The sequence below is a fragment of the Streptomyces sp. NPDC101194 genome, from assembly GCF_044767885.1.
GTDB lineage: Bacteria > Actinomycetota > Actinomycetes > Streptomycetales > Streptomycetaceae > Streptomyces.
In genome coordinates this window covers 312,411-367,887 of the sequence record NZ_JBIWOS010000007.1, presented here as the reverse complement: position 1 = coordinate 367,887, position 55,477 = coordinate 312,411, and the positions used below count along the sequence as shown (strand labels likewise).

The following is a 55,477-nucleotide window of genomic DNA, read 5'->3' as shown; positions in this document are numbered from 1 at the left end:
ATCAGGATCGAGACGCCGTACCAGATCTTGCGCTTGCCGATGAAGTCGTATCCGACTTCGCCGCGGTAGAGACGGGCGCCGAGAGTGCCGAGTCGCGACATCTCACGCCTCCTTCGGGTGGTCGGTGGGGGCGTTGACACGGCGCGAGCGGCGCAGTGGTGGCTTGGCGCCGAGCCGCTTCGGGTCCAGACCGGACCACGGGTGACCGCCGGCGAAGAACTTCGTGCGGGCCATCATCGTCATGACCGGCTTGGTGAAGAGGAACACCACGACCACGTCGAGCACGGTGGTGAGCCCCAGCGTGAAGGCGAAGCCCTGGACCTTGCCGACGGTGACGACGAAGAGGACCGCCGCGGCGAGGAACGACACGAAGTCGGAGACCAGGATGGTACGCCGGGCGCGCGGCCACGCCCGCTCGACGGCGGGACGCAGGGTGCGGCCCTCGCGGATCTCGTCGCGGATCCTCTCGAAGTACACGATGAAGGAGTCCGCGGTGATACCGATGGCCACGATGGCACCGCAGACCGCCGGGAGGTTCAGCGCGAAGCCGATGGCCGGGCCGAGCAGCGCCATGAGGGTGTAGCTCAGGATGCCCGAGGCCAGGAGGCTCAGAAGGGCGATGAACGCCAGGCCGCGGTAGTAGCTCACCAGGTAGATGACGACCAGGGCCAGTCCGATGGCACCGGCGATCAGACCCGCGCGCAGCTGCTCACCGCCGAGGGCGGCCGTGACGGTGGTGACCGTCTGCTCCTTGAAGCTGAGCGGCAGAGCACCGTAGGAGAGCACGTTGGCAAGGTCCTCGGCGGACTGCTGGTCGAAGCTGCCGGAGATCTCGGCGTTCGCGCTCAGGGCCGTGCGCACGTAGGGAGCCGAGACGACCTCGCCGTCGAGCACGATGGCGAACTGGTTCTGCGGCGACTGCTGCTGCGCGAGCCGGCCCGTGATCTTCTGGAACTTCTTGGCGCCGCCCTTGGTGAACTCCATCTGAACGATCCACTGACCGTTCTGCTGGTTGATGGCGCCCTTGGCGCTGTCCACGTCCGTGCCGGAGACCTCGGCCGGGCCGAGGATGTACTTGGCGTCACCCTCCGAGCTGCACGCGACGGTGGGCTCGGTGGGCTTCACATTCGCGCCTGCCGAGGCCCGACCGGCCCTCGTGGAGCAGTCCAGAGCGCTGAACTTCTTCTCCAGCGCCGCGGTGGCCGGGTCGGGGGCCGGGGGCGTCGTGGTCGCCTTCGGCGTGCCGGACGCGTTGGGGCTGGGCGTCGTGTCCTTCATCAGGCCGCCGGTGACCGCGCGGCCCTGGGTGGTGGCAGTGGCCGAGGGTGTGGCCGTGGAGCCGGACGTCTTCCCGCCGGCGCCGGCGGACTCGCCCGGCTTCGGCGAACCGGAGGGCGAGGGGCTGGCGGAGCTCTCGGACGTCGGCGTCCCCGCGGCGACGGTCAGCACCGGCCGGAAGTAGAGCTGGGCGGTCGTACCGACCTGATCCCGGGCCTGCTGCGAGTTCGTCCCCTTGGGGATGTTGACGACGATGTTGTCCCGGCCCTGGGTCTGGACCTCGGCCTCGGAGACACCCAGACCATTGACACGGCGTTCGATGATGCCGACCGCGGTGTCCATGTTGGTCTGGTTGATCGCGTTCGGCTTACCGGGCTGGCTCTGCGCCTTGAGCGTGATGGATGTGCCGCCCGCCAAGTCGATACCAAGCCGGGGCGTGGTGTGACCGGACAAGAACATCCCGCCGGTGAGCGCGACCATGGCGATCAGGATCAGAGCCAGGGAACGCCCCGGCCTGCCCTGACCGCCGGCCGGCCCTCGGCTCTTCTTCGGTGCTGCCACCTTCTCGTTTCTCCCTGTCCAACCGCCCCGCGCCGGGTACGCGCCCAAGCGGCCACGAAGTGTAGTGGGGACCCGCCCCCGCAGAAGATCGCACGATCCGGGGAGTGCCGCGCGCCGATGGGCTCACGACACTCCCCGGGTCGTGAATTACTTCGCGTCGGCCTCGCCGTCGGTCTTGCCCTCGGACTTCTTGTCGGACTTGTCGGACCCGGCGTCCGTCGGCTCGGCGTCGTCGGCCTCGGCCTTCTTGCCCAGGTCGATCTTGGCGTCGTCCGAGGTGTCCTCGTCGTCGCCCGCCTCGGTCAGCGACGAGGCGTCGTCCGGCACGACGGTGCCATCGAGGTCGAGGTCGTCCTCGCCGTCGCCGTGGACGATGCGGTTGTACTCGGCATCGTCGAGGACGGCACCGATCGCGTTCTTGGCGTAAATGGCGTGGACGCCGGGCGCGATCTCAAGGAGGACCGTGTCGTCGTGAAGCTCCTTGACGGTGGCGTACATGCCCCCGATCGTCCGGACGCCGGTGCCGGGCTGCATCTCATTGCGCATCTGGGCAGCGGCCGCCTGCTTCTTCTTGGCGGACCGCGTCATCAGGAACATGGCCCCGATGAGCACGATGAAGGGGAGGAGAGTCACGGGATTCACGGGACGAGTTTCCTTCGCACGACCGCGCTGGAAGGCGGCCTGATCTACGGGGGTGGGTACACCGACCTGTAAGGGCGGCATCGGCGGAGTCTAAGCGAGTCCGCATCGATGGAACAACGCCCGACGGCGCCCGGTGGTTCCTGTCCGGGTGAACCTGTGACGCATCACGCCCCGAACAGGCCCTGTTGTCCCTTTCCGCCGTGCTGCGGAGGCACGAGACCGAGGTGGGCCCAGGCCGCGGGTGTCGCGACACGCCCGCGCGGCGTCCTGGCCAGCAGTCCTTCGCGTACCAGGAACGGCTCCGCGACCTCCTCGACGGTCTCGCGCTCCTCGCCCACGGCGACCGCGAGGGTGGACAACCCTACGGGACCACCGCCGAAGAGCTTGAGCAGGGCGCCGAGCACCGCGCGGTCCAGCCGGTCGAGGCCGCGGGCGTCCACCTCGTACACCCCGAGCGCCGCGGCGGCGACGGCGCGGTCGATCCGTCCGTCGGCCTTGACCTGGGCGTAGTCGCGGACGCGGCGCAGCAGCCGGTTGGCGATACGGGGCGTGCCGCGGGACCGCCCGGCGATCTCGGCTGCTCCGTCCGTGTCTATCGCCACGTCGAGCAGGCGCGCGGAGCGGTGGATGACGCGTTCCAGTTCGGCGGGTGCGTAGAACTCCATGTGCCCGGTGAAGCCGAACCGGTCGCGCAGCGGGGGCGGCAGCAGTCCGGCCCTGGTGGTGGCGCCGACCAGGGTGAAGGGGGGCAGTTCCAGCGGAATGGCGGTGGCTCCGGGGCCCTTGCCCACGATGACGTCGACCCTGAAGTCCTCCATCGCCATGTAGAGCATCTCCTCGGCCGGCCGCGACATGCGGTGGATCTCGTCGAGGAAGAGGACTTCACCCTCCTGGAGCGAGGAGAGAATCGCGGCGAGATCACCCGCGTGCTGGATCGCGGGGCCCGAGGTGATCCGGATCGGCGCACCCATCTCGGCCGCGATGATCATGGACAGGGTGGTCTTGCCGAGGCCGGGCGCGCCGGAGAGCAGGACGTGGTCGGCGGTGGCGCCGCGGGCCCTGGCCGCCTTGAGGACCAGGTCGAGCTGTTCGCGCACCTTCTCCTGGCCGACGAATTCGTCGAGGTCCTTCGGCCGAAGTGCCGCTTCGACCGCGGTGTCCTCGCCGTCCGCGCCGGCGGCGACGAGGCGCTCGTCGAATCGCTCGTCGGTGTCGGGTCCGGTCTCGTCCCAGTTCATTCAGTCTGTCCCGCCTCGGGTGTTTCGGTGCCGCGCGGTGCCCGGCCCGGCGTCGGGGTGTACCCCGGATCTGGCGCGCTCGGGTCAGCGCGCGCGGTTGAGGGTCTGCAGCGCGGCGCGCAGCAGTTGCGGCACGGGCGCCTGCCCGCTCTCGGCCAGCGCCGCCTCGGCCTGCGGAGCGACGGCGGCGACCGCTTCGTCGGCCTCACGGGTGGCGTAGCCGAGGCCGATCAGGGCGGCCTGCAACTGATCGCGCCAGGAGGCGGTGACCGGGGTGCCGATCCCCTGCTGGCCGATGTGGGCGCCGACGGGCTCGCCGAGTCTGTCCTTCAGTTCGAGGAGGAGCTTCTGCGCCCCCTTCTTGCCGATGCCGGAAACGGCGGTCAACGCCTTCTCGTCGCCGGTGGCGACCGCGATCCGCAGGGCGTCCGGGCTGTGGGTGGCGAGCATGGCCTGGGCGAGCCGGGGGCCGACCCCGCTGGCGGTCTGGAGCAGTTCGAAGACCTGCCGCTCGTCGTCGTCGGCGAAGCCGTACAGCGTCAGCGAGTCCTCCCGCACGACGAGGGAGGTGGCCAGCCTGGCCTCCTTACCGATCCTGAGGCCGGCGAGGGTGTCCGGCGTGCACTGGACGGCCATGCCGATGCCGCCGACCTCGATCACGGCCGTGGTCGGGGCGAGTGCGGCGACTGGGCCGCTGACGAAGGCGATCATCGGGGGACCTTCCGGACGGGAACTGCGGGTGTACGGGGAACGCGCGGGGTGCGGGCCGTGGCGGCCGCTGCCGCGTGCGCCTGCTGGAGGCGGTTGACGGCGGGGGCTCGCCAGATGTGGCAGATGGCGAGCGCGAGGGCGTCGGCCGCGTCGGCGGGTTTCGGCGGGGCGTCGAGCCTCAGCAACCGGGTGACCATCGCGCCGACCTGCGCCTTGTCCGCACGACCGCTGCCGGTGACGGCCGCCTTGACCTCGCTGGGGGTGTGCAGGGCGACCGGTATGCCTCGACGGGACGCGCAGAGCATGGCGACCGCGCTGGCCTGGGCGGTGCCCATCACCGTACGGACGTTGTGCTGGCTGAACACCCGCTCCACGGCGACGAACTCGGGCCGGTGCTCGTCGAGCCACTCCTCGATGCCGCGTTCGATGGCGACCAGTCGGTGGCCGAGTTCCGCGTCGGCCGGGGTACGGACGACACCTACGCCGAGCATCGTCAGGGGCCGGCCGGCCACGCCCTCGACGACACCGACACCGCACCGGGTCAGCCCCGGGTCGACACCGAGTACCCGCATGGACGCCCCCCCTCCGTACCGATCGGTCAACTGTTCCCGCAGGCTATCGGCTCGCACTGACAATGCGACGGGCCGACGGGGTGTGTCCCCGTCGGCCCGTCGGTGAAGGCTGTGCCGAGCGTGGCTCAGGCCTCGACCTTCTCCATGACCTCGTCCGAGACGTCGAAGTTGGCGAAGACGTTCTGGACGTCGTCGCTGTCCTCCAGCGCGTCGATCAGCTTGAAGATCTTGCGCGCACCTTCCTCGTCCAGCTCGACCTGCATGGTGGGCAGGAAGTTGGCCTCGGCGGAGTCGTAGTCGATGCCGGCCTGCTGGAGCGCGGTGCGGACCGCGACCATGTCGGTGGCCTCGCTGACGACCTCGTAGCTCTCACCGAGGTCGTTGACCTCCTCGGCGCCCGCGTCGAGCACGGCGCCCAGGACGTCGTCCTCGGTCAGCTCGCCCTTGGGGACGATCACGACGCCCTTGCGGTTGAAGAGGTACGAGACCGAACCCGGGTCGGCCATCGAACCGCCGTTGCGGGTCATGGCGACACGCACGTCGGACGCGGCACGGTTGCGGTTGTCGGTGAGGCACTCGATGAGCACCGCGACACCGTTCGGGCCGTAACCCTCGTACATGATCGTCTGGTAGTCGACGCCGCCCGCTTCGAGACCACCGCCGCGCTTGACCGCGGAGTCGATGTTCTTGTTCGGAACGGAGCTCTTCTTGGCCTTCTGGATCGCGTCCACAAGGGTCGGATTTCCATCGGGGTCCACACCGCCGGTGCGCGCCGCGACCTCGATGTTCTTGATCAGCTTCGCGAAGAGTTTGCCGCGCTTGGCATCGATCACGGCCTTCTTGTGCTTCGTCGTAGCCCATTTAGAGTGGCCGGACATCTGCCTTCTCCTTCGCGTCACCAAAATCGATTCGAACCCGAGAGATCCTACCGGGATCGAGTCAGCCGACTGCGCGCACCATGTCCACGAACAAGGCGTGAACCCGGTGGTCCCCCGTCAGTTCGGGATGGAAGGATGTCGCCAGGGCGTTCCCCTGACGTACGGCGACGATGTGACCGCCGTGCTCCGCGACGACCTCGGCCCGCGCGCCGACCGATTCCACCCAGGGGGCGCGGATGAACACGCCCTCGACCGCGCCGCCCTCGATGCCGACGACCTCCACGGCCGCCTCGAAGGATTCGTTCTGCCGTCCGAAGGCGTTTCGGCGCACGATCATGTCGATCCCGCCGACCGTCTCCTGGCCGGAGCGCGGGTCGAGGATCTTGTCGGCGAGCAGAATCATTCCGGCACAGGTGCCGTAGACCGGCATTCCGTTCCGTACCCGCTCGCGCAGCGGTTCCAGCATGCCGAACAGGGACGCCAGTTTGGACATCGTGGTGGACTCGCCACCGGGAATGACCAGGCCGTCGACCTCGGCGAGCTCCTCGGGACGCCGGATCGGCCTGGCCAGGGCATCCGCCGAGGCCAGGGCGATCAGGTGTTCCCGTACGTCGCCCTGGAGTGCCAGGACTCCGATCACAGGGGTGTCGCTCATCAGTGCTTACCAGCCACGGTTGGCGTAGCGCTCGGCCTCGGGCAGCGTGTCGCAGTTGATGCCGACCATGGCCTCGCCCAGGTTCCGGGAGGCGTCCGCGATGATCTTCGGGTCGTCGTAGAAGGTGGTGGCCTTGACGATGGCGGCGGCGCGCTTGGCCGGGTCGCCGGACTTGAAGATGCCGGATCCGACGAAGACGCCCTCGGCGCCGAGCTGGCGCATCAGCGCAGCGTCGGCGGGAGTGGCGACGCCGCCCGCGGAGAACAGCACGACCGGCAGCTTGCCGAGCTCGGCGACCTCCTTGACCAGCTCGTACGGGGCGCGGAGCTCCTTGGCGGCGGCGTACAGCTCGTTGTTGTCGTAGCCGCGCAGCCGGGCGATCTCGTTCTTGATCTGGCGCAGGTGACGGACGGCCTCGACGACGTTCCCGGTGCCGGCCTCACCCTTCGAGCGGATCATGGCCGCGCCCTCGGCGATACGGCGCAGGGCCTCGCCGAGGTTGGTGGCGCCGCAGACGAACGGGGTGGTGAACGCGAACTTGTCGCTGTGGTTGACCTCGTCGGCCGGGGTGAGCACCTCGGACTCGTCGATGTAGTCGACGCCGAGGGACTGCAGGACCTGGGCCTCGACGAAGTGTCCGATGCGGGACTTGGCCATCACGGGGATGGAGACGGCCTCGATGATCTCCTCGATCATGTTCGGGTCGGACATCCGGGCCACGCCGCCGTCCTTGCGGATGTCGGCCGGCACCCGCTCCAGGGCCATGACGGCCACTGCGCCCGCGTCCTCGGCGATCTTCGCCTGCTCGGCATTGACGACGTCCATGATCACGCCGCCCTTGAGCTGCTCGGCCATGCCGCGCTTGACGCGGGCGGTGCCGGTGGCCGGGGAGTCGGCGGACTGCGGGGTGGTGGGAAGCGTGGACACGGATCGACCTCACTCGGAGAAAAAGTCGCTGAAAGCGCTGATTGGTGCAGTGCTGAGCAAACTCTCCGCAACCAGTCCACAGCAAGGGCCAATGGAAGGCCGGTGGATCGTTTTGAACGTGTACGGGAGGGCTTGTGAGCCCGGTCACGTACGAGGGGGGCGGGCCGTCGGGTCAGCTGACGGGACGGTCCGCCAGGGCGACCGGCGGTTCGTCGTCCATCTCGAAGGCGAGCGGGAAGGGCGCGTGCCCGGCGAGCCGGAACCACCGCACCGTGCGGTGCCGCCGCAGCGCGCGTGCCGCCCGCACCGCGTCGTTGTGGAACCGCCGGGCCATCGGGACCCGGCGCACGGCGGCGGCGAGTTCAAAGGCCGCCTCCTCACCACCGGGGATCTCCTTCACGGTCTCCACCTGGGCCGGCTCGCCGAAGACTGCCCGCAGCGCGGCGCTCAACTCGCTCTCCGCGACCTCGCGGTGCTCCTCCTCCGCCTGCCGGGCGGCGTGCGCCGCCTCGTAGAGCACGATCGACGCGGCCGGGTCGAGGACACCCGAGGTGGCCAGTTCCTGGGTGACCGAGGCGCGGCGCAGGAGTTGGGCGTCGAGTGCGGCACGGGCGGCGTCGATGCGGGTGTGCAGCCGGTCCAGCCGTCCGGCGGTCCAGCTGAGGTACATACCGATCGCGACCACCGCGACGACGATCCAGATGAGGGTTTCGATCACGGGCGGCAAGGCTACCGTCGGCCCGGGGGGTCGCGTGACCGTCCCGCCGACGGCGGCGGATGCGGCACGGACGGGCGTCGCCGTCGGACACCCCGGCCCCGCGGCTCCGGTCCACGCCGGTCCGGCGTGATCCGGACGAGAGCCCTCGGGTGTTTCGTCCGGATCGGGCCGGATCGGCCCCGCGAGCCGGGCGTGAACCGGACGCGAGAGTCCTCAGTCGCGCGCCAGTCCGAAGCGTGCCCGCAGACCCGTGCGCTCGTCGGCCGCCACCGATGCCGCTCCGTCCGTCACCGTCTCGTACACGGCGAGGATGTCCGCGCCGACCGTCGACCAGTCGAAGCGGCGCACGTGCGCCGCGCCCCGCTCACGCAGTTCGGCACGACGCTCCGGATCGCCGAGCAGCCGGATCGCCGCCGCCGCCAGCGCGTCGGCATCCTCGTTGGCGAAGAGTTCGCCCGCCGAGCCCAGGTCCAGGACCTGCGCGAACGCGTCCAGATCGCTCGCGAGGACCGGCGCGCCGGCCGACATCGCCTCGACCAGGATGATGCCGAAGCTCTCGCCGCCCGTGTTGGGCGCGACGTACACATCGACGCTGCGCAGCAGCCGCGCCTTGTCCTCGTCACTCACCATGCCGAGGAATTCGACGCGTCCCCGCATCTCCTCGGGCAGCGAGGCGACGGCCTCCTCCTCGTCGCCGCGGCCCGCCACCAGCAGCCGGGTGTCCGGGCGTGCGGTGAGGATCGCGGGCAGCGCCCTCATCAGGACGGGCAGACCCTTGCGGGGCTCGTCGATGCGCCCGATGAAGCCGATCGTGCCGCCCTCCCGGCTCCCACCACCACCCTCGACCGGGCCTCGCGCCCCCTCCGACTGCCACTCGGCCTTGGGTTCGGCCGTGGCGAAGAAGTCGACGTCGACCCCGTTCGGGATGACGACCGCGTCGCCGCCCAGGTGCTCGACCAGGGTCCGGCGCGCGTACTCGCTCACCGCGATCCGCGCACTGATCTTCTCCAGCGCGGGCTGCAGGATCGGGTACGCGGCGATCATCGCCCGGGAGCGCGGGTTGGACGTGTGGAAGGTGGCGACGATCGGCCCCTGCGCGGCCCAGCAGGCGAGCAGGCCCAGCGACGGAGAGGTCGGTTCGTGGATGTGGATCACGTCGAAGGTGCCGTCGTGCAGCCAGCGACGCACCCGGGCGGCCGAGAGGAAGCCGAAGTTCAGCCGGGCCACGGAGCCGTTGTACGGGACGGGCACGGCCCGGCCGGCCGAGACCACATAGGGCGGCAGCGGCGTCTCGTCGTCGGCGGGTGCCAGCACCGACACCTGATGTCCCAGCCGGATCAGGTGTTCGGCCAGGTCCCGGATGTGGAACTGCACGCCGCCCGGGACGTCCCAGGAGTACGGGCACACGATGCCGATCTTCAAGGCCGGTCCTCCCGGTTCTCCAGGTCGGCCGACCAGAGCCGCTGCAGCATGTGCCAGTCCTCCGGATGCTCGGCGATCCCGACGGCGAAGGCATCGGCCAGCGCCTGTGTCATCAAGGACGTCATCTCCGTACGACTGCCTGACTCCGGCACCTCGACCGGCGGATGGATGCGCGCCTTCATCACAGGAGTGTCGTCATAACCCAGTGTGACCGGCAGGAGCAGGGCCCCGGTCTGCTGGGCCAGCAGCGCCGGTCCCGCGGGCATCCGCGCGGCGTCGCCGAAGAACGTCACCTCGACGCCGGACGCCGACAGATCGCGGTCGGCGACCAGACAGACCAGGCCGCCGGCACGCAGCCGCCGCGCCAGGGTGCCGAAGGCCGAGCCGCCGCTGTGCGGCAGGACCTCCATGCCGAGGCCCTCGCGGTAGGCCACGAACCGGTCGTACAGCGTCTCGGGCTTGAGCCGCTCCGCGACCGTGGTGAAGGGCACCTTGAGATCGGTGGTGACCCACGCTCCCGCGAGGTCCCAGTTCCCCAGGTGCGGAAGGGCGAGGATGACGCCGCGGCCCGCGTCCAGCCCGTCGGTCAGCCGGTACGCGTCCGTCACGTGTATCGACGCCTTGATCCGTTCCGGACTCCAGGTGGGCAGCCGGAACGACTCCATCCAGTAGCGCATGTACGAGCGCATCCCGGCCTTGGAGAGCGCGGCGAGCCGGGCCGGGGACGCCCCGGGCACGACCCGCGCCAGATTCGACTCCAGCCGCAGCACGCCCTTCCCCCTGCGCTTCCACGCCTGGTCGGCGATGGTGCGGAAGAGTGCGCGGGCGGCCGGTTCGGGGAGCTTCTTCACGGCGGCCCAGCCGAGCCCGTACAGCCCGTCGGTCAGCCGGTCCCGCAGGCCGGTCCGCGCCTCGCCCGGTGCGCTGCTCACTGCGCGGCCCCGCTCCCCCGGTCCGCGGCTGCGGCCTTGGCCGCATCGGCCGCATCCGCCTCCGCGGACTCGCGGCGTACGGTCACGACCCGCTGCACCAGCGTCACCAGACTGCCCGCGGCGACGATCCACAGCGCGATCGGCAGCAGGATCTGGATCCCCGGGACGCCGAACTTGTGCAGACCGGCGAATCCGGCGGCGACCAGCGAGATCACCAGCCGCTCGGCGCGCTCCACGAGCCCGTTGACCGCGACCGGCAGCCCGATCGACTCGCCGCGCGCCTTCGTGTACGAGACCACCTGGCCGCTCGCCAGGCAGAAGATCGCGACCGCGCACAGCACGTTGTCGTCGCCCTTGCCCGCGTACCAGAGCGCGAACCCGCCGAAGATCGCGCCGTCGGCGACCCGGTCCAGGGTCGAGTCCAGGAACGCGCCCCAGCGGCTGGAGATGCCGGCCTGCCGGGCCATGTTGCCGTCGACGAGGTCGGAGAACACGAAGATCGTGATGACGATCGTGCCCCAGAAGAACTCCCCCATCGGGAAGAAGACCAGCGCACCTGCCATCACCCCGGCCGTACCGATCAGAGTGACCGCGTCGGGGCTCACGCCGAGACGGAGCAACAGTGCGGCGAACGGTGTGAGGACACGCGTGAAAAATGCACGCGCGTACTTGTTCAGCATGGCCTTCCCGAGGTTCGGTGGGCCGAGCGGCCCCTTCGGCCACCGGCTGGCCCATCGTAGTCACGCGCGCCGGACTCCACCGTCCGGGCACCCGGCCTCGCGCGGCGGGGCGCGACGTATGGACGCAATCCGGCCTGAGTGGAAAGCTCGAATTACCGCGGGCGTCGCCGCAGCCGCCGCGGCGGCTCGACGTGCCCGAGCTCCTTCTCCCCCACCGCGCCGGTTCTTCTTCCCGCTCCGCGCCACTCACTGGGAGGCACGCATCATGGGCGACAGGACACACGCACACACCGGGGCCGCCGGCAGGGCAGCGACGGCCGACCGGCCCTCATCCGTACGGAATGTGGTGCTGGTCGGCCACAGCGGCTCCGGAAAGACCACCCTCGTCGAGGCCCTCGCGCTGACCGCGGGGGCGGTCAACCGGGCCGGCCGCGTCGAGGACGGCGCCACGGTCTCCGACTACGACGAGATCGAGCATCGCCAGCAGCGTTCCGTACAGCTCTCCGTGGTGCCCGTCGAATGGGGCGGGTACAAGATCAATCTGCTGGACACTCCTGGATACGCCGATTTCGTCGGGGAACTCAGGGCCGGTCTGCGGGCGGCGGACGCGGCCCTGTTCGTCGTGTCCGCCGCGCAGGAGGCCGACGCCGTGGCGGGCACCACCCGCGCCGTGTGGGAGGAGTGCGCCGCCGTGGGCATGCCCCGGGCGATCGTCGTCACCCACCTCGACACGGCCCGCACCTCGTTCGACGAGATGACCCGGGTCTGCGGGGAGATCTTCGGCGGCGACGACCCCGACGCCGTGCTCCCGCTCCATCTGCCCGTCCTCGGCCCCGAGGGCCCCGACGGGCACGCGCCGCTCACCGGGCTCACCGGACTGCTCACCCAGCGGATCTTCGACTACTCCTCGGGCGGGCGACGGGAGGATCCGCCCGCCGACGCCCAGCAGCCCCGGCTCCAGGAGGCCCGCAACCGGCTCATCGAGGGAATCATCGCGGAGAGCGAGGACGAGACCCTGATGGACCGCTACCTCGACGGGGAGCAGATCGACATCGCGACACTCCTCGACGATCTGGAACGCGCCGTCGCCCGCGGCGCCTTCCACCCCGTGCTCACCGCGGCCCCCGCCGCCGAGGGCGCCCGCCAGGGCATCGGCACGGTCGAACTGCTGGACCTGATCACCGGCGGCTTCCCCACCCCGCTGGAGCGCCCACTGCCCGAGGTCACCCCCCTGCACGGGGCCCCTCGGCCCGTCCTGACCTGCGACCCGCACGGGCCGCTGGTCGCCGAGGTCGTCAAGACCGCCTCCGACCCGTACGTCGGCCGGGTCTCCCTCGTCCGTGTCTTCTCCGGCACCCTGCGTCCCGACGAAACCGTCCACGTCTTCGGGCACGGCCTCACCGCTCCCGGCCACGAGCCCCGGCCCTTCCACGAGGCGGAGGTCCGCGTCGGCGCGCTCTCCTCGCCCTTCGGCAAACAGCAGCGCCCCCTCACGGCATGCATCGCCGGAGATCTGGCCTGCGTCGCCAAACTGGGCGACGCCGAGACCGGGGACACCCTCTCCGCCAAGGACGGGCCGCTGCTGATGGACCCCTGGACGACGCCCGACCCGCTGTTGCCGCTCGCCATCGAGGCACACAGCAAGGCCGACGAGGACAAGCTCTCCCAGGGACTCTCGCGGCTCGTCACCGAGGACCCGACCATGCGCCTCGAACAGAACCAGGACACCCACCAGGTGGTTCTGTGGTGTCTCGGCGAGGCCCATCAGGACGTGGCCCTGGACCGGCTGCGCAGCCACTACGGCGTCCAGGTCGACGCCGTACCCCACAAGGTGTCGCTCCGCGAAACCTTCGCGGCCCCGTCGACCGGGCGCGGTCGGCATGTGAAACAGTCCGGCGGCCACGGTCAGTACGCCATCTGCGAGATCGACGTGGAACCGCTGCCACCGGGCTCGGGCATCGAATTCGTCGACAAGGTGGTCGGCGGAGCGGTGCCGCGCCAGTTCATCCCCTCCGTCGAGAAGGGCGTGCGCGCCCAGGCCGCCCGCGGAGTGGCGGCGGGACACCCGCTCGTCGACGTACGCGTCACCCTGCGGGACGGAAAGTCCCACTCGGTGGATTCCTCCGACGCCGCGTTCCAGACGGCGGGCGCGCTGGCCCTGCGCGAAGCGGCCGCGGACACCCGCATCCAGCTCCTCGAACCCGTCGCCGAGGTCCAGGTCCTGGTCCCCGACGACTACGTGGGGCCGGTGATGAGCGATCTGTCGGGGAGGCGCGGCAGGGTGATCGGGACCGAGCAGTCCGGTGCCGGACGCACCCTCGTGCGGGCCGAGGTACCCGAACTGGAGATCGGCCGCTACGCGATCGACCTGCGCTCCCTGTCCCATGGCGCCGGCCGGTTCGACCGGACGTACGCCCGGCATGAAGCCATGCCTCCACAGCTCGCGGAGCGCATCCGCGAACAGCAGCAGAACAACCCGAACGACGCATAATCGACTGTGCCGCCCGCCCTTGTCCACAAGGGCGGGCGGCGCATTGATCCGGACGATACGCTGTGGTCCCAGCTCAGAAGGTGTGCCGGGCACGGCAGTTGGGAAACAGCCGCAGGAGCAGATGCTCGGCGGCGAGTGGGGGCGACAGTGGCCAACGACGGATTCGATTTCTCTCCGGGAGCGCAGATCCCGATCCAGGGCTCGGGCGGACAGGCGGTGGCGACGAACGCGCTCGCCTCGGCCGCGTACCGCGACAGCCCGGTGGAGCAGATCCTTGACGCCAACAGCGAGTGGCACAAGTCCGAAGTGAAAGCGGGCCGTTCCACATTCCTGAAGTCCGACTACTTCAAGCCCAATCTCGGTGAGGCGTTCTCCCGTGCCGTCCAGGAGCGGATGCTGGGAGGCGCCCGGAAGGCTCTCGTCCAGTCCTTCGGGACCGACCCGCAGTCGGTGGTCGAGCACTGTCTGTCCGCGACCCGTCTCCGCAGGGCACGCGATACCAAACTGACGGCCGTCACCGCCCTGTTCGGCTTTCTCTTCCTGCCCGGAATGCTCCTGTGGGTCATCACCTTCCGGCTGCGCGACGGGCTCAGCGGCACCAAGGACAAGGCCCTCGCCGCCCTGGGCAACGCCCTGCTCCCGGTCGTCGGCATCGTTGCCCTGGTCTTCCTGATCAAGCTGCCGCTCACCGGGTTCCTGGCGATCTACGCACGGGCGATGATCGTCGCCCCCGTCGTCGGCTGGCTCCTCGCCAAGCGGATCGCCGAGTCCTCTGCCAAGGACATGCGTGCCCGCTGGGAAGGGCTGCTCTCCGGCGGCGGCGTCATCGCCAAGATCCCCGAGGCCGTCCCCAAGAACCCGAACGAGACCGCCCGCGAGGCACTGCGCCAGGGCCTGGAGAAGCTCTCCGCCGAGCAGCAGTCCAACTCGGTCTTCTACGCGGGGCCCAAGGGAATCCTCGGCATGGGCACCCGCTGGGGCAGCTGGCAGCTCGCCGAGGAGCTCGTCTCCAAGGAGCCCGGCAAGGAGTTCCACCAGTTCCGCAGCTGGGACCTGATACGGGCCATCCACGACCAGCTCAAGGTGCTGGAGCGGGGGCCTCTGAACACCGGAGGATTCCCCACTCCGTCGGTCACCCACTGGATCGTGTCACCCGTCGGGGAGAACGCCGACTCGATCTCCCGCCCCGACGGCGAGGACGTCGCCACCTTCCAGGTCAAGCCGCACGAGATACAGCGGATCTGCAACCACCAGCAGTTCGGCGGTGGTGACCGGCACTACCTGGGCGTTCAGTTCACCCTCTGGGACGGTCAGTTGGTCATCACCATGATGATCACGGTCACCGTGCTCTACGAAACCCTGCGCATCGAGGTCACCGGGCACGCGCTCGGACCGGTGCACTCGCTCTTCACCAGCAAGCCCTCGGCGAAGACGAAGACGGTCAACAAGACCGTCCGGTTCTGGGAGACCCGCGACATCACCCTCGCACTGGTCGAACCCCGCGAGGTCGTCCGCCTGGCCCTGCGCGCCCCGTTCACCTGGTACCCGCCGCTCCTCGACTACCTGGGCGGCAAGATCGCCCTGCCCGAGCCGTTCGGTCTGCGCCACGCCTGGGCCGAGAAGCCGTGGCGCCACCGCTTCATGGCCGATGACGCGATGCGCGCCGCCACTCCCGTCCTGCGCGCCGTGCACACCGCGGCCCTGCGCGTCCTGGAGGAGAACGGCGTCGACACCGAACGCTTCGACAACCGCTCGATGATTCTGAGCGGAGCCGTGCAGGACCCGACCCCGCGCAAGGCCGACCTGTACGACGCGTAGACGCACGTGGGCGCCCCGGCACAAGCGGGGCGCCCACGCGGGAACGACAGTCCGGATCAGGCCGTGGGCCAGGCGTCGGCCAGCATCGTGCGCGTATCGGCGAGCAGCTGCGGCAGCACCTTCGTATGCCCGATGACCGGCATGAAGTTGGTGTCGCCGCCCCACCGCGGCACCAGGTGCTGGTGCAGGTGCGCGGCGATACCGGCTCCCGCGGAAGCCCCCTGGTTCAGCCCGATGTTGAACCCGTGCGCGCCCGACGCCGCCCGCAGGGCCACCATCGCCCGCTTGGTGAAATCGGCCAGCTCCATGGTCTCCGGACCGTCCAGCTCGGTGTAGTCGGCGACGTGCCGGTACGGCACCACCATCAGATGCCCGCCGTTGTACGGATACAGGTTGAGCACGGCGTACACCTTCTCGCCGCGCGCGACGACAAGCCCGTCCTCGTCCGATTTCGACGGGATCGCACAGAACGGACAGCCGTCGCCGGCCTCCGGGCCGGTCGGCTTGTTCTCGCCCTGGATGTACGCCATCCGGTGGGGCGTCCACAGGCGCTGGAACGCGTCGGGCGTCCCCACTCCGATCTGCTGCTCCGGCTCACTCGTCATGCCGATCAGCATATTGCTTCAGCCCCCCGCAGCGTGTCGCCGGGGCCGCACCCGTCGGGGCCCGGCAATGCTGAGGCGATGAGCGACCAGCCCGCGGAATCCGCCCCACTTCGTTTCAGGCGCTGGGAGCAGCGCACGGAATTGCCGCTCCTCGGCGCCTCGCTGCTCTTCCTGCTCGGATACGCGGTCCGCGTACTGGCTCCCCACGACGCGCAGCTCTGGCGGGGCCTCGCCCTCGTCCTGGTCTGCGCCACCTGGCTGCTCTTCGCCGCGGACTACGTCGTACGGCTGCGCCTCAGCCGGCTCGGCCACCACTTCCTCCGCGTGCACTGGCTGGACACGCTGGTCCTGCTGCTCCCCCTGCTGCGGCCGCTGCGCCTGATCCGGGTCTACACCGCGGTCCAGCGCCGCAGGGAGCAGCCGAGGCTGAGCCTGTACGCCCGCGTGATCGCATACGCGAGTGCGTCCGCTCTGCTGCTCGGCCTCTCCGCCGCACTCGCCGTGTACCACCAGGAACACCGGGCGGAGGGGGCCTCGATCCGTACCTTCGGTGACGCGGTGTGGTGGGCGTGCGAGACGCTCACGACGGTGGGGTACGGGGACACGGTGCCGGTCACACCGAGCGGCCGCACCGTCGCGGCGGGCCTGATGGCCTGCGGGCTGGGGCTGCTGGGCGCGGTGACCGGTTCGTTCTCGTCGTGGCTGTTGCACGTGTTCAGACGGGAGGACGAGAAGAGGCCCCCGGAGGGCGGGTAGCTCTCCGGGGGCCTCTGAACCCGTTCCCGTCGGGCCCGGGCTCCGCGCCGGTCGGATCCGGGCTCGGCGGCCGTCAGACCTGGACGCGGTCCTCGACGGCCTGCTGGATCTTGGCGAGGGCGTCCTCGACGGGGATGCCGTTCTCCTGCGATCCGTCGCGGTAGCGGAAGGAGACGGCGCCGTTGGCCATGTCCTCGTCGCCCGCGATGATCATGAAGGGCACCTTGGCCTTCTGCTGGTTGCGGATCTTCTTCTGCATCCGGTCGGACGAGGCGTCCACCTCCACCCGGAGCCCCTTCTTCCGAGCCTTGGCCGCGAAGTCCTGGAGGTAGGGGATGTGCGCGTCGCCGATCGGGATGCCGACCGCCTGGACCGGGGCCAGCCAGACCGGGAACGCACCCGCGTAGTGCTCCAGGAGCACCGCGAAGAAGCGCTCGATGGAACCGAACAGGGCACGGTGGATCATGACCGGGCGCTGCTTGGTGCCGTCCGGGCCGGTGTACTCCAGGTCGAAGCGCTCCGGCAGGTTGAAGTCGAGCTGCACGGTCGACATCTGCCAAGTGCGGCCGATGGCGTCCTTGCACTGCACCGAGATCTTCGGGCCGTAGAACGCGGCGCCGCCCGGGTCCGGGACCAGCGGCAGCCCCTGCTTCTCGGCGACCTGGCGCAGTGTCTCGGTCGCCTCCTCCCACACCTCGTCCGAGCCGACGAACTTCTCCGGGTCCTTCGTGGAGAGCTCCAGGTAGAAGTCGGTCAGACCGTAGTCGCGGAGCAGGTTCAGGACGAAGGTGAGCGTCCGGTCGAGCTCCTCCGCCATCTGCTCCCTGGTGCAGTAGATGTGCGCGTCGTCCTGCGTGAAGCCGCGCGAGCGGGTGAGACCGTGCACCACGCCGGACTTCTCGTAGCGGTACACCGTGCCGAACTCGAAGAGGCGCAGCGGAAGTTCACGGTACGAGCGTCCGCGCGCGTCGAAGATCAGGTTGTGCATCGGGCAGTTCATCGGTTTGAGGTAGTAGTCCACCCCGTCGTCGAGCTGCATGGGCGGGTACATGCCGTCGGCGTACCAGTCCAGGTGACCGGACTTCTCGAAGAGCTTGCCCTTGGTGGCGTGCGGGGAGTAGACGAACTCGTAGCCCTCCTCCTCGTGACGCCGACGCGAGTAGTCCTCCATGGCACGGCGGATGATGCCGCCCTTGGGGTGGAAGACCGCGAGACCGGGGCCGATCTCGTCCGGGAAGGAGAAGAGGTCCAGCTCGTTGCCGAGCTTGCGGTGGTCGCGCTTGGCGGCCTCCTCCAGGAACTCCAGGTGCGCCTTGAGCTCGTCCTTGGTGGGCCACGCGGTGCCGTAGATGCGCTGCAGCATGGGGTTCTTCTCGCTGCCCCGCCAGTACGCCGCGGCGTTCCGCATCAGCTTGAACGCCGGGATGTTCCGGGTGGTCGGCAGGTGCGGACCTCGGCAGAGGTCCTTCCAGCACAGCTCGCCGCTCTTCGGGTCGAGGTTGTCGTAGATGGTCAGCTCGCCGCCGCCCACCTCGACGTCCGCGCCGTCGCCGGCGTTCTCGACGGAGTCCGAGCCCTTGATGCCGATGAGTTCCAGCTTGTACGGCTCGTCGGCCAGCTCCTCGCGGGCGGCCTCGTCCGTCACGACCCGGCGGGAGAACCTCTGTCCCCGCTTCTGGATCTCCTGCATCTTCTTCTCGATGGCCTTGAGGTCCTCGGGAGTGAACGGCTTCTCGACGTCGAAGTCGTAGTAGAAGCCGTCCTTGACCGGCGGACCGATGCCGAGCTTGGCCTCGGGGAAGAGCTCCTGCACCGCCTGCGCCATGACGTGCGCGGTGGAGTGCCGGAGGATGTTCAGGCCGTCCTCGGAGGAGATCTCCACAGGCTCGACGACCTCTCCGTCGGCGACGGCGTACGCGAGGTCCTTCAGCTCGCCGGCGACCCGGGCGGCGACGACGGTGCGCTCGCCGGGGAAGAGCTCGGCAGCCGTAGTGCCCGTCGTCACCACGCGCTCTTCCCGCTCGGAATCGCGTTGGATGATCACACGGACGTCTGACACCGGTCTCTCCTGACTCAGGGGGTACGCACGCCATGCGTGGTGCGCGTGCGATACGAATCGTACCGAGCCGCGGGCCCCCTCTGCGAAACGGTCGAGCCGCGCTCCCCCGCGGTACGCCCCCACGTCACTGTTCCCCGGTGCACGCCTCCTCGAAATGGTCGACGTTCTCCTGGAGCGACTTCATCAGCCGGTCCCGTTCCGCCTCGTCCACCTGCACGGGCACCACCTGCGAGGCCCTGGTCAGCCGCCGGAAGCCGCCGCGGCTCTCCAGCCTGCCCTCCACCCGGACCGGCAGCCCGACCAGGTGGGCGTGGCCGGCGATCCGGTACGCCTCCTCGTCCAGCTCCAGCCGTACGTGCGGCACCTCGGCACCGGCCAGCACCCGCAGCCGCACGACTCCGGCGCCGCGCGGTCCCGAGCGGCGCAGCCTGACGACGGCGCCGGTGATCCGTACCGTCACCGCGGGTTCCTCCCTCAGGTAGCGGGCGCCCGCAAGGCGCAGGGCGGGCAGGTCCCCCGGGGTGAATTCCACCGGCTCGGGGCGGACCGGGCAGCCTTCGGGGATTCCGGCGGCGGGTGCCCATTCCAGTGCGACGCCGGCCCCTTCCGAGCCCCGGACGAGTGTGATGAGGGCCTCGGTGAGTTCCCGGCTGACGCCCGCCCCGACGGCGGCGTCGAAGGCTTCGAGCCCCCCGGTGGCCCGCTGGTAGTCCACGGCGTCGCGCGTGGCGTGCAACGCGTGGTGGAGCCGTACGGCGACGGCGCGGCCCGGTTTCACGGGGACGAACGCGGTGAGGCCGCGCCCGTCGGACACGGGTGGGACGAGGATGCCTTCGAGGGCCGCGCGCGCCCGGCGGCGGTGGCGCGCCCCGTGGTAGCCCGTGCGTCCCCGCACGGCCAGGGCTCCGGCGAGCAGGACCTGCCGGGCGGCGGTGCGCAGCTGTTCGGCGCCCGTCCAGCTGGCCGCTCCGGCCACTCCCCCGACCGGTTCGGGGGCCTCGCGCCACCAGCGGATCTCGTCGCTGGGTACGGCGAGGGAGATCAGGACCTCGCGGGCGGAGGGGGCGGCACTGCGGGCGAGCGCGGTCAGCGCCTCGCCGAGAAGGTCCTCGCTGTCGGGAAAGGCGGTGGTGTCGGGGACGAGAAGGCTCGTACCCCCGCCGGGCGGGGCCGGTGGTCCCGGTGGCGTCCAACGGCCGTAACGCCCGGCCGCCCCGCCGCGGCGCTGCCAGCCGTGCCGGTGGAGCAGGGCCCCGAGGACCGCGGGGTCGACGCGGGCGGGGTCGGGGACGTCCCCGAACGGCTGGAAGGCGGTGGGCCGTGGTGCCGCCGATCCGCCGGGGTGCGGGCGGGTGGCCGACGGGATCGCTTCGTCGGCGGATTCGTCCATCGACCGGTGCATCAGGGTCTCCCTCCCGCCCCTACGCGGGTCATGATCTCGCAGAGCGCCCGGTCGTCGAACACGCGCGAGGTCGGGATCCGCACGGTGGTCCGGTGCCGGCCCGTCACCGCATGGCCGGCCAGGTTGGTCCAGTAACAGCAGTGCCGCAGGTCGAGCCGGTCGTGCCCGGCGCGCAGCCAGTCGTCCCGGCTGCGCGGCACGATCATCACGACCAGGATCTTGTGCACCGAGACGGGTGTGCGGGCGAGCTTCACGAGGTGTGCGTTGTCGAGCGTGAAGGCGAACGTCGGTCCCGGCGGCTGCGGCGGGATCTGGTAGGTGCTCTTCAGCTGCACCTTGATGGTCACTTCGTCGTCCACGGCATGACCGGGGGCGCCGTGGCTGACGTGCCAGTCGATGCCGTTGTCGGGGAAGGGCTGCGACAGGGAGCATCCGGCCGCGGCCGCGACCGCGTGCAGGTAGCCCACCTGAAGAGTCTCCATGCAGGCGGTGGTGGCGAGTGTGCCGCGCAGCGGTGCGATCCGCTGGGGCAACAGCCCGCTCGGTTCGGGCTTCGCGAGCGCCATGGCTGCGTGTGCCTTCCGGGCTGCGCCGATCGGTTCCTCGGTGCGGGGACGACGGGCAACTTCCTTGCCCGTCACTTGTGTTGTCACCGCACGGGACGGCCCGCAAACGGCGTATCAGGCAAAGGGGGCGGGTATCACCGGACCGGGCAGGGGAATCACGCCATCTGCCGTTCGGGCACGAGGAGTTCGGGGATGACTCACTGGTACGAAGGACCACTGGCCGCTTTTGACACCGAGACAACGGGAGTGGACGTCGAGGAGGACCGGATCGTTTCGGCCGCCCTGGTCGTGCAGGACACGGCAGGCGGACGGGTGCGCGTGACCCGATGGCTGGTGAATCCGGGGATTCCGGTACCCGCCGGGGCGACCGAGATACACGGCCTGACCGACGATCACCTTCAGCGCAACGGCCGTTGGCCCGCGCCGGTGATGGAGGAGATGGCCCGCGCGCTGACCGAGCAGTGCGCGGCCGGCCGACCGCTCGTCGTGATGAACGCTCCGTTCGATCTGACGCTGCTGGACCGCGAACTGAGGCGCCATCGCGCGTCGTCGCTCTCCGGCTACCTGCAGAACACTCCGTTGTGCGTGCTGGATCCGCGCGTGCTCGACAAGCATCTGGACCGCTACCGCAAGGGACGGCGGACCCTCACCGATCTCTGCGAGCTGTACGGCGTGGTGCTGGACGGCGCACATGACGCGGCAGCCGACGCGACGGCGTCGCTGGAGCTGGTACGGGCGGTGGCCCGGCGCTTCTCGTCCCGTCTGGAGCGGCTCACGCCGCCGGAGCTGCACACCTTGCAGGCCGTCTGGCACGCGGCGCAGGCGCGGGGCCTCCAGGCGTGGTTCGCGAAGAACGGCACGGCGGAGACGGTGGATCCCGCGTGGCCGCTGCGCCCGGAGCTCCCGGCCGCGGCATGACCGGACGGCCGTGCCGGTGGACACCGGTACGGCCTCCGCGTCCGGACACGCAGAAGCCGGCCCGTCGATTCTGCTGACGGACCGGCCTCTCCCGGGTGGGCGATACTGGGTTCGAACCAGTGACCTCTTCGGTGTGAACGAAGCGCTCTCCCACTGAGCTAATCGCCCGGGAACGGGTTGAACCATACAGGGCCCGGAGGGTCCGGTTCAAACCGCTGTCAGCCTGGCCGTGAGACCCCGGCGTCCGGCACGCATCATCAGGGCGTGGTTGGCCCGGAACACGGCGCGTCCGGGCACCGCGAGGAGCCGCATCAGCCGTCTGCGGACCTCGACCTCCTGCTCGTAAGTGGCCCGGCTGCCGCCCTCCCGCGCGGTGACCGTCCATCTGGCCCAGCCGTCGAGGTCCCCGCCGAGGGCCGCTTCGAGCACCCGGGCCGCGGGGTCGCGGCGGCGTTCGCGGACGGTCATGACGAGGTCGTACGGGAGGAAGGAGCGGATGCGGGTGGTACCGGTGGTGTCGTCGACCGACGTGACCTCACGGACCTGCGGCCACCAGCGCGGGTAGTCGTCGGGGCGTCCGAGGATCTCGTACACGGTGTCGGGCGGTCCCGGCAGGTCCCAGACACACACGAATCGGTAGTGACTCCAGTCCATGACCCCAGTCTGCTCGTACTCAGCCGGGGAACTGAGTATCCGAGCGCATGTCCGATCCTGTGGCTCGCGCCACACTCCGGTCCATGGAACATGTGCCGCCGCCCGCCGAGGAATTGGCGTTCCTCGATCGTGAGCTGGCCCGGCTGGACGCCCGCCGGTCCCAGTTGCTGATTCGCCGTGCCTGGCTGCTGAGTGTGCTCGGGAGCCCGGTCGCACCATCCGCCGCGCCGCCGTTCGCGGCTCCGCCCGGACTCCCTGCCGCACCGGCCGGACCGCCGCGCAGCGCGCAGAACGTACTGCTCACCCTGGGCGGTCTGCTGCTGACCGTCGCGGCTGTCGCGTTCACCCTGGTGAGCTGGGGCGACATGGGGATCGCGGGCCGCTCGGCGGTACTCGCGGTGGTGACGGTCGCGGCGCTGGCCGCTCCTGCCGCGCTGCTGCGGCGCGGCCTCTCCTCGACCGCCGAGTCGCTCGCCGCGCTGGCGGCGGTGCTGATGGTGCTGGACGCGTACGCGCTGCACCGGGTGGCCGTGCCCGAGGCCGACGGACGCGGGTTCGCCGCCGTCGCCGCGGCGGTGCTCGCCGCACTGTGGACGGCCTACGGACTGCTGCTCGACCGGCTCCGGCTGCCGCTGCCGCTCGCGGTGGTCACCGCTCAGCTGCCGCTGCTGCTGTGGGCGTGGTCGGCGGGTGCGGGCGCCACGACGTTCGGCTGGGCGCTGCTGCTGACGGCAGCGTCGGACTGTGCGATCGCGCTGTGGGGCAAGGGCGTCGCGGTGCGGGTGACGGCTTGCGTCGGTGGCTGGACGACGGGTCTGGTGGGGCTGCTGGTGGCCCTGGTGCAGTCGGTGTCCGCCGACGGGGTGCTGACCGCCTCGGCGCCGGGCGCGTTGTTGCTCGCGGGTGCGGCGGTCGCGGTGTTCGGGGCGTGGCGTGCGCCGTCGGCGCAGGCGGTGGCCGGTGGTCTGGTGGCCGGGCTGTGCGGGGTCGCGGCGGCGGGTGGTGTGCTGCGTGCCGAGGTGGGCTGGGACTGGTCGGTGCCGCTGTACCTCCTGTGCGGTGTGGTGCCGGCGGCGGCGGTGCGCACTTCGCTGCCGCGCCCGGTCGGGCAGGGCCTGGCCTGGGCTTCGGCCGCGGTGACCGCGGGGGCGGTGCTGGCCTCGCTGCCACCGGTCGGCATGTCGCTGATCGGTACCGTGACGCAACTGTTCCGGGTGTGGTCGGGGGTGCCCGACGGCGGTGTCCGCGGTGCGCTGGGCGCCGAGGGGCCGGCCTGGTCCCATCTGGTCGCCGCGCCCTTGGTGCTGCTGGCGGTGGCCGGTCTGCTGGGGGCGGTGCACCGGTTCTGGGAGCGGGTACTGCGGGCTGCCGGACCGGTCCTGTCGCCGGGGCCCGGGTGGCGGGCCGCCGCGGGGGCCGGTGCGGTGGCGCTCGGCTGGGCGGGGCTCACCGCCCTCCCCGCGGTACTGGGGTTCTCGTACGCCGCCGCTGTGACGGTGCAGTTGGTACTGGCCGCCGGGGTCTTCGTGGTCGCGGTACGCGGCCTGCGCGGCGGCCCGAGCGGCGTGGGGGCGACCGCCCTGGTGTGCGGTCTGCTCGGCGCGGCGGGCGTTGGGATGCTGTCGCTCGCCGCGGAGGCCGCGACGTACGCGGCGTTCACGGTGCTGCTGGTGGTGTTCGGGGCGGCCGCGGTGGTGCTGGGCGGCGCCGCGGCTCCGGCGGCGCGGGCGTCGCAGCCCGTGCAGTCGGTACCCGCGTGCGGCGCGGTGGTGTGCGCCATCGTGCTGGCCCGCGCGGTCGGGGAATCGCTGGGACTCGCCGGGTATCGGGCGGCGCCGGTCATGCTGGTCGTCCCCGCGGTGACGGCGCTGCTCGGGGCACGGCTGCGGGGCCGCCCACCCGCTCTGCCGGTCGAGCTGACCGGCGGCGTCGCGGGGGTGCTGGCGGTGGGCATGGCGGTGCCCGACCTGCCGTTCCTCGCGCTGGTGCTGGCGCTGTGCGGGGTACTGGCGGCGGGCACGGCCGTGCGGCCCGAGCGGCGACCGGTGGCCGGCCCTCTGGCGACGGTGCTGTTCGTCCTGGCTGCCTGGCTGCGACTGTCGGCTTCGGGGGTGTCGGTCCCCGAGGCGTACACCCTCCCGGTGACGGTGCCCGCCCTGGCGGTCGGCGTGCTGCGCCGACGCCGTGATCCGCAGGCGTCGTCATGGACGGCGTACGGGGCGGGGCTCGCCGCGACGCTGGTGCCGAGTCTGTTCACGGCGTGGGTCGATCCGCACTGGCTGCGGCCGCTGCTGCTCGGCGTGGCGGCGCTGGTGATCACCCTGGCAGGCGCGCGGCTGCGGCTGCAGGCGCTGCTGCTGCTCGGTGGTGCGGTGCTGGCCCTTGACGCTCTGCACGAACTCGCGCCCTACGTCGTCCAGGTCGTCGGCGCGCTGCCGCGCTGGCTGCCGCCCGCGCTGGCCGGGGTGCTGCTGCTGGTGGTCGGCGCGACGTACGAGCAGCGGCTGCGCGATGCCCGTCGACTGAAGGAGGTTCTGGGCAGGATGCGTTGACGGTGTGCCGCCCGGCCGGCCCGAGGCCCTGACGGACTCGGGCCGGCGGGTGGCCGTCACGGCCTTCGACGGGGTGCACCGTACACGGCGAAGACACGGCCGAACCGCCTCCGGCATGCGCACAGCAGGTGTTTTCCGCCCTGCCCGAATCCGGGATTTCCGGAAGGCGCCGGGAACCATGGTCCGGGTCCGGAGCCCGAACACCTTCCGGTGATTCCCGCGATCCGGCGAAACGGCCACGAAAGGCCGTCCCGATATCCGGATGTTTCTTCTCGCAGAGTGGATTCCGGCAATGCGCACGGCCACGGCCGTTGAATCGATGAAGAAACGCAAAGGGCCCGTGAGACTCTACGGTCTCACGGGCCCTCCGTTCCGGGTGGGCGATACTGGGTTCGAACCAGTGACCTCTTCGGTGTGAACGAAGCGCTCTCCCACTGAGCTAATCGCCCGGGCGCAGGCCAAACATTACCCCATGTCAGCGGTGCCCCATGACCACGCCCGGGTCACTCGTGGATCTTCCACGGCATGGTGACGCCGAACTTCCAGACGTAGATCCCCACCAGCACCACGATGATCACCAGACCGGTCACCGTGAGGATGATGTTGCGCCGCCGGACCTTGGGATCGAGCGCCCTCTGAGCGGCCTCGGTGACCTTCCTCCGCGTCCAGCGCAGCACCAGCTGCGCCCACACGAACTCGGTCGCCCAGATCGCCATGCCGCCGAAGATCACCAGCCAGCCGGGGCCGGGCAGCGGAAGCATGATGATCCCCGCCACGACCACCGCGAGGCCGACCACGAAGACGCCGACCTGCCAGCTCAGATGCAGTGTCCTGGACGCCTTGATGAAGCCGGGCGCCCGGGAGCCGAGCTCCCGACCCTCCCTGGTCACGCCCTCCGCGACGCCTTCCGCCACGTCTCCCGTGACGGACAACGGTTTCGTCGGCACGACGCCCCCGTCCCGCCCGTCGCTCTCCGCATTCATGGGGGCCAACCTACCGGAACGGCCTTCGTCACCGGAATGGCCGCATAACCCAAAGTTACACACCGCCGTACGAGCTACCTGAAGGGACACAAAAAGGTCAGAGGGGTTTACAACGCCACCGTAGGTGGCATGTCGATTTCGCCGACGTGCGAATCCCCGAGCGCACACTGAGCGAAAGGCCCTGGCGCTTATGAACACCACGGTCAGCTGCGAGCTGCACCTGCGCCTCGTTGTGTCGAGCGAGTCCTCACTGCCTGTACCCGCGGGCCTGCGGTATGACACGGCCGATCCTTATGCCGTGCACGCCACCTTCCACACCGGAGCGGAGGAAACGGTCGAATGGGTTTTCGCCCGTGACCTCCTTGCCGAGGGGCTGCACCGGCCCACCGGCACCGGAGACGTCCGCGTCTGGCCATCCCGTAGTCACGGCCAGGGCGTCGTCTGCATCGCACTGAGCTCCCCAGAGGGCGAAGCCCTGCTCGAAGCCCCGGCGAGGGCGCTGGAGTCGTTCCTGAAGCGGACCGACGCCGCAGTTCCGCCGGGCACCGAGCATCGACATTTCGACCTCGACACGGAGCTCTCACACATCCTGGCCGAGAGCTGAGCCAGGCCGAGAGCTGCACGGCGCCGTCCGACTCGGGGAGACGGCGCCGCGCGGAAAACCTCATAGGGATGACACCGACGCCGTCATCACGGAATCCACCGTGGTGACGGCGTCGGCGCACGCCACCCGGCGGTCGTACGCGCACGCACCGGCGCACGCCCCGAAGCCCCGAGAGGCCCGTGCGGGCCCGGGCGAGCGCCCGCGGCCCCATAACGCCACCGGGTGGCCGGTAAGCACTCCCCGCACCCGTGACGGGCCCTCTCGGGCCCCTGTGCGCCGTCGTCGAGCCAGTAGAGTCAGCCGGCATCGGCGGACACCCGCCCGCCGGAGGCCAGGGAGCGAAAGCGTGCTGATCCCCCACGACACCAGGATCGCCCTCGACACGGTGGTCGACCTGCTGAACACCGCACCGGAGAGCGAGCCGCCGGCGAGCGGGCGGCCGGAGGCCGGGCCGGTCGACGGGCTCGCCGGTATCGAAGCGCTGTACGACTTCGCGCGACGCCATCGCATCAGCGGCGTGGGCGAACTCGACGAGAAGGACCTGCGCGCCGTACGGGACGTGCGCACGCGTTTCGCCGCGATCTTCGCGACGGACGACGCCCGGACCGCGGCCTCGCTCGTCAACACCCTCGTGGCCGCCGCCGGCACCACACCGCAGCTCAGCAATCACGACGACTACGACTGGCATGTGCACTATTTCGCGCCGGACGCCTCGATCGCCGATCACCTCGCGGCCGACTGCGGCATGGCACTGGCCTTCATCGTGGTGGCGGGCGAGCAGGAACGGCTGCGGCGCTGCGAGGCGCCGGACTGCCGGCACGCCTTCGTCGACCTCTCGCGCAACCGCTCCCGCCGCTACTGCTCAAGCCGGACCTGCGGTAATCGTCTGCATGTGGCCGCGTACCGGGCACGCCGCAAGGAAGCGGCCGGCTGACCGTTCACAGCATGAAGAGATCATGCACCGCGGCCATCAGCAGCAGGCTGCCGATCACCGCGAGGAAGATCATCAGAGGGGGCTGGGAAAGCGCGAAGAGGCAGCCGCGCGGCTCTTCGGCAGGGGGTGCGGGGGCATCGCCCGGGGAGGTCTCGACCATCTCGAGACGATCATGACTCAGTTCGGCCCCTGTTGGCGATCAACACGCCTTTTCGCACAGGGAGTTCACCCACCCCTGCATGTGAAGAAATTCGCTCCGACGTCCGATCGGCCATCAGGTTTTCGGCACGGCGACCGGTGAACGGCCCCGCGCGGACATGGACGTTGCCCAACGCGGCACCGCACACACCGAATTCGGGAAACGCGGGAAGAGGGCCCGACCGGCCCTCGACGCACCATCGGAAGGGCCGGGACGACCGGATCACCGAACTCCGCTCCTTTGCAGTGGAGTTGGACCCGGAACGGCGCGATCGGGGCGAGGTCGACGAGCGCCGGTCTCAGCGTGGCGCCGCGCTGGAGGCGCGCACCACGAGCTCCGGCTGGAGCACCACACTGCGATGCTCATGGGTGCCGTCCTCGTCGTCCGCTTCCTCCAGCAGGAGTTCCGCGGCCATCCGGCCCATCACGACCGCGGGCTGGCGGACCGAGGTGAGCGGTACGGCAGCGGCTGCGGCGAATTCGATGTCGTCGTAGCCGACGATGGCGATGTCGTGCGGGACGCGCACGCCCGCCGCGTACAGGGCCTGCAGCACGCCGAGGGCGAGCAGGTCGTTGGCACAGAACACCGCGGTCGGCCGGGGGACGAGACCGAGCAGCCGGGCCCCGGCATCGCGACCGGCGGCCACGTCCAGACGGTCGGAGGGGATCTCGACGAGCGCTTCGGGCGGCAGCCCGGCGTCGGTCAGGGCCGACAGGGCACCCTCGCGCCGGTCCCTGATCTGGTGGAGGTCGCCGGGTCCGCTGACATAGGCCACCGACCGGTGGCCGGCCGAGACCAGATGACCGACGGCCAGAGCGCCGCCGCGCACATCGTCGACGGAGACCGCGCAGGTCCCCGTGCCCGACGCCACGCGGTCCACCAGCACGTAGGGGATGCGGTGGCGGCTGAACGTCTCCAGGTTGCGGCCGGTCGCGTCGGCCGGGGTGACCAGCACGCCGCACACCCGCTGTTCGGCGAAGAGTCCGAGGTATTCGGCCTCCTCCGCCGGGCTCTGGTCGCTGTTGCAGACCATGACGCCGAGACCGGCCGCGCGGGCGGCACGCTCGGCGCCCCGGGCCACGTCGACGAAGAACGGGTTGCCCATGTCGAGGACGAGCAGGGCCATGATCCGGCTGCGGCCCGCCCTGAGCTGCCGGGCCGACTCGCTGCGGACGTACCCGAGTTCCTCGATGGCCGCCAGCACCCGGGCACGGGTCTCCGGCAGCACCGCCTCGGGCCGGTTGATCACGTTGGACACGGTGCCCACGGAGACTCCGGCCTGCCGGGCCACATCCTTGATCCCTGCCACACGCGCCACTTGCCCTGCCCCACCGATGCCCTCTGCCGCACGGGTCCGCGGCGTCGCACCATCGTACGGACGCCGTTGCCCGGAGCCCCGTCGTCCCGGTCCGCCGCCTGGTTTTCACCACAGCACAATGAATTGTTTCAATCCGACCCCGGGACGCTAGCTGCGTCTCCGGACATCGTCAAGGCGATCCATGAATCGATTCACCGCCGAGGATACGAGTACCCCCGCCCCGGGAGGGCGGGGGCAGGGGTCAGATGCCGTGCTTCTTCAGGATGGCCTCGATGTCACTGAAGTCGTCGCCCGGCGCGGCGGACCGCTCCGGCTTCGCCTTCGCGCCCGACTGCGTCCGGGTCGCCGGGAGTCCGGAGCCCAGGGAGGGTGCCGAAGCCGCGGGAGCGACGGCTCCGCCCTGCGCCGCGCGCGCGGCGGCCTTGCGCTCCTTACGGGTTCCCAGGCCGCGGCGCTCGATCGCACGCGTGGTCATGAACAGCAACCACGCCACGGCCAACAGCCCGAAGCCGAGCCAGACGCTGGGCTTGAAGGCGATGCCGACGACCCAGTCCACGACTCCGGTGAGCACCAGGCCGATCGGGACCAGGGAATAGGCGGCGATACGGGCCGCGGTGAGGAAGCGCTTCCGGTACGCGCTGACGGCGGCGATGCCCAAGCCCGCCGCGGACACCGCGGAGCAGATGGTCTCGGCAAGCATCAGGGCCTCCAGGGCGCAAGGGGAAACGTCCCTTCCATCCTGCACCGCCCATCGGCCGGGCGGCCACGGTCCGGGCCCACATCAGGGACATTTCAGGGCCGGGATCATCCCCAGGTGCCGATTCGGCCGCGCCGGGCGTCCCGGGCCGGAACGGGACCGGGTGCCGATTGGGACGCACGGAGGAGCCCTGGGAGACTGGCGGCATGAGCGATTCCACCCCCGCGACCCCTGTCGTCCTCGACCTCTGGTGCGAGCTCCAGTGCCCCGACTGCCACCAGGCCCTCACCGATGTGCAGGCCCTGCGGGCCAAGTACGGGGACCGCATCGAGGTGCGGCTGCGGCACTTCCCGCTGGAGAAGCACAAGCACGCCCACGCCGCCGCGCAGGCGGCCGAGGAGGCGGCGGAACAGGGCAAGGGCTGGCCGTACATCGAGGCGGTTCTCGCCCGCACCGCCGACCTCGACCGCGCCGGTGAACCGCTCCTGATCGAGGTGGCGCGGGAACTCGGCCTGGACGCGGAGGAGATGGACACCGCTCTGATCGACGGACGCCACATGCTGATCGTCGATGCCGACCAGGCCGAGGGCAAGGCGATCGGGGTCACCGGCACGCCCACCTACGTGATCGGCGACGAGCGACTGGACGGCGGCAGGAGCCAGGACGGGCTGCGCGACCGCATCGAGGAGATCGCCGACCGCCTGCTCGCCGAGCGGGACTGAGCCGACGGGGCCCCGGGGCGCGCCGGGGCCCGCCCACCCCGGGACGGACGGGGCCGTTCCCGAACGCCGCCCTACAGTGATTTGGCCAGGTTGTACCGAGTCGTCCGGTAGCCGAGCGACTCGTACAACCGCAGAGCCGGCGTGTTGGACGCGAAGACGTGGAGCCCGAGGAGATGGGCGCCCGCGTCCAGCGTGATGCGCTCGGCCTGCCGCATCAGGGCACGTCCATGGCCGCGGCCCCGGTACTCCTCGCCCACCTCGACGTCGAAGACGAATCCGGTCTTTTCCTTTGGACCGTCTTCCTGCATCGACACCCACACGTGGCCGACGACCGCACCCCCGACGACCAGCACATGGAAACGCATGCCCGCGGTGTCGATGCCGTCCGGCAGGTTGCGGGCGTGGTCGGACCGGGACTTCTGCAGGGCCTGCTCGGCGGGGACGCCCTGGTCGATCCAGGACTGCGCGTACGTGTCGACACTGGTGCGCTGCCATTGCGCGAACTCCTCGGCGCTCATCGGGCGGGCGTCGACACCGTCCGGGAGCTCCGGAGCCGTCCGGTCGAGGTGCTTGAGCATGTTCCGGCTGCGTTCGGTGTAACCGAGCGCGGCGACCAGCCGCCGTGCTCCCTCGTTGCCCGCCGGTACCGAGAGGAACACCTGGTCGCATCCCCATCCGCGCAGCACCTCTTCGGCGGCGAGCGCGGCTATGGTGCCACGGCCTCGCCGCCGGCTCGCCTCGTCGATGCTCAGGGACCGGAGCTCACCGGCCTTCGCGCCGAACCTCGGATCCGTGCCGATCTCGACGGCGCCGACCGGGCGCCCGTTGTCGCACACGTCGTACGCGCGGCTCTTCGCGCCGTCGGCGCCTTGCTGGATCGGCCCGGTGGGCCGGAGGGTCGTGGTCATCAAAGACGTTCTATCCGCCGATCCCGGGCCCGTCACCCGGTTTTACCGATCCGAGGCGCGAGTTCTACGGGTCGAGGTCGTTCCCGGCCCGCTCCTCGAAGATCCGCATGGCCTTGGCCGTCACCGGTCCCGGCACGCCGGGCAGCACCCGGTCGTCCACCCGGTGAACGGCCTGCACGTCGCGCAGCGTGGACGTCAGGAAGATCTCCTCGGCCCGTTCCAGGACGTCGAACGGCAGGTCGGTCTCCTGAGCCCCTGTCCACTCCACGGCCAGCGCGCGGGTGATCCCGGCGAGGCAGCCGGAGGCGACCGGCGGGGTGTGCAGTTGTCCGTCGAGCACGACGAAGACATTGGACCCGGTGCCTTCGCAGAGCCGCCCGACCGTGTTGGCGAAGAGCGCCTCCGACGCGCCCTGCCCATGGGCACGGGCGAGAGCGACGACGTTCTCGGCGTACGAGGTGGTCTTCAGCCCCGTGAGCGCACTGCGTTCGTTGCGCGTCCAGGGGACGGTGATCACGGCGGTGGTGTCGGGGCGGCGCCCCGCCTCCCCGAGGGCGACGACGAGGCCGGGACCCGCGTCCCCGCGGTCGGAGCCGAGCGGGGAGAGTCCTCCCGTATAGGTGATGCGCAGCCGGCCGAGCGCCATCGGGTTGGCCTCCACCACGACGGAGCAGGCGCGGCGCACCTCGTCGAGGTCGGGCTCGGGCAGACCCAGGCCCCGGGCCGAGCGGGTCAGCCGGTCGAGATGGCGGGTGAGGGCGAAGGGCCTGCCGTCGACGGTCCTGACCGTCTCGAAGATGCCGTCCCCCACGGTGAGTCCGTGGTCGAGCACGGACACCCGGGCGTCGTCGGCGTCCCGCAGTTCGCCGTTGACCCAAATCCTCATCACGCCGTCCTTCCCATTGTTTCGTGAACGCCCGACGCCACAGCGAGCAGCCGGGACGCCTTGAGTTCGGTCTCGTCCCATTCGCGCTCCGGATCGGAACCCCAGGTGATGCCTGCCCCGGTGCCGAAGCGCAGTACCGGGGCGGCCCCGGTCCGGTCGATCCAGAACGTCCGTATGCCGACGGCCACGGAGGCGGTGCGGCGGTCGGCGTCGACCCAGCCGATGCCGCCGCAGTAGGGCCCCCGCGGCGCGGTCTCCAGCTCCTCGATGATCCTGAGCGCGCTGGACTTCGGTGCCCCGGTGACGGAGCCCGGCGGAAACGCGGCGGCGAGGAGTTCGGGCCAGCCGACCTCCTCGGCGAGCTCTCCGCGCACGGTGGAGACGAGGTGGACGAGGCCGGGGTGCTTCTCCACCACGCAGAGGTCGGGGACCGTGACCGATCCCGTGGCGCAGACCCGGCCGAGGTCGTTGCGGACCAGGTCGACGATCATCACGTTCTCGGCGTGGTCCTTCTCCAGCAGATCGCGCTCGGTCCGTCCGGTGCCCTTGATCGGCCCGGACTCGACGGTCCGGCCGTCGCGCCTCAGGAACAGTTCGGGAGACGCGGTGGCGATCTCCACTCCGTGTGCGGGCAGCCGGATCGTCCCCGCGTACGGAGCAGGGTTGCCGCGCGCGAGCAGCGAGGTCAGCGCGTCCACGTCCGCGGCGGCCGGGTCGGGCAGCTCCGCGGTCATCACCCGGCAGAGGTTGGCCTGATAGACCTCGCCCGCCGCGATGTAGGCGCGGATCCGCCGTACGCCCTGCATGTACGCGGCACGGTCCAGGGACGAGGTCCAGTCACCGGCCGCGGGCCCGCGCCAGGCGCCGCGCGCCGGGGCGGGCACCGCCTCGGCGCGTACGGTGCCGAAACGCGCGCAGACGAGGCGGCCCTCGAAATCGGCGGATACGGCCCAGAAGCCGGACGAGTCGAGGGCTGCGGGATCACTGGTCACGTCCTGGAGATCGGAAGCGACGAGGCCGCCGAAGCGGGCCATTGGAGCGAGGTCGTGCACGCCGTTGAGTCTAGGACGGCCCCCGATGACCTGCGCCGGGGCGAACGCACCTCAGCACGCTGCACAAACGCGTTTTTGTACTGGCCCGGGAATCCGCTAGAGTTCAACACGTCGCCGGGACGCGCAAGCGGACCGGGAAAGACAAGCGGACGTAGCTCAGTTGGTAGAGCGCAACCTTGCCAAGGTTGAGGTCGCCAGTTCGAACCTGGTCGTCCGCTCGCAGAAAGTGGGGGATCTTCCCGAGCCCTCACTCCTGGTGGAGTGGCCGAGAGGCGAGGCAACGGCCTGCAAAGCCGTCTACACGGGTTCAAATCCCGTCTCCACCTCCAAGGACGATTAGCTCAGCGGGAGAGCGCTTCCCTGACACGGAAGAGGTCACTGGTTCAATCCCAGTATCGTCCACTGATCCGCAAGGATCCCCGCGCGATTAGCTCAGCGGGAGAGCGCTTCCCTGACACGGAAGAGGTCACTGGTTCAATCCCAGTATCGCGCACGCAGTACACGCAGGTTCACCCTGCGCGATTAGCTCAGCGGGAGAGCGCTTCCCTGACACGGAAGAGGTCACTGGTTCAATCCCAGTATCGCGCACCAGCAGAAGCCCCGGTCGTCTCGACGACCGGGGCTTCGTCGTTCCACGACCCGTATCGGTGAGCGGCCGGGCGACGGAGCGCGTCGCGGGCCCGGACCATGGGCGGCCGGGCCCACGATCAGGCCTTCACCGGTGTCGGACCGGTCAGGACGAGAAGAGCATGTGGCCGAAGCTCTTGTGCCGGTAGTGACCGCCGTGGTGCTGCGGGGCACCCCAGGCCGGAGCCGGGGCGGCCGGGTACGCCTGCGGGGCGGGCGGCGGAGGCGGGGCCTGCTGGGTCCACTGCGCCTCGATGCGCGTCAGGGTCTCCAGCTCGCCGTAGTCGAGGAAGATCCCCCGGCAGCCGCTGCACTGTTCGATCTGTATGCCGTTGCGGTTGTACGTGTGCATCTGCGCGTGGCACTTGGGACACTGCATGGTTCGGCTCACTCCTCGCCGTCGGTTCGCCGTCGCCGGAATGCGTGCCCGTCGACGGTCGGTTCAGCCTACGACGAGTGCTCGGCGGCCAACTCGGGCGGGAGAGCGGCGATTCGGGCACAGGCGTCGATCACCGTTCGCTCCACCTCGTCCGGAGTTCGCCCTTCCGCCGCGGACTTGGCGAATGCCAGCGCCGCGGTCTGAATGGTCAGGGCCCGGGCGGGCACGTCCAGTTCGGGCCAGACGTCGCCGTCGGCGCGCACGGCGGGCCCGCCCGCCGCCCGGTAGGAGTCGAGGAAGCGGAGCCAGACGTCGGGGGGCAGCAGCCCGGCCGCGTACCAGGCGGCGGGGCGGGCGAGGTCCCAGGCGGGATCGCCGAGGCCGGCGTCGTCGACGTCGATGAGCAACCAGGGGCCGCGTGGAGCGGGGTGGCGGACGAGTTGCCCGAGGTGGAAATCGCCGTGGCAGAGGAAGCGCGAGCGGTGCGCGGGCGTGTCGGCTTCGCCGCGGGCCCAGGGGGGCAGCCGGTGCCAGGCTTCGAGCACGGGAGCGGTAGCCGGGTCGTCGGGCCGGGCGGCGCGCATACGGGCGACGGCGAGCGCGGCCTTGGCGGGGCCCCGCATCGGCGGGAGAGCGAGGGAGGACGGGGGCGGGGTCCGGTGCAGCCCGGCCAGCAGTGCGGCGGCCTCCTGCCAGGGGGCGACGTCGGGGTCGCCGGGGTCGACCGGCTCGCCATGGGGCCACAGAGTGACGGCGCGGCCGTGGAGGGCGGTGGGGGGCTCCGGTGGTCCGGCGGGTGCGGCGGGCGGCCCCACCGGACCGGCCGGTGGGGCGGAGGACGGCAGCGGGGCGAGCAGGATGCCGGCGAGGAGCGGATCGTTCGCGAGGGCGAGGCGGGCCGACAGGTCGGCGGTGTCCGCGTCGGGGGCATGGGCCTTGGCGACGACGGCTCCGCTGCGGACCACGGTGCCGTCCGCGCGGTCGGCGAGCACCGCCGGGGACGGGCAGGCGCAAGGATGCCCGGGGCGCCCGTGGGCGGCCCGGTGGGCGAGGGCGCCGAGCGCTCGTACGACTGCGGTGGTCACGGTCTCCCCCGGTGGCGAACAGGTGCGGACGGCGGCCCGGCTTCCGTGTCGGGCCTCCACGAGAGTACGGGCGGCTCGATCCGCGACGGGGCCGCCGACGAGCGAACGGGACGGAGCGAAGGCCGTGGACACCGCCGAGCCCCCTGGGCGGCACGGACGGTGCGGGCGTCACGGAACCCCTGGGCGGCGTGAGATCCATGGGTGGCGGGGACGTCGAGTCGCCGTGAAGTGCCCCGGACAGCGCGATGTCCGGTCAGCTCCCCAGCTGACCGGACAAACGCTGCCGTCCGCCGCACCCCCGTCCCCACGGGGTTGTTGGCCGGATGTCCCGGTCCGGACCGCTCTTCCGGACCCGGGGCGCCGCTCAGCGCCCCAGCATCACGCCCACGGACGACGCCTGTGTGACCACTGCGTCCCAGCCGCCGAAGACGACTACGAGCAGGGCCGCCAGAGGAAGAACCATCGCCGTCGCCACCAGCGGGTGCCGCGTGCCGGACGACGGGCGGTTGCCGAACAACGCCTGGAACCTGTGTCCCCGCGTGCGGATCATGGTCCGCGTTGCCGTGTCCGCCATGGTTCCTCTCCTGACTCGATGTGGGGCGGCGGGCGTGTGACCTCGGGGGACGAGTGCTGCGCCCGCCGCTTGACCTCAACATTAGGGAAGCGGGAGACGTACGACGTCATGCCCGCGTACCGATTGCCGGGCCTCCCGGAGGATGAGCCGTGGGTAGCCGATGTACTCCCCTGGGTGGAGATCGACCGCCTCGTACCGGGGTCTTCCCGGAGGGGGCGGCCTACGCCTCCCCCAGGCAACCTCCGATGTATTCGGCCTCTGGCACCCCGAGGGGCGCGTCGCGTGAGAATGCGCTGACCAGAGACTGCGGCCGGATGATCGGGGATCAGGTGGGCGGACGCATGAGGCGGCAGGTCGCAACGGACGACATTCACCCGATTTCTGATGTCAGCGCTCCCTGTCTGGTCGGTCGTGGTCCAAAAATCGGACCGGGTGACCGCCGCGCTCGTCGGGACGCCACCCAGGACTTCCTGCTCCTCCTGACGTCCGGGCAGCCTCGCACCGTCGGCCTGGTCCCGACCTACCGGCCCGAGGATGTGCCACCGAGGTCGCTGCTCCTGCGACTCTCGTCCCGGCCGGCCACCGTCGTGGGCCATGCCGGGGTCCGGCTCGCGCCCCTGAGTGTGCCGGACAGCGCCAACGGTCGGCGGACACGCCGGTCTGACGACGCGGATCGTCTGCGCCGGGGGCTACGAGTCCGGAGTGGGCGTCGTGAAGTCCGTCTGCCGCTTCGGCCCCACCGCGGACGCCTGGACCGGGGCTGCCTGCAGGCCGGCCCCGGTCTGCGGCCCGACCGCCACCGGGGCGAACGACCGGCTTCAGCTCGTCGGCGGACGGGAATCGGACAGCCCGGACAGGAAGGTCCTGGAGTTCGCTCCGGTGACGCACGTCTGGACGTCGCCGCCCGACGCGAGGTTCACCTCCTGCGCGTCGGGCCGTGGCCGCGGGACGTACCGGATCGGCGGTCTCGGTCAGCCGGGCCGGGTCCGCGGCGGCACGATGTCGGCGATCCTCCCCGGCTACGACCGGCGCAAGGGTGACGACGTGACCTGGCTCCCGGAGAACCGCGGCCGCATCGGTCCGGCCCCGGGGCGCTCGGTGACCGTCGAGCTGACCGTGGACTCCTCGGTCCTGTCCGGGCCCGGCGACTACGGCCCGAAGGTGGCCCCGGGCACGGACACTCCGTACACCGACCGGTCGATCGCGGTCGCGTTCCCGCGGAGCCGCGGGCCGCCGTGACTTCACTCACTCGCCCGCGCCCCGCCTCCCCGCCCCCGGCCGCGGCTGCGCAGCCGCGGCCGGCGAGGTCGCGTGTCCGCCGGGCCGGGCGCCCGCGAGCGACCAACCTCCTGCCGCCGCAACCGCTTTGGGACCGGCTGCCACGGCGTCTCGGGGAAGCGTCCGCCCCGACTCCCCGTCATGGACCGGGCAGCGCAGCGACAATCGGTCGGCGGGCGAGGGCGCGGCCTCTGAGCGCCCCGGGCGCCGGGTACGTAAGCTGTGCCTCGTCAGGCGTACCAGGCAGCGGGGATGGGCAGACATGGCGATGATGCGGCTCCGGCGCGAGGACCCGCGTGTCGTCGGCTCGTTCAGGCTGCACCGGCGGCTCGGGGCGGGCGGCATGGGTGTCGTCTATCTCGGTTCCGACCGGCGGGGCCAGCGGGTGGCTCTGAAGGTGATCCGGCCGGATCTGGCGGAGGACCAGGAGTTCCGCTCGCGGTTCGCGCGCGAGGTGTCCGCCGCGCGGCGGATCCGCGGCGGCTGCACGGCACGTCTGGTGGCCGCGGACCTGGAGGCGGACCGCCCGTGGTTCGCCACGCAGTACGTCCCGGGACCGTCGTTGCACGACAAGGTGGCCGAGGAGGGCCCGCTGTCGGCGGCCGAGGTGGCCTCGATCGGGGCGGCGCTCTCCGAGGGCCTGGTCGCGGTGCACGAGGCCGGTGTCGTCCACCGCGACCTCAAGCCGTCGAACATCCTCCTCTCCCCCAAGGGCCCCCGGATCATCGACTTCGGTATCGCCTGGGCCACCGGCGCCTCGACGCTCACCCATGTCGGTACGGCGGTGGGTTCGCCCGGATTCCTCGCTCCCGAGCAGGTGCGCGGCGCGGCGGTGACACCCGCGACGGACGTGTTCTCGCTCGGTGCCACGCTGGCCTACGCGGCGATGGCCGACTCACCTTTCGGGCACGGCAGTTCCGAGGTGATGCTCTACCGCGTGGTGCACGAGGAACCGCAGTTGTACGACGTGCACGACGCGCTCGCGCCGCTGGTGAGCGCCTGCCTGGCGAAGGACCCCGAGGAGCGGCCGAGCACGCTTCAACTCTCCATGCGGCTCAAGGAGATCGCGGCGAGGGAGGCGCAGGGACTGCACGAGAGGCGCCCGCCCGTCCAGCGTTCGGCGCAGGAGCTGGACCGGCCGACCGGCCGTCTCGACGGCCCGTACACCGAGGAACACACCCGTCGCACGGCTCCCCCGGCACCCCGTCAGCAGAAGCAGAAGCAACCGCAGAGCGGGCGGCAGGCCACGTCGTCGCGGGCGGGGTCGCCCCGTACCGGTGGTTCACGCCCCGCGCCGCATCACACCCACCAGCCCCCGCGCAGCACCACGAGGTCCGGCAGGCGCCCGCAGACGAGCGGGACGAACGGCCGACCGGGAACGCGGCCCGGGGCCCGCAAGACCTCGGCGGGGCGTCGTCCGGCGAATCCGCGGCTGCTGCGGCAGCGGCTCGTCGTCTTCGTCGTGGTGACGCTGCTGGTGGCGCTGGGTATCGCGGCGGCGCAGGGCTGCCAGGGTCCGGCCCGCGGTCTGGGCACGGGCCGGACGCAGCCCATGGAGCAGCCCCGGTCACAGGCGCAGGACCAGACGCAGGACCGGAGCGGGACGACGCGGAGCCTGCGGGTGCAGTAGCCGGCCCGCTCCGCGGTCAGCTCTGCGGGCGGCCCGACGCCACGGCGTAGAACGCGACCGCGGCGGCCGCCCCGACGTTCAGCGAGTCGACGCCGTGCGCCATCGGGATGCGGACCCATTCGTCGGCGGCGACCAGGGCCTGCGTGGAGAGCCCGTCGCCCTCGGCGCCGAGCATCAGCGCCACCTTGTCCATCCGGTGCGGTGCGGCTTCGTCGATGCTGCTGGCCTTTTCGTCCGGGGTCAGCGCCAGAAGCTCGAAGCCCGCCTCCCGTACCGTCTCCAGAGCCTTGGGCCAGGTGTCGAGACGGGCGTAGGGGACGGAGAAGACCGCGCCCATCGAGACCTTCACGGAGCGCCGGTAGAGCGGGTCCGCGCAGTCCGGGGAGAGCAGCACGGCGTCCATGCCGAGGGCGGCGGCGCTACGGAAGATCGCCCCGATGTTGGTGTGGTCGTTGACGGCCTCCATGACGACCACCCGGCGGGTCGTCGCCAGCAGTTCGTCGGCGGTCGGCAGCGGCTTGCGCTGCATCGAGGCGAGGGCACCGCGGTGGACGTGGTAGCCGGTGACGCGTTCGGCGAGTTCGGGGCTGACCGCGTACACCGGGGCCGGGACCTCGTCGATGACGTCGCGCATCAGATCGATCCACTTCGCCGAGAGCAGCATCGACCGCATCTCGTAACCGGCGTGCCTGGCGCGTCTGATCACCTTCTCGCCCTCGGCGATGAAGAGGCCCTCGGCGGGCTCACGCCTGCGTCGCAGCTCGACGTCGGTCAGTCCGGTGTAGTCGCTCAGGCGGGGGTCGTCGGGATCGTCGACGGTGATGAGATCAGCCACGGGTTTGATACTGCCTTGTCCGGTGTGTGGTGCCAACGGCTGGGAGGAAGATCTGTTACCGCTGGTTACTCGTCGGGGTGGGGAAAGCGCTCGTACCGGCTATTCGGCGGGCACCGCCGCGGCGCTCGCGCCGACCGCGACGACGTCGCCGACGACGATGACGGCCGGGGGGCGCACGTCTTCGGCCGCGGCCCGTTCGGCGACGGTCGCGAGCGTGGCGTCGACCCTGCGCTGGGCCGCCGTGGTGCCCTCCTGGACCAGGGCGACCGGGGTGCCGGGGGCCTTGCCGTGGGCGATGAGGGTACGGGCGATGGCACCGATCTTGTCGACGGCCATCAGGAGCACGAGGGTGCCGCGCAGCTTGGCGAGGGAGGGCCAGTCGACCAGCGAGCGGTCGTCGTCGGGGGCCACGTGGCCGCTCACCACGGTGAACTCATGCGCCACACCGCGGTGGGTGACGGGGATTCCGGCCGCGCCCGGCACGGAGATCGAGCTGGAGATGCCGGGGACGACGGTGCAGGCGATGCCCTCCGCGGCGAGCGCCTGGGCCTCCTCCATGCCGCGGCCGAAGACGAACGGGTCGCCGCCCTTGAGCCGCACGACGGCCTTGCCCGCCTTGGCGTGCTCGATGAGCGCCTGATTGATCGCCTCCTGGGCCATGTAGCGGCCGTACGGGATCTTCGCCGCGTCGATCACCTCGACGTGCGGCGGGAGTTCGTCGAGCAGGTCGCGCGGGCCGAGGCGGTCGGCGATGACGACGTCGGCCTCGGCGAGGAGGCGTCGCCCGCGGACCGTGATCAGGTCGGGGTCACCGGGCCCACCGCCGACCAGGGCGACCCCGGGGGTCCGGGTGCGGTGGTGGGGTGCGGCGAGGGTCCCGTCGCGCAGGCCCTCGACGATGGCGTCGCGGACGGCGGCGCTGTGACGTGGGTCGCGGCCATGGGTGTCGGTGGTGAGGACGGCGACGGTCATGCCCTCACTGCGGCCGGTGGCCGGGGTGAGGGCGGTGGCGGCGTCGGCGTTGTCGCTGCGGACGCACCAGGTGCGGGTGCGCTCCGCCTCGGCGGACGCGGCGTCGTTCGCCGCGGTGTCGTCGGACGCGACGAGTGCGTACCAGGTGTCGGCCAGGTCGCCTTCGGCGTACGGACGGCGTTCCCAGCGGATCTCGCCGGCGTCGGCCATCGCCTCCACGGACGGGGTCGCGGTCGGTGATACGAGGACGACGTCGGCGCCCGCCGCGATGAGCGCCGGGAGGCGGCGCTGGGCGACCTGGCCGCCGCCGACCACGACGACTCGGCGGCCGCTGAGACGCAGTCCGACGGGGTACGCAGGGTGATCGACGTGATCTGCGTGCTCGGCCATGGCGGTGCGGCTCCTCGTGAGGTGCGGGGTGCGGGCCGCTGCGGCGGTGGAGCGGCTGTGACGTGCGGGTTCGTGGGGCTGGGTCCACGATACGGGGTGGCGTGCGGAGGTGGTGGCGGCGTGTGGCCGGGCAGGGAGGGACGGTGGCGGGCCTGTTGCCCCGCCCGTCACCGCCCCGACCGGGACCTCGGCCGTACCCCGCGTCCCGAACGCCGTCGGAGCCTGTTCGCGCCCCCGCTACTTCTCCGTGACGCCCGCCGAGTCGAACGTCGCCACCTCGTGCATCGCCCGCGCCGCGCTCTGCACGATCGGCAGGGCCAGCAGCGCTCCCGTGCCTTCGCCGAGCCGGAGATCGAGGTCGACCAGCGGGCGCAGGCCCAGCTTGTTGAGCGCGGCGACATGGCCGGGCTCGGCGCTGCGGTGGCCCGCGATGCAGGCGGCGAGGGCCTCGGGGGCGATGGCCCGCGCGACCAGGGCCGCGGCGCCCGCGCTCACACCGTCGAGGATGACGGGGGTGCGGAGCGAGGCACCGCCCAGCAGGAAGCCGGCCATCGCCGCGTGTTCGAGGCCGCCGACCGCTGCCAGAACCCCGATCGGATCGGCCGGGTCGGGCTGGTGCAGTTCGAGGGCCCGGCGGACCACATCGACCTTGCGGGCGTGCATCTCGTCGTTGATCCCGGTACCGCGACCGGTCACCTCGGCCGGGTCCAGGCCCGTGTACACGCAGATCAGCGCGGCCGACGCGGTGGTGTTGGCGATGCCCATCTCACCCGTGAGCAGGCCCTTGTTGCCGGCCGCGACCAGATCGCGGGCGGTCTCGATCCCGACCTCGACGGCCGCGAGGACCTCTTCGCGGGTGAGGGCCGGACCGGTCGTGAAGTCGGCCGTCCCGGCGCGCACCTTGCGGGGAAGCAGGCCGGGCGTCGCGGGCAGTTCCATGGCCACGCCGACGTCCACCACACACACCTCGGCGCCCACCTGGGCCGCGAACGCGTTGCAGACCGCGCCGCCACCGAGGAAGTTGGCGACCATCTGGCCGGTGACCTCCTGCGGCCAGGCGGTGACGCCCTGGGCGTGCACGCCGTGGTCGCCCGCGAAGATCGCGACGGCCGCGGGCTCCGGGATCGGCGGCGGGCACAGCCGGGACAGACCCGACAACTGCGCGGAGATGATCTCCAGCATGCCGAGTGCGCCGGCGGGCTTGGTCATCCGCTTCTGGCGCTCCCACGCCTCACCGAGTGCCTTGGCGTCCAGCGGCCGGATGTTGGAGATGGTCTCCTGCAGCAGGTCGTGCGGCTCCTCCCCGGGCAGGGCGCGGCGGCCGTACGTCTCCTCGTGGACGACCCAGGACAGCGGACGGCGCTTGGACCATCCCGCCTGCATCAGTTCGGGCTCCTCGGGGAATTCGTCGACGTAGCCGACACACAGGTACGCGACGACTTCGAGGTGCTCGGGCAGGCCGAGGGCGCGGACCATCTCGCGCTCGTCGAAGAAGCTGACCCAGCCGACGCCGAGTCCTTCCGCGCGGGCGGCGAGCCAGAGGTTCTCGACGGCGAGCGCCGAGGAGTACGGGGCCATCTGCGGCTGGGTGTGCCGACCGAGGGTGTGGCGGCCGCCGCGGGTGGGGTCGGCGGTGACGACGATGTTGACCGGGGTGTCGAGGATGGCCTCGATCTTCAGTTCCTTGAACTGCTTGGCCCGGCCCTTGGGCAGCGACTTGGCGTAGGCGTCGCGTTGACGCTGGGCCAGTTCGTGCATGGAACGGCGGGTCTCGGCCGAGCGGATGACGACGAAGTCCCAGGGCTGGGAGTGGCCGACGCTGGGTGCCGTGTGGGCGGCTTCGAGGACGCGGAGCAGAACCTCGTGCGGGATCGGGTCGCTGCGGAAGCCGTTGCGGATGTCGCGGCGCTCGCGCATGACCCGCAGCACCGCCTCGCGCTCGGCGTCGTCGTAGCCGGGGGCGGGCGGCTGGGCGGGGGCCGTGGTCTCCTCGGACCCGGCCGCCTCGGGGGCCTCCGCTTCCTCGGCCCCGGGCCGGGGCTCGGGGTGGTGTGCCTCGGGCTGCACGGAGTCCGCTCGGGCGGCCTGTGCGGACTCCACGTCGCCGACGGCGGCCGTGACGTCCGGGGTCTCGATGACCTCGGGGCCGGCTTCGGCCTCCGGCTCGGCGACCGCCGGAAGCTCGGCCTCCGCGACGGGAACAGCGACGGCGGCGGGGACGGGAATCGGCTGGGAGGCTCCGGCGGGTGCGACGGCCTCGACGGGCGCGACGGCCTCGGGTGCGACGGGCGGGACGGGCGCGACGGCCTCGGGCGCGACGGCCTCGACAGGAGCGGCCTCGGGCGCGACGGGCTGAAGGGGTTCGACGGCCTCAGGTGCGACGGCCTCGGGCGCGACGGGCTCCATGACGATCGGCACGCGCTCGGGCTCGGGCTCTGCTTCCACGGCCTGCTCCACGGCGGGCGTCCCGGCCGGGTGCGGGGCCGGCGGCACCGAACCCTCCACGGGCTCGGACCGGTCGGCGGGGGCGGCTTGCGCGACCTCGTGCGACGCGTCGTCCGTCGGCGCGGCGGCTGCGGCTTCGACGGGCGTCCCGGTCACTGCCTCGGCCTCGGTCGGCGCCTCGGCCACCATCGCTGCCACGGCTTCCACGGGCGCCTCGACGAGTGCCGGTGCCACGACCTCGGCGGAAGCAACGGCCTCCGCTCCGGCGGAATCCCCTGCCGGAACATCGGCGGGGCTCTCGGCCGGGTGCGTCACGACGGGCGCTGCCTCATCGGCCGCCGACGGAACCCTCACGGCCTCCGGCGCCACGGCCGGGGCGGCCTGAACGGGCTGCGCCACGGGGGCCGGTTCGACGGCCGGTTCCGGGGCGACCGGTTCCTCGACGGACGGTTCCTCGGCGGCCGGTTCCGGGGCGGCCGGTTCCACCTCGGCCGGGGCGACGACCGGCTCCGGTGCCGGGGCCCCCCAGGGGCTCCCGCCCTGCGGCAGGATCTCACCGAGCTGCGGGCCGGGCAGCACGGCCGCCTCTTCGCCCGGCGTCCCGAAGTACTCGGGTCCGGTCGTGGCCGGGCCTGCATGCCGCGCGGGGACCTGGGGCTGGGCCTGCGCCTGCGGCGCGCCCGCGGGTCCCCGGTCGGCGAGCGAACGGACGACACCGCCGGTCGGCGCGCCGCCGTAGGACGGACCGCCGTCGGCCGCGACCGGGCCGCGGTGCAACGGTCGACGCGCCGGGGCCTGGGTCTGCGCCGCCTGGGCGGGAGCCGGGGTGGGCGACGGGATGCGTACGCCCCTCAGGTCGACCGAACCGGAGTCGCGGCCGCCGGACTCGTGTGTTCCCTGGCCTGTCCCGGGCAGGGGCCCAGCCACCGCCTGCTGGGCGGCGTACGCGTCCGCGGCCTGTGCCTGAACCGGTTCCTGGACCTGAACCTGCACGGGTCCCCGGGGCTGCGCGGAAGTCTCGCCGACCGACTGGAAGTGGGCAACCTGTGCCGGGTGCCGGGCATGGTGGGCACCCTGTTCAGGGAGCGGCGCCTGGGCGGGAGCGCCCTCGGGGTACTGGCCGGGGGCCGGTACCGTCTGCGGGTCGCTCCAGGCACCCTGGGGGCTCGGCATCAGCAGAACGTCGTCGTCGTCGGACACGTGCTCGGAGGGAGCGAGGTAGGTGTAGGCATCCGGGGCGGCGATGCCCGGCTGCTCCACCATGCCTGCGTTCTCCGGCAGTCCCTCACCCGGGATCTGGCCGGTGTCAGTCATGCGTACCCCTCGCCCATCGTCAGTGCTCCTTCGGCCCTTCGCCCGGGACGCCCGACCACGGCACGCCGGCGCTCGTCAACAAGAACGAGCGGGCGCGCCGCGCGGCACGAAACGGTCGCGGACGTACTGCATTCTCGCGGCCGTTCGCCGCCGCGGCAGCTCATTTCGCCACGGCCCGTTGTGGACTGCGCCACGTCGCGCGTCCCCCGGTTCTGCCGTACCACAACGGGGGCCAAAACGGTCCCCTTTTCCGGACATTGACGAACGAAGCGACGAACGCCCAGCCGCGGTGCAACGATCGGCCAGCCTACCTCGCGCTGTACTCCGACCGGGTCACGGGGCGAGGTCGGAACGGTGCGCGGAGAGCAGGAAGACGACCGACCGTTCACGCTCCGACCATGCGGCCGTGTCGAGTTCGACGGACTGGAGGAGCGAGCACCGGACGGTGTATCCGTTCCCGGAAAGTGCCGCGCCGAGGGCCTCGGCCTCGTCGCGTGTCGACGCATGGGTCACGATCCGCTCCGGCCGGCGTTCGGTGACGGCGGTGACGACGGGGACTCCCCCGCCCCCGATCCGCACGACGTCGGGCTCCGGCAGCCGCTCCAGCACATGCGGCGCCCGGCCCTCGACGACCTGGAGCTGGACCCCGAAGGCACGGGCCGACGCAGCGGTCCGGGCGCACGCCGCCGGATCGCTGTCCACCGCCAGGACCGCCGCCCCGAAGCGGGCGGCCTCCACTGCCAGGGCCCCGCTGCCGGAGCCGATGTCCCACACGAGGTCGCCGACACGGGGACCCAGGCGCGCCAGTTGGGCGGCGCGCAGTCCCGGGGACTCGCCCTCGCCGCTCTCGTCCGCGGCGTCCGTGGCGCCGCCCGGGTAGGCCGGGGAGGGCAGCGCCCAGCCACGTACGCCGCGGGGGTAGGCGGGATGGCGGCCGGCGATCCAGGCGCCGGTGGCCTGCGGTTCGGGACCGCCGCCGATGACGACGACCACGTTCGGGTCGCGCCAGACGTGGTCGGCGGCCTTGTCGGAGGTGACGACGCTGACCTGCTCGCGCGCGGTGCCGAGTTCCTCGCAGACGACGAAGGTCCGGTGGACGCCTTCGAGGAGCAGGGCGAGTTCGGCGGGGCCGGCGCCGGGCGAGGTGAGGACGGCGACCTTGTGGTGGGCGCGGCAGACATTGACGGCGCGGCGCAGGGTGCGGGGGTGGGCGACGACGACCTGGGCGTCCTCCCAGGGCATTCCGGCGCGGGCGAAGGCGGTGGCGACGGAGGACACGGCGGGCACCACCTCGACCTCGAGGCCGTGCTCGGGTGCGCGGAGGTTGCGTACGACGCCGAAGAAGCCGGGGTCTCCGTCGGCGAGGACCACGGCGCTGCCGCGGTGTACGGCGATCCGCCGGGCGGCGAGGTCGATGGAACCCAGGCGGATCCGCTCGGCGTGCGCCGGGATCTCGGGGAGCGCGAGGTGGTGGGCGGCTCCGGCGACGAGCGTGGCGGCCGAGAGGGCGGCCGTGGCCGCTCCGGTCAGTGGCGAGCCGTCCCAGCCGATCACGGTGACCCGATCGGCCATCTGTCGTCAGTCTCCTGGAGGTGTCGCAGGTGGGGCTGCCCGTGAGGGGCGGGCAGGGTGAGAGTACCCGGTACGGCGCCGGGACCCCTCGGGAGGTCAGTTCCAGTCGTTGTAGGCGCCGTAGCCGCCCGCGTCGGCGAGCTGCTCGGCGACCCCCTCCAGGTCCTCGGGGAGCAGGCCCCAGACGATCAGGTCGGTCCTGATGTCGGTCCACCCCCCGTCCTCCGTCTGGGTGCGCGCTATGCGGGCGTTGCGCAGGACTCCCTCGCTGATGCAGCCGAGCTTCTGGGCGACCTGCTGGGAGGCGGTGTTGTCGGCGGCGGTGCGCAGTTCGATGCGCTCGAAGCCCTGGTCGCGGAAGAGCCACTGGGCCAGTGCGAGGACCGACTCGGTGGCGTACCCCTCTCCGCGTGCCCAGGGGGCGGTGATGTACGCGGCCTCGGTGGCCAGGGTGCGCCAGTCGGTGTTGCGCAGCCGGACCGAGCCGACGAGCCGCTGGGTGAGGAACTCGGTGACGGCGAAGACGATGCCGTCACCGGTGGTGCGCTGGGCGGGAGCGATCCTGCGGACCCAGCGTTCGGCGTCGACCTGGGTGTACGGGTGAGGGGCCTCGGTCCAGGCAGTGACGAGTTCGTCGTTCATCATCTCGATGTACGCGGGAACGTCCGCCATGTCGAAGGGGCGCAGCACCAACCGATCCGTGCTGATGGAGATGTCCGGAAAGGTGGAAGTCATGCGCAGCTCCATGCCGAAGACCGTGTAAAGGCACAGCATGCAACATGCGGCCCGTGTCGTGCATGGGCGGGTCGGTACGGCGGAGCCCCGCGCCCCCTGGTGGGGTGCGCGGGGCTCCTCGGACAAGTGCCCTGCGGGGGTCAGGACTTGGCGGCACCGAAGGCCGGGATGACGGAGCCCTGGTAGGTGTCCTCGATGAACTTCTTGACCTCGTCGGAGTGGAGGAGCTTCACGAGCTTCTCGACGCGGGCGTCCTTCTCGTTGCCCTGCTTCACGGCGATGATGTTGGCGTACGGGTTGCCGTCGGCCTTCTCCAGCGCCAGGGCGTCCTTCGAGGGCTTGAGCTTGGCCTCGATGGCGTAGTTGCCGTTGATGACGGCGGCGTCCACGTCGTTCAGGGCGCGGGGCACGGTCGCGGCCTCCAGCTCCTTGAACTGCAGGCCCTTCTTGTCGGTGATGTCGCTGAGCTTGGCGTCGGTGCCGACACCGGCCTTGAGGGTGATCAGCCCCTTCTCGGCGAGCAGCTGGAGGGCGCGGCCCTCGTTGGTGGTGTCGTTGGGCACCGCGATGGTCTGGCCGGGCTTGATGTCGCCGACGGCCTTGAGCTTCTTGGAGTAGAGGCCGAGGGGCTCCAGGTGGACCGTGCCGACGGAGACGAGGTGGGTGTTGTTCTTCTTGTTGAAGTCGTCGAGGTAGGGCTGGTGCTGGAAGAAGTTGGCGTCGACCTGGCCGGTCTCGGTGGCCGTGTTCGGCAGCACGTAGTCCGTGAACTCCTTGATCTCCAGCTTGAGGCCCGCCTTCGCCGCCAGGTTCTTCCGGACGAAGTTCAGGATGTCGGCGTGCGGCGTCGGGGACGCCGCGACGACGAGCGCCTTGGAGGTGTCGGCCTTGGCGCCGGTGTCGCTCTTGGAGGCCGGGTCGGACGACGTGCCGCAGGCGGTGAGGCCGAAGGCGAGGGCGGCGGTGGCGGCGGCAGCAGCGGTGATCTTGATGTTCTTACGCACGAAAAGTGCCTCTTTCGGTGGTGATGGTGCGCCCGGACAAGGAGTGCGGGCTTGGGCGGAGCGAAGGTCTCAGGTGGTGGCGCGGCCGCGACGGGCCAACAGCCGTACGGCTGCGTCGCCGATCAGCTGGATCACGGTCACGATGACGATCAGCAGCACGACGGTGACGAGCATGAACCGGTTGTCGAAGCGCTGGTACCCGTAGGTGACGGCCTTGGAGCCCAGCCCTTCGCCGCCGACCGCACCGGCCATCGCGGAGTAGCCGATGAGCACGATGACGGTCGTGGTGACGCCGGAGACGAGGGAGGGCAGCGCCTGCGGCAGCAGTACCTTGCGGACGATCGTCGGGATGGATCCGCCCATCGACTGGACGGCCTCGACGAGTCCGTGGTCCACCTCGCGGACGGCGGTCTCGACGAGCCGCGCGAAGAACGGGACGGCGCCGACCGCAAGCGGCACGATCATCGCCGTGGGACCGATGAAGGTGCCGACGACCCAGGTGGTGAAGGGGATGAGGGCGATCAGCAGGATGATGAACGGCAGCGAGCGGCCGACGTTCACGATCACGCCGATGACCTTGTTCACCGGGGCGTTCTGGAGCAGTCCGCCCTTGTCGGTGAGGACCAGCAGAACACCGAGCGGCAGCCCCACGAGGACGGTGACGACTGCGGACCAGAGCACCATGTAGAGGGTGTCGATGGTCCCCTGGGTGAGCAGCGGCTGCATGTCGGACCAGGTCACTTCGCCACCTCCTTGGTGAGCGGGACGGGGGTCTGTACGGGGATGCCTGCGGCGTCGTGCTCCACGACCTCGGCCTGCAGGCCCTGCTCGCGCAGGAAGCCGATGGGGACGACGTTCTCCTCGAAACGGCCGGGCAGTTCGATGCGCATCCGGCCGATCTGCTTGCCGCCGACGGTGTCCATCGCGGCGCCCAGGATCGAGATGTCGATGTTGTACGTGCGGGAGAGCTGCGAGATCACCGGCTGGGTGGCGGCCTCGCCGTGGAAGGTGACGTCGACGACCGTGCGGTCGGGGGCGGAGGGCGTGCCGCCGACGGGGAACAGCTCGTGGGCCAGTTCGGAGCCCGGGGTGGCGAGCAGTTCGCCGACGGTGCCCGACTCGACGACGCGCCCCTTCCGCATCAACGCGGCGGAGTCGCAGATCGTCTTGACGACGTCCATCTCGTGCGTGATGAGCAGGACGGTCAGGCCGAGCTGCTGGTTGAGGTCGCGCAGCAGTTGGAGGATGGAACGGGTGGTCTCGGGGTCGAGGGCGGAGGTCGCCTCGTCGGAGAGCAGCACCTTGGGGTCTCCGGCCAGGGCGCGGGCGATGCCGACGCGCTGCTTCTGACCACCGGAGAGCTGGCCCGGGTAGGACTTGGCCTTGTCGGCGAGTCCGACCAGGTCGAGGAGTTCGAGGGCCTTGCGGGCCCGGTCCCTGCCGGAGACGCCGAGGATCTCCAGCGGGAGTTCGATGTTGTGCTGGACACTGCGGGAGTCCAGCAGGTTGAAGTGCTGGAAGACCATGCCGATGCGGCTGCGCGCCTCGCGCAGCTCCTTGCCGGCCCGGCGGCCCCGCCCGGCGAGGGCGGTGAGGTCCCGGCCGGCCACGGTCACGGTGCCCGAGGTGGGACGTTCCAGGAGGTTGACGCAGCGGATGAGGGAGGATTTTCCGGCGCCGCTCTGTCCGATGACGCCGTACACCTCGCCCTCGCGGACATGCAGGTCGACGCCGTCGAGGGCGGTGACCTCACGGCCGTGCGACTGGTAGACCTTCGTGAGGCCCGTAGTGGTGATCACAGGGTTTCCGTCACTGTCGAGTGCGCGGCGCGGTGTCCGCCGGGCACGGGGCATTCGGCCGATGAGACCGCTCTGGACGTTTCGATCGGACGTTCCGAGCGGTATCCCGACACGGCTGGGCGCGGCATGTGGCCGGGCAGCGGCGCTCGGGCAGGCTCGTTCCGCGGGGTGCGGACGGCTCGGTCTCGCTTCGGGGCGCGAGGATCGGGCGGGGGCCCTCAGAAGGTGCGCATTCGACACATACAACGAGCACCGGGCGTCGTGATCGCCTCGGTCGCAAGGGTGCGGCTGCTCGTCGTGGTCATGGGCCAAGTAAAACAGACGTAACGTTCCGCCCGATCCGGCTGTCCGAATAGCGGACAGCCGTGGATGGTGCTGCGAGCCGGCTCAGCCGATCGTCGCGATTTCCACTCCCTGGGCTGTGACCTGCACCGATATGGCGGAGAGGTCATCGACGACCACATCCGCGACCAGTTCGGAGCGGTCGTGTGTTGTGGCCAAGGCCACGGTCCTCATGCCCGCCGCCCGTCCGGCCCGCAGTCCGGCCGGGGCGTCCTCGAAGACCACGCAGCGGGCCGGATCGACACCGATGCGCTCGGCGGCCAGCCGGTAGGGCTCGGGATCCGGCTTGCCCCGGGTGACGTCCTCGGCAGCGATCATCAGGGGGAAGTCGATGCCCACTTCGCGCAGCCGTGCCCGGCCGAGCGACCGGGTGGCGGAGGTGACGACGGCCCAGCGGTGCGCCGGCAGCGCACCGAGCAACTCCTTGGTACCGGGCAGGATCACGACTCCGCCGGGGGCGTCCTCGACCTCCAGCTGTTCGATACGCGCCAGAGCCTCCTCGACCCGCTCCGCCGGGAGCAGTTCGGCGAGGATCTCGCCCGCCGTCCGGCCGTGCAGTTCGACACCCTCGAAGTCCTTTGCCGTGATCCCGTACTCCTGGGCCCATCGGGTCCAGCAGCGGTACACCGACTCGATCGAGGAGAGCAGCGTTCCGTCGTTGTCGAACAGCAGGGCCTGGGCGTGGATCTTCATGTGCACCGACACTACTGGTGCGGCCCGAGATGCCTGCCGGGCCGGTGCCCCCTTCCGGTCACGGCACCGGAGCCCCGCTCGCGCTCCGTGTCCCCCGGGGACGGGGGCGCACGCAGAGGGCGCTTTGGTCCGTAATACCCTCGCCTCATGCTTGACGCCCTGACGGTCGCGGTCGCCGTGACCGCGCTCGCCCTCGCCGCGTGGTGCGGATTCGCCGCGTACCGGGACCAACCGACCAAGGACTGGCACTTCATCGGAATGGCCGTGGTGTCGCTGCTGGCGCTGGCCCAGCTGGTGGTGGGCATCGTGCGGCTGTCCGGGGGCGCGCGGCCCGACCAGGGCATGACGATCTTCATCGCGTATCTGATCGGGGCCTTCCTCGCCGTGCCCGCGGCCGGTTTCCTGTCGCTCACCGAGCGGACCCGATGGGGTTCGGTGACGGTGGCGGCGGGTGCGGTCGTGCTGGCCGTCCTCGAAGTACGGCTCTACGACATCTGGGGAAACTGACCGTGACCGACACCGATCGCGCCGCCGCGGCGGCCACCGGCGAGAAGCGGCCCTTCGACCTCGGGACCGGCCCCGGCCGGGTACTGGTCTGGTTCTACGGGGTGTTCACCGTCGCCGCGGCCTCCCGCTCGATCGTCCAGATGATCCTGGACTTCGGCAGGGCGCCGCTCGCCTACGTGCTGTCGGCCGTCGCCGCTCTCGTGTACGGATTCATCACGTACTCGCTGGTGCGCGGCGGTGAGAAGGCGCGCAGGTCGGCGCTGGTGTGCTGCGCCGCCGAGCTCCTGGGCGTGCTGGTCGTGGGGACCTGGACGATGGTGGAGCCGTCGGCGTTCGCGGACGCCACCGTCTGGTCCGACTTCGGCATGGGCTACCTGTTCATCCCGGTGATCCTGCCGATCACCGGGATGATGTGGCTGCGCAGCGCGAGGAAGGCGTGACTCCCGCCCGACGGGCCTTCGGTGAGGTCGACCGCCGGCCGGGGCCGACCCTCGACCGCGCCCGTGTTCGCCGGACGGGCCCGTTTCACGCGCTGGCCACGTAGTCGGGTGCCGCCGCGTCCTTCTCCAGCAGGATCATCCGGACGCCGTCCCGGCCGGTCTCGTTGCCCACCTGGGCATAACCCGCCCGCCGGTAGAGCCGCAGATTGCTCTCGCTGCGATGCCCGGTCTGCAGCCGGAAGCGGGTGGCCGCCCGCTCGTCGGCGAGCCCCGACTCGGCGGCCCGCAGCAGTCGGGCACCGAGACCGTGGCCCTGGAGCCGCGGGTGGACGCAGAGCCTGCCGATCTGCCCGGTGCCGTCCTGATCGGTGGAGCCACGGACCGAACCGACCACTTCGTCGCCCAGCCGCGCCACGAACACCAGTTGCGTGGCGATCTCGGCGCGCAGCGAATCGAGGCTCTGGACCAGCGGGTCGATGCGGTAGTTCCCGTACAGCTCGGCCTCGCTCTGGAAGCAGAGGTACTGAAGTTTCAAGACCTCTTCGGCGTCCTGTGCCGTCGCCGCCGAGATGATCACGCTCATGCCCATCTGCGCATGCCTCCACCCACCTGATCCACCGGTTGTCTAACGCTCCTTTCCCCGTGGTTCAGGAGCGACAACCTCCGCCGCGAGCATTCTGCGCAGACATCCAAGGCATCGGGAACGGATCGGGCCCAAGCTGCCCTGTGACATACCCAACGTCCCTGCGATTTCCCGGTACGTGGGATCACCGGGGGCGAGCATCGCCGACAGCAGCCGGGCGCACCGTCCGGGCAGCCGGTCCACCGCGGCACGAAGCGCCCGGCGTTCGTCGGCGCCGACGGCGATCCGCTCGGGGCAGCCGGCCGGATCGGCGGATGTCTCGTCACGGTAGGGGCGTTCGTGCCGGGCGGTACGGCGGGCCCGGCGGGCCTCCGCCCGTACGGCGTTCCGTACCCAGCGTGCCGTGTCCACCGGCGGCCCGCCCCGGGCGAGCCGCTCCAGCAGCCGCAGCCAGACGGCCTGTTCGAGATCGGCGGGTTCGATCGCCGCGCCCGTCGCCGAGGCGGCCGCCTCGGCCGTGGCCTCGGCGCTCACCAGCGGATACAGGGTACGGACGATGGTCGCGGAGGCGGCGGGGTCCGCGGGGGCGAGATCGAGAAGGGTCATGCCCCGGCCGACGCGCCCGCGCCGACGGCCGGTTGCCGTCCCGGGCGGCCACCACCCGACCGGGGCACGCCCCGGCCGGGTGCTGACGCCGGTCTCACTCCGCGGCGAAGTCCGCCGCGGCGAGAAGGGCGGTGTCCGGGTTGTCGGAGAAGATCCCGTCGATGCCGGTGTCGAAGTACGTCCGGAACGCACCGAAGGCGTCACCGTACGCGGTGGGGTCCGTGCCGCGCCGGAAGTCGGCGGGCAGGAAGGCGTTCTCGTTGCGCATGGTGTACGGGTGCAGCACCAGGCCCTGTGCGTGCGCGTCCCTCACCAGGGTGGTCGGCGAGGTGAGCCGCCCCGAGGCATCCTTGGGAATGATCAGGTCCAGGGTGGGCCCGATCCCCTGGGCGAAGGACGCCATCCACTTCAGGCCCTCGGGCTTCACCAGGTCGGCGACGGTACGCGGATCGCCGGACGTCACGAAGTCCCAGGGGCGCTCGCCCGCGCCGGAGAGCAGCACGACGCGCGGGGTGGCGACGAGTCCGGCCAGCCGCTGGATGCTGCCGGGCTCGAAGGACTGAAGGATGAGCGGCGACTGCTTGCGGTGGCGGTTGTAGCGGCGCAGCAGCTTGGCGAGGGGCTCTTCGAGCCCGAGGCCGAGTCCCCGGAAGTAGGTGGGGTGCTTGGTCTCGACGTACAGCCAGACCGGCTTCCCGCGCCTGCGGCCCTCGCGGTCGGCCCAGCGCAGCACCTCCTCGAACGTGGGGACCTCCCAGCGGCCGTCGTAGAGCGTGTTCTTCTGACGGGTGCCGGGGATGCGCTCCGTGGCGCGCAGCGTCTTCAGTTCGGCGAGGGTGAAGTCCTCGGTGAACCATCCGGTGAGGGAGACTCCGTCGACCTTCTTCGTGGTCCTGCGGCCGGCGAACTCGGGGTGGGCGGAGACATCGGTGGTGGCCGTGATGTCGTTCTCGTGACGGCAGACGAGGTGGCCGTCCTTGGTGGGCACCAGGTCCTGCTCGACGATGTGCGCGCCCATGTCGAGGGCCAGCTGGTAGGACCCGAGGGTGTGTTCGGGCCGATAACCGCTGGTGCCGCGGTGTCCGATGACGGTGGGCACCGGCAGGTCGAGTCGGAAGCCGTGTCCGCCGCCGTTGCCGCCCGACCGTTCGGAGGGGTTCCGGACGGTGCCGTCCGCGGCGTCGGCCGGGCCGCCGGCCAGTCCGAGGGCGGCGGAGCCCAGTACGGCGGCCCCCGCCCCCAGCAGGGTTCTGCGGCCGGGGCCTGCCTGCGCGCGCTCAGTCATGAATGCTCCTCACGTGTGATGTCTCGCACCTGTCGGGCGAGGCCCGAGCGTAGGGAGTCGTACCGTCGTGGGAGCAGCTCCTGGACGAACTTGGCGGAAACACACGTCAACACTGCGTATCCGATCGATGAACCCGATGTGCGAACAGCGAGATCCCGCGAGTATCGTCCTCACCTGCATGGACCGTCATGATCCCGCGCCCGGCCGGCCCGGCCACTACACCGGAGGAACCGTTGTCCCGACACGCACTCATCAAGGCAGTGCTCGGACCGATCTTGCGCCTGATGTTCCGCCCCCAGGTGGAGGGCGTGGAGAACATCCCCGGCGACGGTCCGGTGATCCTCGCGGGCAACCATCTGACGTTCATCGACTCGATGATCATGCCCATCTGCTGCGACCGGCCGGTCTACTACATCGGCAAGGACGAGTACGTGACGGGCAAGGGGCTCAAGGGCCGGGCGATGGCCTGGTTCTTCACGGGCTGCGGCATGATCCCGGTGGACCGGGACGGCGGTCGCGGCGGTGTCGCGGCACTGATGACGGGCCGTCGGGTGCTGGAGGAGGGCAAGGCGTTCGCCATCTACCCGGAGGGCACCCGCTCCCCCGACGGCCGGCTCTACCGGGGCCGCACGGGGATCGCCCGACTGACGCTGATGACGGGTGCGCCGGTGGTGCCGTTCGCGATGATCGGCACGGACAAGCTGCAGCCCGGTGGTGCCGGTCTGCCCCGTCCCGGCAAGGTGACGGTCCGTTTCGGTGAGCCGATGGAGTTCTCCCGCTACGAGGGCATGGACCGCGACCGCTATGTGCTGCGGGCGGTGACCGACTCCGTGATGGCCGAGGTGATGCGGCTGTCGGGTCAGGAGTACGTCGACATGTATGCGACGAAGGCCAAGGCCGCGTGAGCTGACGCGGGAGCAGGGCATGCGGACGGGGCCCGCCCCCCCCGCGGAGGGTGGGGCCCCGGCCCCGGCCCACCGCGCCGGCACGGGACCGGGGTCCGACCGGGTCGGTGCCGCCCACCACGTTACAGCCCGCGACCCC

General features: G+C 71.2%; 53 protein-coding genes and 7 tRNA genes (1 of these 60 running past the window's edge). 18 read left to right on the top strand and 42 right to left on the bottom strand.

What is annotated here, in order from left to right:
- The 13 genes from secF to pgsA form a co-directional block, all read right to left on the bottom strand.
- Positions 1–101 carry the beginning of a protein translocase subunit SecF gene (secF, locus tag ACIRP2_RS26410; protein WP_404254311.1) on the bottom strand. The gene continues 1,000 nt to the left of window position 1, outside the view, so the window shows 101 of its 1,101 coding nt (coding positions 1–101); its start codon is at positions 99–101; the stop codon falls past the left edge of the window.
- A gap of 1 nt (position 102) precedes the next feature.
- Positions 103–1,839, bottom strand: a complete 1,737-nt coding sequence (gene secD / locus ACIRP2_RS26405) for a protein translocase subunit SecD (protein WP_404254309.1) — start codon at positions 1,837–1,839, stop codon at positions 103–105.
- A gap of 147 nt (positions 1,840–1,986) precedes the next feature.
- The gene (gene yajC, locus ACIRP2_RS26400; protein WP_404254307.1) at positions 1,987–2,481 is read right to left on the bottom strand and encodes a preprotein translocase subunit YajC; all 495 of its coding nucleotides are present in this window, start codon (positions 2,479–2,481) and stop codon (positions 1,987–1,989) included.
- 164 nt (positions 2,482–2,645) lie between these two features.
- Positions 2,646–3,719, bottom strand: a complete 1,074-nt coding sequence (ruvB, locus tag ACIRP2_RS26395) for a Holliday junction branch migration DNA helicase RuvB (RefSeq protein ID WP_404254305.1) — start codon at positions 3,717–3,719, stop codon at positions 2,646–2,648.
- Between the two features lie 84 nt (positions 3,720–3,803).
- On the bottom strand, positions 3,804–4,430 hold the full coding sequence (gene ruvA / locus ACIRP2_RS26390; RefSeq protein WP_404254303.1) for a Holliday junction branch migration protein RuvA: 627 nt from the start codon (positions 4,428–4,430) through the stop codon (positions 3,804–3,806).
- The gene (ruvC, locus tag ACIRP2_RS26385) at positions 4,427–5,002 is read right to left on the bottom strand and encodes a crossover junction endodeoxyribonuclease RuvC (protein ID WP_404254301.1); all 576 of its coding nucleotides are present in this window, start codon (positions 5,000–5,002) and stop codon (positions 4,427–4,429) included. Before ruvC ends, ruvA begins: the two co-directional genes overlap by 4 nt.
- A 125-nt stretch (positions 5,003–5,127) precedes the next feature.
- Positions 5,128–5,880: a YebC/PmpR family DNA-binding transcriptional regulator gene (locus ACIRP2_RS26380; protein ID WP_404254299.1), complete on the bottom strand. Its 753-nt coding sequence runs from the start codon at positions 5,878–5,880 to the stop codon at positions 5,128–5,130.
- Positions 5,881–5,941: 61 nt separating this feature from the next.
- Positions 5,942–6,535, bottom strand: coding sequence for a pyridoxal 5'-phosphate synthase glutaminase subunit PdxT (gene pdxT, locus ACIRP2_RS26375; protein WP_404254297.1), 594 nt, complete (start codon positions 6,533–6,535; stop codon positions 5,942–5,944).
- Between the two features lie 6 nt (positions 6,536–6,541).
- On the bottom strand, positions 6,542–7,462 hold the full coding sequence (gene pdxS, locus ACIRP2_RS26370) for a pyridoxal 5'-phosphate synthase lyase subunit PdxS (RefSeq protein WP_093898403.1): 921 nt from the start codon (positions 7,460–7,462) through the stop codon (positions 6,542–6,544).
- Between the two features lie 172 nt (positions 7,463–7,634).
- Positions 7,635–8,132: a hypothetical protein gene (locus ACIRP2_RS26365; protein ID WP_404254456.1), complete on the bottom strand. Its 498-nt coding sequence runs from the start codon at positions 8,130–8,132 to the stop codon at positions 7,635–7,637.
- A gap of 261 nt (positions 8,133–8,393) precedes the next feature.
- Positions 8,394–9,602 carry a glycosyltransferase family 4 protein gene (locus ACIRP2_RS26360; protein ID WP_404254295.1) on the bottom strand — a complete coding sequence of 403 codons (1,209 nt, stop codon included), beginning with the start codon at positions 9,600–9,602 and terminating at the stop codon, positions 8,394–8,396.
- Positions 9,599–10,534 carry a phosphatidylinositol mannoside acyltransferase gene (locus tag ACIRP2_RS26355; RefSeq protein ID WP_404254293.1) on the bottom strand — a complete coding sequence of 312 codons (936 nt, stop codon included), beginning with the start codon at positions 10,532–10,534 and terminating at the stop codon, positions 9,599–9,601. Before ACIRP2_RS26355 ends, ACIRP2_RS26360 begins: the two co-directional genes overlap by 4 nt.
- Positions 10,531–11,214: a phosphatidylinositol phosphate synthase gene (pgsA, locus tag ACIRP2_RS26350; RefSeq protein WP_361444379.1), complete on the bottom strand. Its 684-nt coding sequence runs from the start codon at positions 11,212–11,214 to the stop codon at positions 10,531–10,533. Before pgsA ends, ACIRP2_RS26355 begins: the two co-directional genes overlap by 4 nt.
- Positions 11,215–11,479: 265 nt before the next feature.
- Here pgsA and ACIRP2_RS26345 point away from each other — a divergent pair, with 265 nt between their 5' ends.
- Both ACIRP2_RS26345 and ACIRP2_RS26340 read left to right on the top strand, forming a co-directional pair.
- Positions 11,480–13,705, top strand: coding sequence for an elongation factor G-like protein EF-G2 (locus tag ACIRP2_RS26345; RefSeq protein ID WP_404254290.1), 2,226 nt, complete (start codon positions 11,480–11,482; stop codon positions 13,703–13,705).
- 147 nt (positions 13,706–13,852) lie between these two features.
- Complete coding sequence (locus ACIRP2_RS26340) at positions 13,853–15,523, top strand: hypothetical protein (RefSeq protein ID WP_404254288.1); 1,671 nt, start codon at positions 13,853–13,855, stop codon at positions 15,521–15,523.
- A gap of 56 nt (positions 15,524–15,579) precedes the next feature.
- Here ACIRP2_RS26340 and ACIRP2_RS26335 read toward each other — a convergent pair whose 3' ends face one another.
- Entirely contained in the window at positions 15,580–16,140 is a 561-nt protein-coding gene (locus ACIRP2_RS26335) for an HIT family protein (RefSeq protein WP_404254286.1), read from the bottom strand.
- Positions 16,141–16,206: 66 nt separating this feature from the next.
- On the opposite strand from ACIRP2_RS26335, the gene ACIRP2_RS26330 reads away from it, so the two are divergent.
- Positions 16,207–16,884: a potassium channel family protein gene (locus ACIRP2_RS26330; RefSeq protein WP_404254284.1), complete on the top strand. Its 678-nt coding sequence runs from the start codon at positions 16,207–16,209 to the stop codon at positions 16,882–16,884.
- A 73-nt stretch (positions 16,885–16,957) separates the two neighbouring features.
- Here ACIRP2_RS26330 and thrS read toward each other — a convergent pair whose 3' ends face one another.
- From thrS to ACIRP2_RS26315, 3 genes are all read right to left on the bottom strand, one after another.
- Entirely contained in the window at positions 16,958–18,943 is a 1,986-nt protein-coding gene (gene thrS, locus ACIRP2_RS26325) for a threonine--tRNA ligase (RefSeq protein ID WP_391740212.1), read from the bottom strand.
- A gap of 124 nt (positions 18,944–19,067) precedes the next feature.
- The gene (locus tag ACIRP2_RS26320; protein ID WP_404254282.1) at positions 19,068–20,345 is read right to left on the bottom strand and encodes a hypothetical protein; all 1,278 of its coding nucleotides are present in this window, start codon (positions 20,343–20,345) and stop codon (positions 19,068–19,070) included.
- The gene (locus tag ACIRP2_RS26315; RefSeq protein ID WP_376218160.1) at positions 20,345–20,911 is read right to left on the bottom strand and encodes a DUF4365 domain-containing protein; all 567 of its coding nucleotides are present in this window, start codon (positions 20,909–20,911) and stop codon (positions 20,345–20,347) included. The genes ACIRP2_RS26320 and ACIRP2_RS26315 overlap by 1 nt, the downstream gene beginning before the upstream one ends.
- Positions 20,912–21,103: 192 nt before the next feature.
- Between ACIRP2_RS26315 and ACIRP2_RS26310 the strand changes: the two genes are divergently transcribed.
- Complete coding sequence (locus ACIRP2_RS26310) at positions 21,104–21,829, top strand: 3'-5' exonuclease (RefSeq protein WP_404254280.1); 726 nt, start codon at positions 21,104–21,106, stop codon at positions 21,827–21,829.
- 96 nt (positions 21,830–21,925) lie between these two features.
- On the opposite strand, the gene ACIRP2_RS26305 is transcribed toward ACIRP2_RS26310, so the two are convergent.
- Positions 21,926–21,997, bottom strand: a tRNA-Val gene (locus ACIRP2_RS26305).
- A 39-nt stretch (positions 21,998–22,036) separates the two neighbouring features.
- A complete protein-coding gene (locus ACIRP2_RS26300; protein WP_404254278.1) occupies positions 22,037–22,483 on the bottom strand; it encodes an SRPBCC family protein in 447 nt (148 codons plus the stop codon).
- An 83-nt stretch (positions 22,484–22,566) separates the two neighbouring features.
- Here ACIRP2_RS26300 and ACIRP2_RS26295 point away from each other — a divergent pair, with 83 nt between their 5' ends.
- A complete protein-coding gene (locus ACIRP2_RS26295; RefSeq protein ID WP_404254276.1) occupies positions 22,567–25,035 on the top strand; it encodes an SCO7613 C-terminal domain-containing membrane protein in 2,469 nt (822 codons plus the stop codon).
- A gap of 377 nt (positions 25,036–25,412) precedes the next feature.
- Here the strand turns inward: ACIRP2_RS26295 and ACIRP2_RS26290 are convergent.
- Positions 25,413–25,484, bottom strand: a tRNA-Val gene (locus ACIRP2_RS26290).
- 54 nt (positions 25,485–25,538) lie between these two features.
- Positions 25,539–26,018 (bottom strand): TIGR02611 family protein, encoded by a 480-nt coding sequence (locus ACIRP2_RS26285; RefSeq protein ID WP_404254274.1) that lies wholly within the window; start codon positions 26,016–26,018, stop codon positions 25,539–25,541.
- Between the two features lie 190 nt (positions 26,019–26,208).
- Between ACIRP2_RS26285 and ACIRP2_RS26280 the strand changes: the two genes are divergently transcribed.
- Together ACIRP2_RS26280 and ACIRP2_RS26275 are read left to right on the top strand one after the other, a co-directional pair.
- Positions 26,209–26,622 (top strand): SsgA family sporulation/cell division regulator, encoded by a 414-nt coding sequence (locus ACIRP2_RS26280; protein ID WP_003959770.1) that lies wholly within the window; start codon positions 26,209–26,211, stop codon positions 26,620–26,622.
- A 346-nt stretch (positions 26,623–26,968) separates the two neighbouring features.
- The gene (locus ACIRP2_RS26275; RefSeq protein WP_404254272.1) at positions 26,969–27,556 is read left to right on the top strand and encodes a CGNR zinc finger domain-containing protein; all 588 of its coding nucleotides are present in this window, start codon (positions 26,969–26,971) and stop codon (positions 27,554–27,556) included.
- 4 nt (positions 27,557–27,560) lie between these two features.
- Here the strand turns inward: ACIRP2_RS26275 and ACIRP2_RS26270 are convergent, their stop codons facing one another.
- From ACIRP2_RS26270 to ACIRP2_RS26260, 3 genes are all read right to left on the bottom strand, one after another.
- Positions 27,561–27,716 carry a hypothetical protein gene (locus ACIRP2_RS26270; protein WP_404254270.1) on the bottom strand — a complete coding sequence of 52 codons (156 nt, stop codon included), beginning with the start codon at positions 27,714–27,716 and terminating at the stop codon, positions 27,561–27,563.
- A 337-nt stretch (positions 27,717–28,053) separates the two neighbouring features.
- Positions 28,054–29,073, bottom strand: a complete 1,020-nt coding sequence (locus tag ACIRP2_RS26265) for a LacI family DNA-binding transcriptional regulator (RefSeq protein ID WP_376279660.1) — start codon at positions 29,071–29,073, stop codon at positions 28,054–28,056.
- A 241-nt stretch (positions 29,074–29,314) separates the two neighbouring features.
- A complete protein-coding gene (locus ACIRP2_RS26260) occupies positions 29,315–29,773 on the bottom strand; it encodes a hypothetical protein (RefSeq protein WP_404254268.1) in 459 nt (152 codons plus the stop codon).
- A gap of 203 nt (positions 29,774–29,976) precedes the next feature.
- On the opposite strand from ACIRP2_RS26260, the gene ACIRP2_RS26255 reads away from it, so the two are divergent.
- On the top strand, positions 29,977–30,492 hold the full coding sequence (locus tag ACIRP2_RS26255) for a DsbA family protein (RefSeq protein WP_404254266.1): 516 nt from the start codon (positions 29,977–29,979) through the stop codon (positions 30,490–30,492).
- Positions 30,493–30,563: 71 nt separating this feature from the next.
- Here ACIRP2_RS26255 and ACIRP2_RS26250 read toward each other — a convergent pair whose 3' ends face one another.
- The 3 genes from ACIRP2_RS26250 to ACIRP2_RS26240 all read right to left on the bottom strand — a co-directional run bounded on the left by ACIRP2_RS26250 (position 30,564) and on the right by ACIRP2_RS26240 (position 33,320).
- Complete coding sequence (locus ACIRP2_RS26250; protein ID WP_404254264.1) at positions 30,564–31,400, bottom strand: GNAT family N-acetyltransferase; 837 nt, start codon at positions 31,398–31,400, stop codon at positions 30,564–30,566.
- 64 nt (positions 31,401–31,464) lie between these two features.
- Entirely contained in the window at positions 31,465–32,286 is an 822-nt protein-coding gene (locus ACIRP2_RS26245; protein ID WP_404254262.1) for an aminotransferase class IV, read from the bottom strand.
- Entirely contained in the window at positions 32,286–33,320 is a 1,035-nt protein-coding gene (locus ACIRP2_RS26240) for a chorismate-binding protein (protein WP_404254454.1), read from the bottom strand. The genes ACIRP2_RS26245 and ACIRP2_RS26240 overlap by 1 nt, the downstream gene beginning before the upstream one ends.
- 163 nt (positions 33,321–33,483) lie before the next feature.
- Here ACIRP2_RS26240 and ACIRP2_RS26235 point away from each other — a divergent pair.
- The 5 genes from ACIRP2_RS26235 to ACIRP2_RS26215 all read left to right on the top strand — a co-directional run bounded on the left by ACIRP2_RS26235 (position 33,484) and on the right by ACIRP2_RS26215 (position 33,929).
- Positions 33,484–33,556: transfer RNA gene (locus tag ACIRP2_RS26235), tRNA-Gly, on the top strand.
- A gap of 37 nt (positions 33,557–33,593) precedes the next feature.
- Positions 33,594–33,667: transfer RNA gene (locus ACIRP2_RS26230), tRNA-Cys, on the top strand.
- A gap of 1 nt (position 33,668) precedes the next feature.
- Positions 33,669–33,740, top strand: a tRNA-Val gene (locus tag ACIRP2_RS26225).
- A gap of 19 nt (positions 33,741–33,759) precedes the next feature.
- Positions 33,760–33,831, top strand: a tRNA-Val gene (locus ACIRP2_RS26220).
- Between the two features lie 23 nt (positions 33,832–33,854).
- Positions 33,855–33,929 (top strand) — tRNA-Val (locus ACIRP2_RS26215).
- 142 nt (positions 33,930–34,071) lie between these two features.
- On the opposite strand, the gene ACIRP2_RS26210 is transcribed toward ACIRP2_RS26215, so the two are convergent.
- The 3 genes from ACIRP2_RS26210 to ACIRP2_RS26200 all read right to left on the bottom strand — a co-directional run bounded on the left by ACIRP2_RS26210 (position 34,072) and on the right by ACIRP2_RS26200 (position 36,003).
- Complete coding sequence (locus tag ACIRP2_RS26210; protein WP_361444074.1) at positions 34,072–34,344, bottom strand: zf-TFIIB domain-containing protein; 273 nt, start codon at positions 34,342–34,344, stop codon at positions 34,072–34,074.
- 68 nt (positions 34,345–34,412) lie between these two features.
- The gene (locus ACIRP2_RS26205; RefSeq protein ID WP_404254260.1) at positions 34,413–35,429 is read right to left on the bottom strand and encodes a phosphotransferase family protein; all 1,017 of its coding nucleotides are present in this window, start codon (positions 35,427–35,429) and stop codon (positions 34,413–34,415) included.
- 364 nt (positions 35,430–35,793) lie between these two features.
- Complete coding sequence (locus ACIRP2_RS26200; RefSeq protein WP_404254258.1) at positions 35,794–36,003, bottom strand: hypothetical protein; 210 nt, start codon at positions 36,001–36,003, stop codon at positions 35,794–35,796.
- Positions 36,004–36,714: 711 nt separating this feature from the next.
- Between ACIRP2_RS26200 and ACIRP2_RS26195 the strand changes: the two genes are divergently transcribed.
- Both ACIRP2_RS26195 and ACIRP2_RS26190 read left to right on the top strand, forming a co-directional pair.
- On the top strand, positions 36,715–37,242 hold the full coding sequence (locus ACIRP2_RS26195) for a hypothetical protein (protein ID WP_404254256.1): 528 nt from the start codon (positions 36,715–36,717) through the stop codon (positions 37,240–37,242).
- 301 nt (positions 37,243–37,543) lie between these two features.
- Positions 37,544–38,911, top strand: a complete 1,368-nt coding sequence (locus ACIRP2_RS26190; protein WP_404254254.1) for a protein kinase — start codon at positions 37,544–37,546, stop codon at positions 38,909–38,911.
- Positions 38,912–38,927: 16 nt separating this feature from the next.
- Here ACIRP2_RS26190 and ACIRP2_RS26185 read toward each other — a convergent pair whose 3' ends face one another.
- From ACIRP2_RS26185 to ACIRP2_RS26145, 9 genes are all read right to left on the bottom strand, one after another.
- Positions 38,928–39,746 carry an RNA methyltransferase gene (locus ACIRP2_RS26185; RefSeq protein ID WP_351074268.1) on the bottom strand — a complete coding sequence of 273 codons (819 nt, stop codon included), beginning with the start codon at positions 39,744–39,746 and terminating at the stop codon, positions 38,928–38,930.
- 99 nt (positions 39,747–39,845) lie between these two features.
- Positions 39,846–41,108: a uroporphyrinogen-III C-methyltransferase gene (gene cobA, locus ACIRP2_RS26180; protein ID WP_404254251.1), complete on the bottom strand. Its 1,263-nt coding sequence runs from the start codon at positions 41,106–41,108 to the stop codon at positions 39,846–39,848.
- 237 nt (positions 41,109–41,345) lie between these two features.
- Positions 41,346–44,867: a nicotinate-nucleotide--dimethylbenzimidazole phosphoribosyltransferase gene (gene cobT / locus ACIRP2_RS26175; protein ID WP_404254249.1), complete on the bottom strand. Its 3,522-nt coding sequence runs from the start codon at positions 44,865–44,867 to the stop codon at positions 41,346–41,348.
- A 333-nt stretch (positions 44,868–45,200) separates the two neighbouring features.
- Positions 45,201–46,439, bottom strand: a complete 1,239-nt coding sequence (gene cbiE / locus ACIRP2_RS26170; RefSeq protein ID WP_404254247.1) for a precorrin-6y C5,15-methyltransferase (decarboxylating) subunit CbiE — start codon at positions 46,437–46,439, stop codon at positions 45,201–45,203.
- 96 nt (positions 46,440–46,535) lie between these two features.
- Positions 46,536–47,213 (bottom strand): GNAT family N-acetyltransferase, encoded by a 678-nt coding sequence (locus ACIRP2_RS26165; RefSeq protein WP_376218134.1) that lies wholly within the window; start codon positions 47,211–47,213, stop codon positions 46,536–46,538.
- Between the two features lie 101 nt (positions 47,214–47,314).
- Positions 47,315–48,178 (bottom strand): MetQ/NlpA family ABC transporter substrate-binding protein, encoded by an 864-nt coding sequence (locus ACIRP2_RS26160; RefSeq protein WP_404254245.1) that lies wholly within the window; start codon positions 48,176–48,178, stop codon positions 47,315–47,317.
- A 69-nt stretch (positions 48,179–48,247) separates the two neighbouring features.
- Positions 48,248–48,919, bottom strand: a complete 672-nt coding sequence (locus tag ACIRP2_RS26155) for a methionine ABC transporter permease (protein ID WP_404254243.1) — start codon at positions 48,917–48,919, stop codon at positions 48,248–48,250.
- A complete protein-coding gene (locus ACIRP2_RS26150) occupies positions 48,916–49,977 on the bottom strand; it encodes a methionine ABC transporter ATP-binding protein (protein ID WP_404254241.1) in 1,062 nt (353 codons plus the stop codon). Before ACIRP2_RS26150 ends, ACIRP2_RS26155 begins: the two co-directional genes overlap by 4 nt.
- Positions 49,978–50,364: 387 nt before the next feature.
- Positions 50,365–51,012, bottom strand: a complete 648-nt coding sequence (locus ACIRP2_RS26145) for an HAD family hydrolase (RefSeq protein WP_404254239.1) — start codon at positions 51,010–51,012, stop codon at positions 50,365–50,367.
- Positions 51,013–51,159: 147 nt separating this feature from the next.
- Between ACIRP2_RS26145 and ACIRP2_RS26140 the strand changes: the two genes are divergently transcribed.
- Complete coding sequence (locus tag ACIRP2_RS26140) at positions 51,160–51,519, top strand: hypothetical protein (protein ID WP_404254237.1); 360 nt, start codon at positions 51,160–51,162, stop codon at positions 51,517–51,519.
- A 2-nt stretch (positions 51,520–51,521) separates the two neighbouring features.
- On the top strand, positions 51,522–51,959 hold the full coding sequence (locus ACIRP2_RS26135; RefSeq protein ID WP_404254235.1) for a hypothetical protein: 438 nt from the start codon (positions 51,522–51,524) through the stop codon (positions 51,957–51,959).
- Positions 51,960–52,044: 85 nt separating this feature from the next.
- On the opposite strand, the gene ACIRP2_RS26130 is transcribed toward ACIRP2_RS26135, so the two are convergent.
- The 3 genes from ACIRP2_RS26130 to ACIRP2_RS26120 form a co-directional block, all read right to left on the bottom strand.
- Positions 52,045–52,548 (bottom strand): GNAT family N-acetyltransferase, encoded by a 504-nt coding sequence (locus ACIRP2_RS26130; protein WP_404254233.1) that lies wholly within the window; start codon positions 52,546–52,548, stop codon positions 52,045–52,047.
- A gap of 36 nt (positions 52,549–52,584) precedes the next feature.
- The gene (locus ACIRP2_RS26125; protein ID WP_404254231.1) at positions 52,585–53,148 is read right to left on the bottom strand and encodes a sigma-70 family RNA polymerase sigma factor; all 564 of its coding nucleotides are present in this window, start codon (positions 53,146–53,148) and stop codon (positions 52,585–52,587) included.
- 94 nt (positions 53,149–53,242) lie between these two features.
- Positions 53,243–54,433 (bottom strand): glycerophosphodiester phosphodiesterase, encoded by a 1,191-nt coding sequence (locus tag ACIRP2_RS26120; RefSeq protein ID WP_404254229.1) that lies wholly within the window; start codon positions 54,431–54,433, stop codon positions 53,243–53,245.
- A 233-nt stretch (positions 54,434–54,666) separates the two neighbouring features.
- Here ACIRP2_RS26120 and ACIRP2_RS26115 point away from each other — a divergent pair, with 233 nt between their 5' ends.
- Positions 54,667–55,338: a 1-acyl-sn-glycerol-3-phosphate acyltransferase gene (locus tag ACIRP2_RS26115; protein ID WP_266917157.1), complete on the top strand. Its 672-nt coding sequence runs from the start codon at positions 54,667–54,669 to the stop codon at positions 55,336–55,338.
- Positions 55,339–55,477: the final 139 nt, after the last annotated feature.

Bases quoted from the DNA above. Each gene is read 5' to 3' on its own strand.
- ruvB (WP_404254305.1), bottom strand. From the start codon at position 3,719: ATGAACTGGGACGAGACCGGACCCGACACCGACGAGCGATTCGACGAG.
- ruvA (WP_404254303.1), bottom strand. From the start codon at position 4,430: ATGATCGCCTTCGTCAGCGGCCCAGTCGCCGCACTCGCCCCGACCACG.
- ruvC (WP_404254301.1), bottom strand. From the start codon at position 5,002: ATGCGGGTACTCGGTGTCGACCCGGGGCTGACCCGGTGCGGTGTCGGT.
- ACIRP2_RS26380 (WP_404254299.1), bottom strand. From the start codon at position 5,880: ATGTCCGGCCACTCTAAATGGGCTACGACGAAGCACAAGAAGGCCGTG.
- pdxT (WP_404254297.1), bottom strand. From the start codon at position 6,535: ATGAGCGACACCCCTGTGATCGGAGTCCTGGCACTCCAGGGCGACGTA.
- ACIRP2_RS26365 (WP_404254456.1), bottom strand. From the start codon at position 8,132: ATGTACCTCAGCTGGACCGCCGGACGGCTGGACCGGCTGCACACCCGC.
- pgsA (WP_361444379.1), bottom strand. From the start codon at position 11,214: ATGCTGAACAAGTACGCGCGTGCATTTTTCACGCGTGTCCTCACACCG.
- ACIRP2_RS26345 (WP_404254290.1), top strand. From the start codon at position 11,480: ATGGGCGACAGGACACACGCACACACCGGGGCCGCCGGCAGGGCAGCG.
- ACIRP2_RS26335 (WP_404254286.1), bottom strand. From the start codon at position 16,140: ATGCTGATCGGCATGACGAGTGAGCCGGAGCAGCAGATCGGAGTGGGG.
- ACIRP2_RS26330 (WP_404254284.1), top strand. From the start codon at position 16,207: ATGAGCGACCAGCCCGCGGAATCCGCCCCACTTCGTTTCAGGCGCTGG.
- ACIRP2_RS26320 (WP_404254282.1), bottom strand. From the start codon at position 20,345: ATGCACCGGTCGATGGACGAATCCGCCGACGAAGCGATCCCGTCGGCC.
- ACIRP2_RS26315 (WP_376218160.1), bottom strand. From the start codon at position 20,911: ATGGCGCTCGCGAAGCCCGAACCGAGCGGGCTGTTGCCCCAGCGGATC.
- ACIRP2_RS26310 (WP_404254280.1), top strand. From the start codon at position 21,104: ATGACTCACTGGTACGAAGGACCACTGGCCGCTTTTGACACCGAGACA.
- ACIRP2_RS26300 (WP_404254278.1), bottom strand. From the start codon at position 22,483: ATGGACTGGAGTCACTACCGATTCGTGTGTGTCTGGGACCTGCCGGGA.
- ACIRP2_RS26295 (WP_404254276.1), top strand. From the start codon at position 22,567: ATGGAACATGTGCCGCCGCCCGCCGAGGAATTGGCGTTCCTCGATCGT.
- ACIRP2_RS26285 (WP_404254274.1), bottom strand. From the start codon at position 26,018: ATGAATGCGGAGAGCGACGGGCGGGACGGGGGCGTCGTGCCGACGAAA.
- ACIRP2_RS26280 (WP_003959770.1), top strand. From the start codon at position 26,209: ATGAACACCACGGTCAGCTGCGAGCTGCACCTGCGCCTCGTTGTGTCG.
- ACIRP2_RS26270 (WP_404254270.1), bottom strand. From the start codon at position 27,716: ATGGTCGAGACCTCCCCGGGCGATGCCCCCGCACCCCCTGCCGAAGAG.
- ACIRP2_RS26260 (WP_404254268.1), bottom strand. From the start codon at position 29,773: ATGCTTGCCGAGACCATCTGCTCCGCGGTGTCCGCGGCGGGCTTGGGC.
- ACIRP2_RS26255 (WP_404254266.1), top strand. From the start codon at position 29,977: ATGAGCGATTCCACCCCCGCGACCCCTGTCGTCCTCGACCTCTGGTGC.
- ACIRP2_RS26250 (WP_404254264.1), bottom strand. From the start codon at position 31,400: ATGACCACGACCCTCCGGCCCACCGGGCCGATCCAGCAAGGCGCCGAC.
- ACIRP2_RS26245 (WP_404254262.1), bottom strand. From the start codon at position 32,286: ATGAGGATTTGGGTCAACGGCGAACTGCGGGACGCCGACGACGCCCGG.
- ACIRP2_RS26240 (WP_404254454.1), bottom strand. From the start codon at position 33,320: ATGGCCCGCTTCGGCGGCCTCGTCGCTTCCGATCTCCAGGACGTGACC.
- ACIRP2_RS26210 (WP_361444074.1), bottom strand. From the start codon at position 34,344: ATGCAGTGTCCCAAGTGCCACGCGCAGATGCACACGTACAACCGCAAC.
- ACIRP2_RS26200 (WP_404254258.1), bottom strand. From the start codon at position 36,003: ATGGCGGACACGGCAACGCGGACCATGATCCGCACGCGGGGACACAGG.
- ACIRP2_RS26190 (WP_404254254.1), top strand. From the start codon at position 37,544: ATGGCGATGATGCGGCTCCGGCGCGAGGACCCGCGTGTCGTCGGCTCG.
- cobA (WP_404254251.1), bottom strand. From the start codon at position 41,108: ATGGCCGAGCACGCAGATCACGTCGATCACCCTGCGTACCCCGTCGGA.
- cobT (WP_404254249.1), bottom strand. From the start codon at position 44,867: ATGACTGACACCGGCCAGATCCCGGGTGAGGGACTGCCGGAGAACGCA.
- cbiE (WP_404254247.1), bottom strand. From the start codon at position 46,439: ATGGCCGATCGGGTCACCGTGATCGGCTGGGACGGCTCGCCACTGACC.
- ACIRP2_RS26165 (WP_376218134.1), bottom strand. From the start codon at position 47,213: ATGCTGTGCCTTTACACGGTCTTCGGCATGGAGCTGCGCATGACTTCC.
- ACIRP2_RS26145 (WP_404254239.1), bottom strand. From the start codon at position 51,012: ATGAAGATCCACGCCCAGGCCCTGCTGTTCGACAACGACGGAACGCTG.
- ACIRP2_RS26140 (WP_404254237.1), top strand. From the start codon at position 51,160: ATGCTTGACGCCCTGACGGTCGCGGTCGCCGTGACCGCGCTCGCCCTC.
- ACIRP2_RS26130 (WP_404254233.1), bottom strand. From the start codon at position 52,548: ATGGGCATGAGCGTGATCATCTCGGCGGCGACGGCACAGGACGCCGAA.
- ACIRP2_RS26125 (WP_404254231.1), bottom strand. From the start codon at position 53,148: ATGACCCTTCTCGATCTCGCCCCCGCGGACCCCGCCGCCTCCGCGACC.
- ACIRP2_RS26120 (WP_404254229.1), bottom strand. From the start codon at position 54,433: ATGACTGAGCGCGCGCAGGCAGGCCCCGGCCGCAGAACCCTGCTGGGG.